At 37.2% G+C, this 57,671-nt stretch carries 36 protein-coding genes and 2 riboswitches (2 of these 38 cut by a window edge); of the genes, 21 read left to right on the plus strand and 15 right to left on the minus strand.

Going from position 1 to position 57,671, the window contains the following annotated elements:
- A protein-coding gene (locus MHI22_RS17190; protein WP_036124979.1) for an HPP family protein crosses the window boundary here: on the plus strand, positions 1-22 show its 3' end. The gene continues 533 nt to the left of window position 1, outside the view; only the last 22 of its 555 coding nucleotides appear in the window; its start codon lies beyond the left edge, outside the window; its stop codon occupies positions 20-22.
- Positions 23-203: 181 nt separating this feature from the next.
- Positions 204-1,697, plus strand: coding sequence for a hypothetical protein (locus MHI22_RS17195; RefSeq protein WP_254777879.1), 1,494 nt, complete (start codon positions 204-206; stop codon positions 1,695-1,697).
- A gap of 82 nt (positions 1,698-1,779) precedes the next feature.
- Here MHI22_RS17195 and MHI22_RS17200 read toward each other — a convergent pair whose 3' ends face one another.
- The 5 genes from MHI22_RS17200 to MHI22_RS17220 form a co-directional block, all read right to left on the minus strand.
- The gene (locus MHI22_RS17200; RefSeq protein WP_340812406.1) at positions 1,780-2,985 is read right to left on the minus strand and encodes a M20 family metallopeptidase; all 1,206 of its coding nucleotides are present in this window, start codon (positions 2,983-2,985) and stop codon (positions 1,780-1,782) included.
- A 12-nt stretch (positions 2,986-2,997) separates the two neighbouring features.
- The gene (locus tag MHI22_RS17205; RefSeq protein WP_340812407.1) at positions 2,998-3,858 is read right to left on the minus strand and encodes a MetQ/NlpA family ABC transporter substrate-binding protein; all 861 of its coding nucleotides are present in this window, start codon (positions 3,856-3,858) and stop codon (positions 2,998-3,000) included.
- A 47-nt stretch (positions 3,859-3,905) separates the two neighbouring features.
- Entirely contained in the window at positions 3,906-4,568 is a 663-nt protein-coding gene (locus tag MHI22_RS17210) for a methionine ABC transporter permease (RefSeq protein WP_036124987.1), read from the minus strand.
- The gene (locus MHI22_RS17215; protein WP_058845260.1) at positions 4,558-5,583 is read right to left on the minus strand and encodes a methionine ABC transporter ATP-binding protein; all 1,026 of its coding nucleotides are present in this window, start codon (positions 5,581-5,583) and stop codon (positions 4,558-4,560) included. The genes MHI22_RS17210 and MHI22_RS17215 overlap by 11 nt, the downstream gene beginning before the upstream one ends.
- A gap of 107 nt (positions 5,584-5,690) precedes the next feature.
- Positions 5,691-5,799: riboswitch (SAM riboswitch) on the minus strand.
- Between the two features lie 254 nt (positions 5,800-6,053).
- Positions 6,054-7,238, minus strand: coding sequence for a CaiB/BaiF CoA transferase family protein (locus tag MHI22_RS17220; protein WP_340812408.1), 1,185 nt, complete (start codon positions 7,236-7,238; stop codon positions 6,054-6,056).
- Positions 7,239-7,720: 482 nt separating this feature from the next.
- Here MHI22_RS17220 and MHI22_RS17225 point away from each other — a divergent pair, with 482 nt between their 5' ends.
- The 6 genes from MHI22_RS17225 (at position 7,721) to MHI22_RS17250 (ending at position 21,765) form a co-directional block, all read left to right on the plus strand.
- The gene (locus MHI22_RS17225; protein WP_036128290.1) at positions 7,721-9,280 is read left to right on the plus strand and encodes a sensor domain-containing diguanylate cyclase; all 1,560 of its coding nucleotides are present in this window, start codon (positions 7,721-7,723) and stop codon (positions 9,278-9,280) included.
- 656 nt (positions 9,281-9,936) lie between these two features.
- A complete protein-coding gene (locus MHI22_RS17230; RefSeq protein ID WP_340812409.1) occupies positions 9,937-14,193 on the plus strand; it encodes an S-layer homology domain-containing protein in 4,257 nt (1,418 codons plus the stop codon).
- Positions 14,194-14,318: 125 nt separating this feature from the next.
- On the plus strand, positions 14,319-16,229 hold the full coding sequence (locus tag MHI22_RS17235; RefSeq protein ID WP_101966942.1) for an AraC family transcriptional regulator: 1,911 nt from the start codon (positions 14,319-14,321) through the stop codon (positions 16,227-16,229).
- A gap of 115 nt (positions 16,230-16,344) precedes the next feature.
- Positions 16,345-18,285, plus strand: coding sequence for an AraC family transcriptional regulator (locus tag MHI22_RS17240; RefSeq protein WP_180957824.1), 1,941 nt, complete (start codon positions 16,345-16,347; stop codon positions 18,283-18,285).
- 802 nt (positions 18,286-19,087) lie between these two features.
- Entirely contained in the window at positions 19,088-20,668 is a 1,581-nt protein-coding gene (locus MHI22_RS17245) for a helix-turn-helix domain-containing protein (RefSeq protein ID WP_340812410.1), read from the plus strand.
- Positions 20,669-20,796: 128 nt separating this feature from the next.
- The gene (locus tag MHI22_RS17250; RefSeq protein ID WP_271912090.1) at positions 20,797-21,765 is read left to right on the plus strand and encodes an ABC transporter substrate-binding protein; all 969 of its coding nucleotides are present in this window, start codon (positions 20,797-20,799) and stop codon (positions 21,763-21,765) included.
- Positions 21,766-21,812: 47 nt separating this feature from the next.
- On the opposite strand, the gene MHI22_RS17255 is transcribed toward MHI22_RS17250, so the two are convergent.
- The 5 genes from MHI22_RS17255 to MHI22_RS17275 all read right to left on the minus strand — a co-directional run bounded on the left by MHI22_RS17255 (position 21,813) and on the right by MHI22_RS17275 (position 27,552).
- Positions 21,813-22,613, minus strand: coding sequence for an alpha/beta hydrolase (locus tag MHI22_RS17255; protein ID WP_036125805.1), 801 nt, complete (start codon positions 22,611-22,613; stop codon positions 21,813-21,815).
- Positions 22,610-23,596, minus strand: coding sequence for an ABC transporter substrate-binding protein (locus MHI22_RS17260; RefSeq protein ID WP_340812411.1), 987 nt, complete (start codon positions 23,594-23,596; stop codon positions 22,610-22,612). Before MHI22_RS17260 ends, MHI22_RS17255 begins: the two co-directional genes overlap by 4 nt.
- Positions 23,597-23,641: 45 nt before the next feature.
- Positions 23,642-24,829 carry a helix-turn-helix domain-containing protein gene (locus MHI22_RS17265; protein ID WP_101967031.1) on the minus strand — a complete coding sequence of 396 codons (1,188 nt, stop codon included), beginning with the start codon at positions 24,827-24,829 and terminating at the stop codon, positions 23,642-23,644.
- A 34-nt stretch (positions 24,830-24,863) separates the two neighbouring features.
- Positions 24,864-26,498: an AraC family transcriptional regulator gene (locus MHI22_RS17270; protein WP_340812412.1), complete on the minus strand. Its 1,635-nt coding sequence runs from the start codon at positions 26,496-26,498 to the stop codon at positions 24,864-24,866.
- 97 nt (positions 26,499-26,595) lie between these two features.
- Positions 26,596-27,552 carry an ABC transporter substrate-binding protein gene (locus MHI22_RS17275; RefSeq protein ID WP_340812413.1) on the minus strand — a complete coding sequence of 319 codons (957 nt, stop codon included), beginning with the start codon at positions 27,550-27,552 and terminating at the stop codon, positions 26,596-26,598.
- A gap of 232 nt (positions 27,553-27,784) precedes the next feature.
- On the opposite strand from MHI22_RS17275, the gene MHI22_RS17280 reads away from it, so the two are divergent.
- Together MHI22_RS17280 and MHI22_RS17285 are read left to right on the plus strand one after the other, a co-directional pair.
- The gene (locus MHI22_RS17280) at positions 27,785-28,951 is read left to right on the plus strand and encodes an MFS transporter (RefSeq protein WP_340812414.1); all 1,167 of its coding nucleotides are present in this window, start codon (positions 27,785-27,787) and stop codon (positions 28,949-28,951) included.
- Between the two features lie 89 nt (positions 28,952-29,040).
- Complete coding sequence (locus tag MHI22_RS17285; protein WP_036125819.1) at positions 29,041-30,012, plus strand: helix-turn-helix transcriptional regulator; 972 nt, start codon at positions 29,041-29,043, stop codon at positions 30,010-30,012.
- A gap of 38 nt (positions 30,013-30,050) precedes the next feature.
- Here the strand turns inward: MHI22_RS17285 and MHI22_RS17290 are convergent, their stop codons facing one another.
- On the minus strand, positions 30,051-31,007 hold the full coding sequence (locus MHI22_RS17290; protein WP_340812415.1) for an ABC transporter substrate-binding protein: 957 nt from the start codon (positions 31,005-31,007) through the stop codon (positions 30,051-30,053).
- Between the two features lie 98 nt (positions 31,008-31,105).
- Between MHI22_RS17290 and MHI22_RS17295 the strand changes: the two genes are divergently transcribed.
- From MHI22_RS17295 to MHI22_RS17315, 5 genes are all read left to right on the plus strand, one after another.
- Positions 31,106-32,668 carry an AraC family transcriptional regulator gene (locus tag MHI22_RS17295; protein WP_036125824.1) on the plus strand — a complete coding sequence of 521 codons (1,563 nt, stop codon included), beginning with the start codon at positions 31,106-31,108 and terminating at the stop codon, positions 32,666-32,668.
- 100 nt (positions 32,669-32,768) lie between these two features.
- Positions 32,769-33,713, plus strand: a complete 945-nt coding sequence (locus tag MHI22_RS17300; RefSeq protein WP_340812416.1) for an ABC transporter substrate-binding protein — start codon at positions 32,769-32,771, stop codon at positions 33,711-33,713.
- A gap of 350 nt (positions 33,714-34,063) precedes the next feature.
- Entirely contained in the window at positions 34,064-35,413 is a 1,350-nt protein-coding gene (locus MHI22_RS17305) for an IS1182-like element ISBsp5 family transposase (RefSeq protein WP_340812417.1), read from the plus strand.
- A gap of 262 nt (positions 35,414-35,675) precedes the next feature.
- Positions 35,676-37,586, plus strand: a complete 1,911-nt coding sequence (locus tag MHI22_RS17310) for an AraC family transcriptional regulator (protein WP_340812418.1) — start codon at positions 35,676-35,678, stop codon at positions 37,584-37,586.
- Positions 37,587-37,728: 142 nt separating this feature from the next.
- Positions 37,729-39,651, plus strand: coding sequence for an AraC family transcriptional regulator (locus MHI22_RS17315; RefSeq protein WP_340812419.1), 1,923 nt, complete (start codon positions 37,729-37,731; stop codon positions 39,649-39,651).
- A 106-nt stretch (positions 39,652-39,757) separates the two neighbouring features.
- Here MHI22_RS17315 and MHI22_RS17320 read toward each other — a convergent pair whose 3' ends face one another.
- Positions 39,758-41,056 (minus strand): hypothetical protein, encoded by a 1,299-nt coding sequence (locus tag MHI22_RS17320; protein ID WP_271912101.1) that lies wholly within the window; start codon positions 41,054-41,056, stop codon positions 39,758-39,760.
- A 758-nt stretch (positions 41,057-41,814) separates the two neighbouring features.
- Complete coding sequence (locus tag MHI22_RS17325; protein WP_340812420.1) at positions 41,815-44,874, minus strand: hybrid sensor histidine kinase/response regulator; 3,060 nt, start codon at positions 44,872-44,874, stop codon at positions 41,815-41,817.
- A gap of 121 nt (positions 44,875-44,995) precedes the next feature.
- Between MHI22_RS17325 and MHI22_RS17330 the strand changes: the two genes are divergently transcribed.
- From MHI22_RS17330 to thiC, 4 genes are all read left to right on the plus strand, one after another.
- Positions 44,996-46,156, plus strand: a complete 1,161-nt coding sequence (locus MHI22_RS17330; protein WP_036125634.1) for a response regulator — start codon at positions 44,996-44,998, stop codon at positions 46,154-46,156.
- 210 nt (positions 46,157-46,366) lie between these two features.
- Positions 46,367-48,469 (plus strand): methyl-accepting chemotaxis protein, encoded by a 2,103-nt coding sequence (locus MHI22_RS17335; protein WP_340812421.1) that lies wholly within the window; start codon positions 46,367-46,369, stop codon positions 48,467-48,469.
- 111 nt (positions 48,470-48,580) lie between these two features.
- Entirely contained in the window at positions 48,581-49,510 is a 930-nt protein-coding gene (locus tag MHI22_RS17340; protein WP_036125640.1) for an AEC family transporter, read from the plus strand.
- 78 nt (positions 49,511-49,588) lie between these two features.
- Positions 49,589-49,703: riboswitch (TPP riboswitch) on the plus strand.
- Positions 49,704-49,848: 145 nt separating this feature from the next.
- A complete protein-coding gene (gene thiC, locus MHI22_RS17345; RefSeq protein ID WP_058845297.1) occupies positions 49,849-51,627 on the plus strand; it encodes a phosphomethylpyrimidine synthase ThiC in 1,779 nt (592 codons plus the stop codon).
- A gap of 593 nt (positions 51,628-52,220) precedes the next feature.
- Here thiC and MHI22_RS17350 read toward each other — a convergent pair.
- The gene (locus tag MHI22_RS17350; RefSeq protein WP_036125644.1) at positions 52,221-53,726 is read right to left on the minus strand and encodes a catalase; all 1,506 of its coding nucleotides are present in this window, start codon (positions 53,724-53,726) and stop codon (positions 52,221-52,223) included.
- Between the two features lie 309 nt (positions 53,727-54,035).
- Positions 54,036-55,490 (minus strand): helix-turn-helix domain-containing protein, encoded by a 1,455-nt coding sequence (locus tag MHI22_RS17355; protein WP_101967044.1) that lies wholly within the window; start codon positions 55,488-55,490, stop codon positions 54,036-54,038.
- Positions 55,491-55,771: 281 nt separating this feature from the next.
- Between MHI22_RS17355 and hutH the strand changes: the two genes are divergently transcribed.
- Positions 55,772-57,286, plus strand: a complete 1,515-nt coding sequence (gene hutH / locus MHI22_RS17360; protein ID WP_058844644.1) for a histidine ammonia-lyase — start codon at positions 55,772-55,774, stop codon at positions 57,284-57,286.
- A gap of 161 nt (positions 57,287-57,447) precedes the next feature.
- Positions 57,448-57,671, plus strand: the 5' portion of a protein-coding gene (gene hutU / locus MHI22_RS17365) for a urocanate hydratase (protein WP_340812422.1). The gene runs 1,447 nt beyond the window's last position; the window shows 224 of its 1,671 coding nt (coding positions 1-224); the start codon lies at positions 57,448-57,450; its stop codon lies off the right edge, out of view.

Here is a 57,671-nt window from a genome sequence, read left to right on the forward strand (position 1 = left end):
AAAATATCCACTATTTTGGTGATGGAGATTTCCATCTATGAAGTGTATTCACTTGATAGGTGGTTCTTTTTTGTTTGAGAACATTTTAGCTAGGCATATCACTAATTTTTTAGCATATTTTACTTAAGATTTGTTATATTGAAGAAAGAGTGTTAAAAACATGTATTTGAATGATAGGGGAAGATCTTTGTTGGTCGAATTTGATGGGAGGCTCCAATTTTATGCTGTTGGACTGTGATGAGCAATTATTCATGGCTTATAAACAAAAAAGTGAAAAGGGTGCTGAAAATTTACTAGCAACATGGCTGGAGGCAGAGTCAAATCTGCAGGAAGATCCAAAAATACTTGGTACTTCGCTTTCACCAAAGCTATTTTTAGTAAATGAAGAAACGGCTAAGAATATTGCCTTTTCCACAGCTCGTAAATATTGGGGTCGTGTATCAACAGAAATGCAAATGTATTTTGACAAATATGGCTTAGATGCAAAATTTGTGAATGAACGGCTCAATGCTTTTTTTTATACACAAAAAGGAAAAGAAACTTTTTTTGAGCAACTCTTTGCGCAACACACAATAGACTTAGAACGACTAATTTGGCTAGTTTTTGGGAAACGAATGCAAATAGCAATGCCAGTTAATGAACTACAAACAATTATTTTATATAAATTTCAAGATGAATATTTAGTGCATATGATGTATAAAGAGCATGCATCTTTTTGGCATTGGCTTTTTACAAAAAAGGTTTATTCACTGCTTATCCACAGACCCTTAGAGCAATTCACATTTCTTTATGAAATAATGGGACATTTTGAGCAATCTATGAAAGAAAATTGTGAACATGTGGATAACTTTGTGAATAACTATAAAACGATACTGGATAAGTGTATAACTCATGTGGATAAGCACAATGCTAGCTGTTTGGCAAAAAAACAGTTACGTCTTTATCAAATTGTTGTACACTACCGATTGGCTGAGGGAGATAATAACTGTGTGAAGGCACTTATTACGTCCTTTGAGGCGGATTGGCGTTATTCAATGTATGCATTAACGGAGAAGGAAAAAGTGTTAATAGCCTATCTACTATTTCATATAGCACATCAGGAGAAGGATAATGAATTAGTTATTCAATATGGGGAATATTTATTAGAGGATGAGCGACTTAATAATTATGCAATCGAGATAATGCTTGAATATAAAGAGTTACTACCAAATCGTAAGCCGACTCCTCCTGCAATTATTAAAAACTATGAACTAAATTTTTTAGAGAATTTGTATGCTATATTGCTGGATCATTACGTAAGAATGGGACGTTATCAAGAGGGGTTAGTCCTTTTAAAAGAGCATGTACTAGCATCCAATAAAAAAATACATGCAGCATTAGTGGAGGGGAGTTGTAGCAATGAACAATTGATTGCAATTGAGGCATATGTTCAGCAGGATATTGCATTACATGTTAATAATTCATTACAGCATATTGGGTTATCTGTGGAAGAATGGCGTCAACATTATCGCCAATCAGAGGCTCCTTATTATTTTGTAGCTCAAAGTGCCTCTCTCCATCTATTAAATATTTTAAAGATTTTATTTGTAACAGAGCACTATGAGCTTTTTGAGAAATTAATGGAAATCTACAAAAAGTATTTATTGATTGACGATCATTTTGAAAAGCTACGAGTATTTATAAGTGCATATGTATAAAAGTAGGGCTGTCCAAAAAGTTGATCTTCGGCAACTTTCTGGTACAGCCCTGTTCCATATGCAAATAATGCTAGAATGAGTTTTAGAAGTTTTCTTTCTGTGCCTTCGCTGTCTCAAAAGAAGCTTTTATTTCACTTAAAAGATCACTATCTTTTAATAAGCGATAGCCAGCTGAAGCAAGTGCTTTTGCTCCTTTTATTAAAGCTGCATCACCTTCAGGGGATTTAGCAGCTTCTCTAAATTCATTTGTATGCCCAATTAGATCGTCTGGGCCAATTTTTATATATGGATGTGCTGTTGGAACCTCGTAGCTAATATTCCCAGTATCTGTTGAACCTTTGCCTTGTCCTCGAATTGTCCAAACCTTTTCTCCTAAAGCCTCTAACTCCTCTTGTAAAATATTATCTAGTAAAGGATTTAGCACAAAATCCTTTACTTCATTTTGGAAGCGTTCAATTTTTACCGTTGCCCCGGTTGCTAGTGCAGCACCTTCAGCAATTGCACGTACCTTTACTGATACCTCCTCTGTTTTTTTCCATGAATCCGCACGAATGAAGAATCTTGCTGCTGCATATTCAGGAATAATGTTTGGTGCATCCCCACCATGTGTAATAATTCCATGAATTCGAACATCTGTAGGAAGCTGCTGGCGTAAAGCATTAATCCCAACAAAAAGCTGGATCACTGCATCTAATGCATTAATTCCTTCCTCAGGAGCCCCTGATGCATGTGCGGCTTTCCCGTAAAAATGGAAATCAAGTGGATCAACGGCAAGTGTTTCGCTTGTTAGAGATGTTTTTCCTGCTGGATGAATCATTAAAGCGACATCTACTTCCTTTAAATAGCCATGTGCTACAAAGCTTCCCTTTGCACTGCCGTTTGGACCACCCTCTTCAGCAGGTGTTCCTAAGACGACGACACTGCCACCAGTTTCATCTAATGTTTTAGAAAGAGCAATTCCGGCTGCTACACTCGTTGTTCCAATAATATTATGACCACAGGCATGCCCTAAACCTGGAAGAGCGTCATATTCAGCAAGAAAGGCAATTGTTGAACCAGGTTTTCCACTGTCTTTCACTGCATAAAAGGAGGTTTCATGTCCAGCAACGGCTGTGTCTACTTTAAATCCTGCATTCGTCAAGATTTCTACATGCTTTTGACTTGCGAAAAACTCCTGATTCCCTATCTCTGGATTGGCATGGATTGCCTGGCTAGTTTCAATATACAATGCTTGATTTGTTTCAATGGATTCCTGGATTAGTTCAATTCCTGATAAAGTTTTGCTCATATTTATCTCCCCCTATAGTCCTTTGCTTTGTTTTATTAACTCATCTTTTGATAAATCAACAACAATAGATCCTCCATTTGTTTCTGCCTCGACTGCCTTCATTACGTCTTCCTCATGATACAGCTCGACAATTCTCTGATATGTTTTATTATCTTGATCATCTGCTCGTGCAGCAAAAATGTTCACATAAGGTAAGGCGTTTGGATCGTTGGCATCTTCAAGATAAATGGGGTCCTTTACGGGATCAAACCCAGCTTGTCCAGCAACTCCATTATTAATAACGGATGCAACTACATCTGGTAATACACGTGGTGTTTGTTGAGCTACAATCGGTAAAATGTCTAAATCTTTCGGGTTGTCGACGATTTTACTTGGGTCACCGAAGAGACCAAAATCATCTGCCAATTTAATTAAGCCAGCTGATTCTAATAATCTTAATGCACGAGCCTGGTTGGAAGGGTCATCAGGGATAGCAATTTTGTCACCTTTTTTAATTTCGTTAACATTCTTCACTTTCTCTGAATATATTCCCATTGGAGCAATAACAGTAGCACCAATTGGAACTAAATCGACATTATTTTCTTTAGTAAATTGTGTTAGAAACGCGATATGCTGAAAGGAATTAATATCAATTTCTTTATTTGCTAATGCCTGATTCGGCAATGTATAGTCAGAGAACTCAACAAGCTCAATTTCAATCCCTTCCTTTTTAGCTTTCTCTTTTAAAATCGGCCATACTTCACCATCTGTTCCAGTTACACCAATCTTTACTTTTTCTTCTTTTTTAGCATTATCTGTAGCTGAATCAGACCCACAGGCAGCCAATGCTAATACGGCTGTTAAAACTAATAAAATACTAAACCACTTTTTCATTATTAATCTCCTCTTTCGTTGTTTTATTCAAATGAAAAATGTCCTTCTTACCGTCGCATAATTTTTCTTGATAGCTTATTCCCAATCCACTGCGCAATTTGTACAAGAATAATAAGAATAATAACGGTCACAAGCATGACACTTCCATCAAAGCGTTGATAACCATATGTCATTGCAATATGACCTAAACCGCCTCCGCCAACTGTACCAGCCATTGCAGAGAAATCTATTAAACCGACTGTCACAAACGTTAAGCCTAAAATTAACGGTCCAAGTGCCTCTGGAATTAATACAGTAAAAATAATTTGTAGAGGACTTGCTCCCATTGCCTTTGCGGCTTCAATTACCCCAGGGTCAATGCTAACTAAGTTATTCTCTACTACTCTCGCAATACCAAATGATGAGGCAATCGTCATCGGAAAGATTGCTGCCCACGTACCAATCGTTGTTCCAACAACCATTCTTGTTAATGGGCTAATGGCCACTAGAAAAATAATAAATGGAACTGGGCGAATAATATTAATTAAAAAATTTAACAATTGAAACACGAATTTGTTCTCTAAAATATTTCCTTTTCGTGTCACATATAGTAGTAAACCTATTGTTATACCAAGAATAGAACCAAAGATAAGGGTTATAATAACCATTAAAATCGTTTCACCCGTAGATTCAAAAATACGGGGCCAAAAAGTCGTCCAATCAACCTTCATTGAATTTTACCTCCTCAACAGTTACAATGTCTTGTAATTCAGTAAGAACACTAGGTATTTTATCGCTATGTCCCTCAAATGAGACGAGCAAGTTCCCATAGAACTTCTCCTGAATTTCTCGGACAGAGCCATAGACGATATTAACGTCCACATCAAATTTTCTTGTTACGCGAGAAAGGATAGGATCGCTAGCAATATCACCTTTAAAAATAACACGGTATAAATTTTTGCCGCCTTTTTTTCTCCATTCCTCTAATAGAGATGCAGATGGTCGATCTTGCTGAACCGATTGAATAAACCGTTGAGTCGTTAAATGCTGTGGATTTGTAAAAATATCAAAAACTGAATTAGATTCAATTACTGCTCCATTTTCCATGACTGCTACTCTGTCACATATTTGTTGGATGACATTCATCTCATGTGTGATTAGCAAAATAGTGATTCCTAAATCCTTGTTTACTTTTTTGAGAAGGCGGAGAATTTCCCCAGTTGTATCTGGATCGAGCGCTGAGGTTGCTTCATCACAAATTAATATATCAGGGGAGGTAGCAAGCGCCCTCGCAATGCCAACCCGCTGTTTTTGGCCTCCAGATAATTGCTCAGGGTAATCGTTCGCTTTTTCTGTAAGACCAACAAAACTAAGAAGTTCTGCAACTCTTTCATTAATTTCTTTTTTAGGCACTCCCGCCAGCTTAAGTGGATAGGCTACATTTCCAGCTACCGTTCTTGAGGAGAATAAGTTGAAATTTTGAAAAATCATGCCGATTCTTCTTCTCAGCTTTCTTACCTCTTTTGGTGTGAGCGAATTAATATCAACACCTTGTACTTGAACAGTGCCGTGGGTTGGACTTTCTAATAGATTCACAAGCCGCAATAATGTGCTCTTTCCTGCACCACTAAATCCAATAATTCCAAAAATCTCTCCTTGCTGAATTGAAAGAGATACATCTTTCACTGCATTCACTTCACGATCACCAAATTTAAAGGTTTTCGCTACATTCTGAAATTCAATCATTTACTTGCTCAACTCCCTATTTAAAAATAAAGAACAAAAAGGACCTTCCTTTTGTTCTTATCGATTAAGAAAAAAGGAAGGTCCCCACTATTGAAGAAACTACTTCCTTCTCATCTTTCAAATGTAAGTACATTTGCAGGAATTGGCACGGTATTATGTTAATAACCCGCTGCCGAGACTTCATTGGGCCTGTCCCTCAGTCTCTCTGGATAAGAAGAAATTATCGTATTTAATTGTCTGTTAAGATTTAAACAATACTATAATGCTTGATGAATTATATGTCAACATTTCTTTTAAAAAGTTTTATTAGAAAAATAAATACATTTACTGTTATAACAGCAGGAGTACATTGGTAGCCGCGTTTTTTCTAGTGAAATAATTTATGCTTATGTTACTGAGGATGTCAATGAGCAGGCAGCCATAAAAAGGTTCAATTTGAAAATTGCCTACTTCCAAATTGAACCTTTCCGTTATTCTAAAACGCCCTTTTCTCGTAAACTAGCAATTTGTTCATCATTATAGCCAAGTGCAGTTAATACTTCTTCATTATGCTCTCCAAGCTTGGCACCGACATACTTGTACTCAGGCTCAGTGCCATCAAATTTAAAGGCAGAAGCAATTTGCTGTTGCATGGTGCCATCGCTTTTTGGAATATCGATGATCATGCCGCGAGCCTTCAACTGTGGATGCTCACATGCTTCTGGAAAAGTGAGTACAGGCTCTACACAACCTTCAAAATCCTCGTTAAATACCTCAAGCCATTCCTCATATGTCTTTGATAGAAAGGCATCATGAACAGCCTCTTTAAAGCGTATTTGCGTATAGTAAGAATCATTAAAGGTATTATCAATCAACTCAGGAATGTCGAGTGCTTCACAGAGCAGTTTACGAAATTGAGGTTCTAAGCTACCGACAGAGAAGAAGCGTCCATCTTTTGTTTTGTAAAAATCATAGTAACTGCCTCCGTTTAAAATTTCTTGCTCTGGCTGTGGTACACGACCACCCCCAATAAACGCAGCACCATACATAGCATTCAGCGAAAAGACAGCATCTGTCATACTAATATCTATGAATTGTCCTTCGCCTGTTTTTTCACGATGAAGGGCAGCAGCCAGTACCCCAATTGCGGCATGCATTGTCCCTCCAGCTATATCAGCTAGTTGAACCCCCATGGAGACAGGCTTTTTATCCTTATGGCGTGAATAATCGAGTAAGCCTGCTAAAGATAAATAGTTATTATCGTGTCCAGGTCGATTGCTATAAGGTCCAGTTTGTCCGTAACCAGTAATCGCACAATAGATAACCTTTGGATTTATTTCCTTTAGAGCTTCATAGCCAATGCCAAGGCGTTGCATGACACCAGGCCGAAAACCTTCGATAATAACGTCATACTCTTGCACCAGTGATTTTACAATGTCTATAGCCTCTGGTGATTTAAGATTTAATGTAATTGATTTTTTAGATCGATTTAAATGTTGATGAATGTAAGCCTCATGATCTTCATCATAGGGAGGCATAATTCGTGTTAAATCAACGCGCTTTGAAGATTCAACATGGATGACATCTGCTCCTAAATCAGCAAAAATCATTGTCGCCATTGGCCCTGGTAGTAATGCAGAAAAATCGAGAATTTTTAACCCTTGTAAAATGCCCAAATCTTCCAACCCCTTTTTGTGTAGGCTACACGACCATCCCATTGATGGAAGCGTAGCGCTTTTCTCATAATCCCCATTGTGTGAAAAGCGTAACGTTCGATTCTGTATTAATACAGTTTATTTTATTTTAAAGAGTATTATAACAGAATAGACCTTAACTTGCCTATGCTATTTTTCATTATAAAATAAACATTTCAACTTTCATATGTCAGAATAACAATAAAAGTAAAAAAATTTAGAATTTAGATTTTTTATCAAATTTCAGACAATAGTTGTCAGTTGTTAGAATATTTAATTTAAGAAAATAAATTGTAGAATTTTGTTTACTAGCTAGCTATATGATACGACCCTTTTTATTGATACAATCCTAGTGGTGTATTGGATTCTTCTTACGCAATTTGGAAATGATACTATTACCCCATTTATTAATAAAGTATCTCTCAAAAAATACATATAAAATTAACGTAAATAGGAGAGAAGAAATGAAATCACATCAATTAAAACTAAAGCATTTAATTATGGGAGTTGCGATGGCAGCATTCTTTTTCACGAGCCTTGGTAGTGTTTGGGGCGGATACAGAATGAATATTGACTCGATAAAGGAAAATACACTAGAAACGAATAGGGTTTATGCTCAAAAATTGGCATCTACTGCGGATTCTTATCTACATGAATCTTTCCAAATATTAGGTTATAGTGCAACTCAGATACAAGCAAAGATGGACGATGCGCAAGCATTGAATCAGGAAACAGAACGTTTGAGATTGCAAAATCAAATGTTTAATTCTGTAGTAATAACAAATGCAGAAGGATTGGTTTTATCCGTCTCTCCACCATCTATTGAAATAAAGGGAGAAATTTTAACATCAATCGGTGCTAAAGAGGCGTTATCCAAAAGGACACCACTTATCTCTAAACCATATGAGGCGATGACAGGACGTCTCATCATTTTTATTTCTCATCCTATTTTTTCCGACTCCAATGAGTATTTAGGAATGATAGCAGGGACTATTTATTTAAAGGAACCAAATGCCTTTAAAACTTTACTGGGAGAGCATTATAGTAAGGACGGCTCTTACGTATATGTAGTTGATTCAGATGGGCGTGTTATCTATCATCAAGACCCAAGTCGGATTAATGATGTGGTAACGAAAAATAAAGTCGTTCAATCGGTGATATCAGGAAAGAGTGGTGCTCAACTTGTTGAGAACACAGAAAGAGTGAAAATGCTTGCTGGCTATAGTACAGTCCCATCAACAGGATGGGGCGTTGTCGCCCAGAAACCTTTAGACGTAGCACTAGCCCCTTCCTTTGATCGTGTGCAGGAAGTCATTATTAAATCTGTACCCCTTATGATTCTATCTATTATCATTGTACTTTGGGCGGCAGCACGCATTGCCAACCCTTTGCAGCAACTAGCAAATTTAACGGAGGAAAGTTTAGATAAGAAAAATGTAGAAGGTTTAAAATCTGTAAGTGGATGGTACTTTGAAGCTTATTCTTTGAAGAATGCCTTGGTTCGGAGTTTATCATTTTTACATGGACAGGTCTCGTTTTTCAAGGATCAATCTACTGTTGATCCACTGACGGGAGTTACGAATCGACGTACAATGGATTCGATGCTTGCCGAATGGTTAACGAACAATGTACCACATGCAATTATTTTACTAGATTTAGATCACTTTAAAAGTGTGAACGACACATATGGTCATGCAGTAGGCGATAAAGTTTTGCAATTTTTAGCCAGTCATATGGAAGCTGTGGCTCGTGAAGGAGATGTATGCTGTCGATATGGTGGCGAGGAATTTGTCATACTGCTACCAAATACGGCAGCAGAAGAGGCAGCACAAGTGGCTGAACAACTACGAGAAATTTTGGCAACAACAGAAAGTCCATGTGGCAGACCCATAACATTATCTGCAGGAATAGCTGCCTATCCAGCAATGGCAGATTCAACAGAGGAACTAATTAAAGCAGCTGACGATGCACTATACCTTGCGAAACAAGAGGGACGCAATCAAGTAAAGGTTGCGGAAATATAAATGCAGTAAAAAATGAAACAAAGGGGCTTACAATTTTGAATTTCGGGGTAATTGATTAATGCAAACATCATTTGGGCAAGCTACTTGTAAGTCATCCGCCATATGACTTCCTAAACCATGTTCAAATGATATGTAACTCGGGTCACATCTCTTGATCGACTTGACAAGACGTAAGGTTATCCCCCTTTCCCTTATGACACCCCAAGGACGACTAGATGTATGCCTATATATCGTGAAAAGCCAAGCGAGCACCGATGCTCCTTGGCTTTTTTGTTGTGTGGATGAAGGGAATTTATTTTGTTATTAGTGAGGGTCAAACGTGGCCACAATGGTTTGAAGAGGAGAGAAGTGGTGATATCACATGGAAGAGCTCGTCAAAGTGTAGAGCCCGTTCTAAAAGTGGGAAAAGATGCTCATTAAGAAGGGCTATCATTCCAAAAGAAATAGAAAGGTGAGTCAAAATGGCGAATCACTCAGTTAGCAAACTGAAAAATTAATCACCATTTCAGAAATAGAAAGGTCATTTGATTAATCAAGAAATTTACCTGACTAATTTAGATTTATCTATGAAGGTTCGTTAGCTACGAGCCGATATAAAGAGTATGAGGAAATGATATTTGTACGTATCAAAATACATAAGCGAAAGGAAGAGTGGGATGGATAAATCTAAAATCCAAAAAGTAAATAAAGCCTTGATAGCAACAGTATTTGCTACAAGTGGGATTGCTGTTGTAGTACCTCCACCACAAAAAGCGGCAGCGGCTACTTCTCCCTTTACAGACATCGACCAATACTCAGTTCATTATAACGATATATTAAAATTATATTCTCAGGGTGTGATTAACGGGTTTGCCGATAAAACCTTCCGTCCGGATGTCAATGTAACACGTGGACAAGCAGCAAAAATGATTGCAACGGCATTAAAATTGGATACGAGAAATGTCCAAAATCCTTATTATAAGGATGTACCGAAGGGTAGCGAATTTTATAAATTTGTCGCAGCATTGCAAAACGCGGGCATTATGTCTGGGTATTCTAATGGCACATTTATGCCAAACGAAGTGATGACTCGTGGCGAATTAGCAAAAATATTAGTATTAGCATTCCATTTGGAGGTATCTCCTAGTTACAACAATATTTTTAAAGATGTAGATAGCCAATCAAGCAATGCTATCTATATTCAAACACTTATCGATTTAAATATTACTGAAGGCACAACACCTGTGACATTCTCTCCGTTTGATGCTGTAAATCGTGGACAGTTTGCTTCTTTTGTGGTTCGTTCACAAGAGAAAAAGAACAATGAAACATCTTTCAAAATTATAGATGTAGATGATGATGCCGTTTATATAAATGGTGAAGCCTATGCAGTTCCAGAAAGCCTTTCACATATTTTTAATGACGATAATGCACCTGTCTTAAAGGGTGCTTATATTGAGGGTGATCTTTCTGGTAAGAAGGTTCGATCCATCTCTAAACTAACATTAAATGCAAGCGGAACAAGCTCAAGATTCCTTGATTTTGATGGTGATTATGGTTCATTAGGTGCAACCATTGTAGTTAATGGCAACTATATTGAATTTTCGAATCTGAAGATGACAGGTACTATGTTCGTCAATGAAACAGTTCGACCACCATTGCATTTAGGTGCTACTAACAATCAACCATTATCCATTGGGCGTGTGGCGAGCAATAATATTTCTTTTATCAACTGGTCGAATCCAGATAATACTAAAGGCGATGGTCCATCTAATAACAATCCAACAAACGATCTTCAAAATTGGACGAACCAAAATCCTGATAAAGATAAGCCATTTGTCAACTGGTCAAAAGAAAAACAAGAAATGAAAAATGTTGAAAAGCATCTTGAATTTTATAACAGCACTGTTTCGAGACTAGTAGTATCACAAACAGGGACAAAAATCGAATCCAATATGAAACTACCACGTGTAGACATCATCGGAAGTGTTCGCGAATTTGAAATTCAAGGCTATATTGGAACATTAAATCTGGATACCGAAACAAAGTTAACGATCTATGGAGATGGCAATATTGATTGGATAAACTACAACAGTTATACAGATTTAGAGCTGTATATAGATGGTCGTATCGGTACTCTATATGTTGATAATTCATATGGCAAGGTTGACATCGGGGACTATACGTATATCGACAAAGTCATTTTACCTAAAGATGAATCTCCAAATAATATCTTTGATGATTTCCTAGATGATAAAGACAATATCGGAAATATCACAGATCCAGATGGCAAACCAATCGATAAAGACGAAAACGAGAATCAGAATCCAGATGATAAAACAAAGCCTATTGTAAGTATTACAAATGTCAAAGTGCTCAATGGCAGTGAGATTCAAGCAGATTTCACATCTGATGAGGTAGGTACGTACTACTATATTGTGCGTGAAAAGGGAGCAGAGGCACCTAATAAACGTGAAATGGTAAACCATCTTTCAATTGAAAACGTTGCATACGGAAGTAGTGCAGCAATCAAAGGCACAAACTCAATAAAAGTGTCAAATCTAGGTGAGAAAAAAGAATATGTCATCTACATCATGGTTGTAGACGGCTCGAAAAATGCATCTGATATTGTCTCTCAAGCATTCCAAATGAAAGATGCAACTCCACCAGTAGTTAAATCTCTACAAGTTACGCCTTTACATGGAGGAACACGTGCTGAATTCAAGTTTGCAGCAAGTGAACCTGGAGATTATTACTATTATGTACGTAAGAAAACAACAGCAGCTGACCCGACGACGGCAGATATCGTCGCAAACCCAACAGGTAAAGGGAAAGCAAAAGCTGGAGAACTTGGAATAACAGGAATTTTAACAGAATTAGATGCTGAAACCGAATATCAACTTTATGTTGTCATGAAGGATGATTCAGGCAACTTCTCGGTAGATCCTATACCTAAAGAGGCGGTTAAAGAGTTTAAAACTGGTGAGCTTGATAATATCCCACCATATGTTGTAGGTGGACAACTTGTATTACTAGATGAGATTAAAAATGAATTTTATCTAACCGTGAGTGAGGATTTAGATCCTATTTCTGCTGAAAAAATAGAGAACTATGATCTTTCAGGTACAGGGATAGTCAATCAAGGTGCACAGCAACCGATACATCCTACAAAGGTTGTCTATAATAAAGCTCAGAAAAGATTAATTTTCACCATTCCATCACTAACAGGCTTTGTAAACGGGGATAATCTAGTTGTTACAATATCACCGAATGTTAAAGATTTGGCTGATATCGAATTTGAAAATATCAATAACATTCCAAATAATACTGTTCCGCGAAACACAGCCGAATACATTCATAACGATATTGAATTACCAGTCCTCACAATTATAGGAGAACCAGTAATTAATAATACAAAGGACCAAACACTTCTTGAGTTTAATGCTTCAAAAGCAGGAACGTATCATTATCTAATTATGGAGTCAGATATAACTCTTACACGTGATGACCGCTTACGTTTAATTGAAGCTGTCCAATTAAATGAAACAAAATTTAAGGTTGGAACAGAAGAAATCGATATTGTTGGGAGCGGAGGTAATAAACCTGCTCAACTAGGAAAACAAAAGGTAGTAATCCCATTACCAACAGCAAATTTAAATCCGTTTAAGAGCTACTCTATCTATATGGTATTGCGCGATCGTTCAGGAAATGTTTCAGATATTGAGACTAGACATGTAATCGATGACCAAACACCACCGAAAATTGAAAATACATCGATAAAGATAGCTCAAGGAGATAAGAATGCTACCTTCAAATTTATGTCAGATGAAGATGGTACGTATCACTATATTCTTAGAAAAGCTGGCGATGCAACAGTTCCAGTACCTTCAAGTGCTGAGGAGGTTATTGAAAGAGGAAGAGCTAGCAATATGCGAAAGGGTACTAATGAAATTAATTTTACCTCTTTAGAACCCCATCAAAATTATGAGCTTTATGTTGCGGTAAAAGATAGATATAAAAATGCAACAATGCTTCAAGTAGGTACAGAGTCAAAAGTATATACTTTTGATGAACAGCAAAATAAAACAATTACTTTGACACCAGGCGAAACTGACAAAGGTGTAATGGCATATAAATTCTTCTCAGATGGTACACCACCAAAGGTAGAGGATCCGATCGTTAAACAGCTTGATGGAAAAACATTAGAAGTGACTTTTTCTGAGGCTATTGAATTAAAAGATTCAGATTTCCAATTAGTGAATCCTGAAACAGGCACTGCAATTACTCCTACTTATGCTTCATGGAAGTGGCAGGATAAGGTAGATGAAATTGATGAATGGAAGCCACGTAAAATGATACTAACATTTGCAAATGAAGTTACACAAAGCTTTGATATGACAATCAATGCTACCGCGAAGGATAAAGGCGGATGGGCATTCAGTAAATTAAAAGCAGAATACAAATATCCAACAAAAGTGAATACAATTACTTCAGCAACGTTAGTACCTGATATACAGTACCCAGGTGACTTAAATATTTCTAAGCAGGTTCGAGTTATTGCTAACTTAGATGCAGATATAACATGGAATCAGCATTACTATTATGCAGTTCTTTCAAAAAACCAGGGTGACTTAACAATAGCTAATATTAAAGATATTATCGAAAGAGCTGATAGCAGTAATTACACAGACATTCCTGGCGGAGGAATAATATCTTATGGTAAGGGACAAATAACAAAACCTTCAGATGCAAGTTCTGAAAAAACATTTACGGCTATTCAAACAAGCACTGATCCAAATTCTACAAACATATTCCAAAAGGATCAAAAAATATATTTATTTACGAAGGATAAATACGGAAATATAGTTTATGCGAAGGAATCTACATCTCCAACAGCTCCAAACTATGTCTTAATCCAACCTAGAACTCAATAGAATATAAAAACACTAGCTATCAATTCTAATAGCTAGTGTTTTTTATTTACTTAAACACGTTATTTTAAAAGTGGATGATAATCAATATCATTTATAATACATAGTGGAGGAGGGTGAAAGTCGACATGAATATAGAAGAACATCTACTACTCTGGAATTACGCTTCTATCAAGGTATTAGACGTTCGTCATAGAGTAATGAGGATAGGGGATACATTACAGCCTTATAAATTGCCAACAAGTGTACTTATAGTAATCACGCGTGGAACAGCGCAAGTGCATTTGGATCAAACTAATTATCACGTGATTCAGTTTCAAATGATACATAGCGGTAAAGGGGCAGCTTTAGAAATTAATCAAATAACTAATGAACTAGAGTGCTACCTTATTTTTTATAAAGGTTCTGTTCCTTATCCTGTTGGTCAAAGGATTCTTCAGCTGTTTGAGAAAAGAAATGCATTTCAAATCCAGTTTAGCTTGGTACCGAAATATCCGGTAACTATTTATGAAAAAGTGCAGCTTATGTACGAAAGCTGGCAACAATCACGGTGGCTGGAACGTTTGCAAGTTAAAACATTATTCTATCAAATTATATTAAGTATATATCAAGAGTTATGTAGCCAAGAGAGCTATGTAAAAGAAACAGATTTAGTAAGTCAAATAAAGAGGTATGTGGATGAGCATTATGCAGATTCGATAAAGCTAGAGTCTCTTGCAGAGCATTTAAATTACAGTGTATCACATATATCGGCAGTATTTAAAAGAGAGACCAACTATAGCTTTATCGAATATGTCATGCATACAAGAATGAAAAAGGCTGTAGCTCTATTAAAATCAACAAACGTGTCTTTAAAGGATATTGCGACAAGTGTTGGCTATACAGATGTTCATTATTTTAATCGTATTTTTAAAAGACATCTAGGAATATCACCAGGGAAATATAGAAAACGAGTAATGGAACAAGGCATACTAGAAGATACTCCACAAATCATCATGGAATCCTCTATTGAAGGGGAAATGTTTCAACGATATATTGTTAATGATAATCATTATCAATATAAAAAAGGAGAAAATATTCCAATGTCTCAGAAACATAAAACAAACTTTGCAGCGATAGTATTGCTTTGTCTAACACTACTATTGGGTGCTTGTTCGAATGGCACAAACCCACAGTCCAAGACACAAGGACAGACTACCGAAGTAACACAAGCAACCATCGTTTATAAGGCGGCGAATAGAGAAGTGGAGATTCCCAAAAATCCGAAACGTATTGTAGTTGTAGCAGACAGTTATGCGGGTTATTTATTGGCATTGGGCATTAAACCTATTGGTATGTCTGATTTTGCGTTAAGTAATCCTTATTTTGAAGGTAAAATAGATGGCATTGAAAGTATTGGTGACAACAAATCGATTGAAAAAATCTTGGAATTGAAACCAGATTTAATTATTGCTTTTGATGGCATGGAAGGCTTTGAAAACTTTGAAAAGATTGCGCCAACTGTTGGCATTAAGTATGGCGCCATGAGTTACCGTGAACAATTAGTAGAGTTTGGTAAGATGCTTAATAGAGAAAAAGAAGCCGCTCAATGGATAAATAATTGGGATGAAAAAATTGCCGACAACAAGTCAACTATCCAAGAGGTTGTTGGAGATCAGACCGTTTCTCTAATGGGTGGTACTGACAAAGAGGTTTACATATATGGTGATCATTATTCTAGAGGTGGAGAAATTATTTATGGGGAGTTCCAGCTAAATGCGCCAGCCTTGGTTCAAAAAGAAGCACTTGAGTCGAAAGAATGGGGAGTTGCATTTTCCATTGAACGTTTGCTGGATTATGCAGGAGATTTTATTTTTGTAGAAGATACAGCACTTGCATTTCTAAAGGAAAGTATTTTATGGAATGAGCTACCTGCGGTGAAAAATAACAAGGTCACTATATTAGATAGTGATGCTTCCTACTTTAATGATCCCGTTTCATTAGAGAAGCAGCTTGATATTGTAGTAGAAGCCTTTAACAAAATGGATAAAAATAAATAACATGAATATTTTCGGAAGCCAAACTACCATCAATGTAGTTTGGCTTTCATTTGAGAATCATTTTCAATTATAATGATAGTAGTAAAAAAGATAGGTAGGAGGAATTATGTGCATTATGAATGTTGATGACCATATATACCTGTGGGATCATGCTGCTATCAAAGTGCTAGATGTTCGGCATCAGATTATGAGGATGGGAGAAACATTACAGTCTTATAAAATGCCAGCTAATGGCTTTATTTTTGTTTCTCGAGGAAGGGCGCAAGTTCAGCTCAATCAAATCGAGTATATTATTCAGCAGTTTCAAGTCATACATGGTAGCAAAGGGACTATTTTAGATATTTTTCTAACGGAGGATGAGTTGGCGTATTATTTGATTTTTTATAAAGCGACCATGCCTAATCCTATGCGCCCGGAAGTATTACGCCTAATGGATAAAAGTAATCCATTTCAACTGCAATATAGCTATATACCCAGTTACCCGATTGCTATTTTTCACAAAGTTAAATTGATGGAGCAGGAGTGGAGGAAGTCTGGTGGAATAGATCGCTTTCATGTGAAATCATTATTCTATCAATTTGTTCATAATCTGCTACAGCAACTACATAGCCAAGGTATAGATATGATGAAGCCCGACCTTGTAGGACAGGTAATGAAATATTTACAAGAGCATTATGCACAGGCTTTGACACTAGAATCTATTGCAGCCAATTTGAATTATAGCGTTCCTTATTTAGCGTCCATTTTTAAAAAGAAAACGGGTTATAGTGTAATTGACTATTTGATTCAGATTCGCCTTGATATAGCGGCAAATTTATTAGTAGAAACGGATGCCACATTGAAGGAAATTGCCGAAAATGTGGGCTATAAGGACCCTTATTATTTGAGCCGTCTTTTTAAAAAGCATAGGGGTGTTACGCCATTACGCTTTAGAAAACAAGAAAGAAAAAATGCTATACATCGTCCTCAAAATAGCATTGAATCGTCCATTGTTTGGAGACCAATATGGCGATATATTGATAGTGATAATCATTATCAATATAAGCGAGAGGAAGTTATACATATGCATAGAGGTTCAAGAGCTTCATTCACAGCAATGGCACTACTTTGTATTACGTTACTATTATCAGCATGTACGGGAGGTACTGTTAATCTAAACAATGAAACTACTGGACAAAATCAGACTGTAGTAGAAAGTCAGTCAGCTAGCTCTACTGAGACAAGGGTTTACAAAGACCTTCAAGGGACAGAAGTAGACATTCCTACAAATCCAGAACGAATTGTCCTTCAGGGTAATGCAATTGGTGATTTAATAGCATTAGGTATAGAGCCTGTTGGGGTAGATCGTCGTTTCATCGAGAGCGGTGTTTTAGAAGATAACGGGAAAATTAGTTCAACAGATATCGGCTTTCCAACAAATTTAGAGAAGGTACTGACGTTAAAGCCCGATTTGATTATGCTGTCATATATTATGGATAATGAGGTTGAAGAAGCTTCTAAAATTGCACCAACCGTTGTTTTCGATGGTATGCAGCCATTAAAGGATCGATTCCCAGTCGTTGCTGATATTGTTGGTAAAAAGGAAGAGGGAGAGCAGCTACTGAGGAAATATAATGAAGATGCCGATGCAATGTGGGAACAGCTTCGCGCAAATGGTAAGGTGGCTGAAGGAGAAACGGCTGTCGTATTCCAATTTTTTTGGAATAAAAAAATGTTCGTGATGAAAACAGGCGGGGTAGCAGGCTTGCTGTATCAAGACAAAGGATATACTATGGACGAAAAGGTACAGGCATTACAGCCAAATAGTGGGCCATATATTGAAATTACTAAAGAAACACTGCATGAGACACTTGTGGGTGATCAATTATTTGTATTAATTTCTGGAGATAAAGAGGCACAAAAGGCATTTGATGAATTAACACAAGAGCCATTGTGGAACTCCTTACCTGCCGTGAAGAACAATAAAGTTCACTTTATTGAGGATAAATGGAATTATGATGATATGACAACAAGTAACATGCTGTTAGAGGAATTTCCAAATATACTGAAAAAATAAGTAAACTAGAAAGGCTCGGGGAAATCCTTAGCCTTTTTTGTGTTTGCTAAATAAAGGCAGACGTTATCAAATCATCATCCAGCAGGGGCAATAGATAGTAAAGAGGACTATCAAAACTGTTAGAGAAATAGCTGGCTTTTCTAAAGAATTAAATACGATAAACTATGAAAGTCAAGCAATTATAGTTATCTATATTTGCTTGACTTGTTGTTGAAAAAAGGTAATGTCAACGGCATAATAAGCAATTTGGTAAGGCGAGGGGTTGATTTCCGTTCCGCCAGCGTCCTTTCCAGGGGGCGTCCGATGAGCCGCTTCACTCACTGCGTTCGCTCCAGGGTCTCCTCTGTGATGCTAAATCCCCTAGGAGTGACGCTGGCTCCACTCCAATCAACCATTCTGCAAAAGTGTCTTTTCCTGAACAAAATAGCCATTAAAAGTGATGTGTGACAACACCCCTCCATAAAAGAGTAATGAATACCTTCCCTTTTTTGCTAAAAAGTTAACATTTTTATTTTATGGATTGGAGTGGAAGGCTACTTGACTCCCGTGGGATAGCGAGACAGGCGAGCCCCTGCACGGAGCGGTAGCGGAGGAAGCGGCTCGGCGCTCGCCCACAGGAAAGCAAGTAGCCTGCAACGGAAATCCTTTTTCACCTTTCACATAAATTCTATGGATGGTTTTGTTTTTCAACACTAAGTCAAGCAATTATAGTTATCTATATTTGCTTGACTTTTAATGATAACTATTATCAATTATAATGACTCTATAATGATTGTTTCAATTATATTAAGGTGGATGCAAAATGTATAGATTAATGGACACAGCAATAATTGAATGGAAAGAAAAGGTTAATACATATTCACTTCATACAAAATTTCCAACCTTATTAGCTTGCGACGTTGCTACCAAAATTTCCTTAGATGGAAAATGGTTATGTTTAGATAAAAATGAAATGATATATCTTAGTGCGGGAAAAATAGCAAAGTTAGAAAAAGCAAATCACCAAGTTGTTCATTTATACATTGTATCTTTTCAAATGTACAGTCTTACTGAAGAAAATGCTGATTTATTGCTTTATCGTGTCGATCATAAACAATTGCCTGCCCATGGCTCAATTGCTAGTGTAGAAACATTATCGTATCGTGCTGTTACTCTTCTTCAAGAGCTTGTAGGTGAGATAGACGTAGGTGAACAGCATTTTCATAGTAGACAAAATTTTTTGTTGGAGGAAATATTACATTTATTTATCCAAGCTTTAAAGCCGTATAAAGAGAAAGTAGATTTGATTATGCGAGAAGCTCTAGCATATATCAATCGCCATTATGATCAAAATCTAAATCGTTCACAATTAGCAGAGCTTATGGGTTTTAATCCAAGTTATTTTTCAAGATTGTTTCAACAACAAATAGGGCGTAGTTTCTCGAACCATTTGATGAGAGTGAGAATAGACAAAGCCAAAATGTATCTTCTTTCGACGGATGCCACATTGAACGAGATTGCGAGAAAAGTTGGCTATACAGATGGACTCTATTTAAGCCGAAAGTTTAAACAAATTGTTGGTGTATCGCCAAGTGAGTATCGGTATAGACCAAAGCCGAGACGTATTGTAGCATTCCAATATAGTGGTGCTTTACTTGCTTTAGGCATACAGCCAATTGCTGCTCCTTTTACACCATGGGAAGTATCACCGCTTATACATCGTGAGCTTAGTGGTACGATTGATCTGGAGCAAGATAGAACTCATCAACTGGAGAAAATGGACATCGACCTAATCATTGTGCCTGAATATTTATATTATTGTCCAGGCAAGTTAGAAAAATTGGAGCAACTTGCACCCATTTTGGTTTTGCCATGGAATCAATTAGATCGACTTGAAGAAGTTAAGCTTATAGGGAAAATTCTTGGATGTGAGGCAGAGGCAACGATGTGGGTTGAGCATTATCAATCCATTACACATACAGCAGCTGCTAAGCTCGAATTCATTATACAACCTCACGAAACAGTAGGTTTATATGAGGTATGGGAGGATCATACAATATGTATTTGGAATACCACTGCAAGAGCTACCTATAATTTATATAATGGCTTAAAGTTAACTCCTCCTCCACGTATTCAGCAAGAGGTGCTCGAAGTAAATAGTCATCTTTTTATAGAGGAAAATATATTATCTAACTACGCTGCTAACCACATGTTTGTTGTCCTCACAGAAGATTATTATCAAGATTTTCCAAATAAGTTATTAAAGCATAAAGCTTGGAAGCAGCTATTAGAAGATCCAACAAGGAACATTTATCCGATTAAGCTGAATGATTTTTGGTGCAATGATGGATTAACGCTAGAAAAACAACTTAGTATTATGCTAGAAAAGCTATATAATCATTAATAATGAAGCCAATGTCACTTTTGTCCATATGCAAGTTCTCACATTTTGAAATAGACGATTGAAGAAGAGACCATTACGATAAGGATATTGATTGAGAAAGATTATCATTATCGATAGGAGTGGAAAAAATGGTCAAGGCTAGGCAAAGAATTTGGATAGGGTTAATGATGCTACTGTTGATTTTAATTGTTTTAGGTGGCTGTAGCAAAGCGACAGAAAGCCCTCAGTCAGAGTCAAAAAGTAATTCAGAAACAGATACAAAAATTATTAAAACAGTTGATGGTGATGTTGAAATACCTGCCAATCCTCAACGAATCGTTACGCAAGGGTATTTAGCAAATTTTTTAGTTTTTGATGTTAAACCAGTCGGTGCACCATATTGGGAAATGGAAAGCCCTTATACTATGGAATTAAGTGAAGGGATCACAGATATTGGTCAAATTGATGGAGGCTCGGTTGAAAAAATTTTATCACTTAAACCTGATTTAATAGTCACGGTTGGAGGAGATGAAAAATTAAATGAGCAATACCGCAAGATTGCCCCTACATTGGTCATCCCTTATGGTACATATCATGAAGTTCATGACGAAATGAGAGCTTTTGGGGAGATTTTAGGAAAAGAGAAGGAAGCGGAAAAATGGCTAAAAGAATTTGATAAAAAAGTAGCGAAGGCAAAGGACTCTATTAAAGGGTTAATTAGAGAAGGAACGACTTTTTCTCTTATGGGTCCGTTTGGAAAGGATTTTTATGTCTATGGTGATGGTGTAAATCGTGGTGGACAAGCAATTTATCAGCAGCTAGGTTTAACACCACCGAAATTAGTACGCAAGGATTTAATTGAGCCAAAAATTAATGCACTGAGTATTTCACAGGAAAAGATTGCAGATTATGCAGGTGACTATATCTTTTTAGACATTTCAGGAGAAGCGGAATTTGATGAGAATGACCCTGTATGGTCAACGATTGATGCAGTTAAAAATAATAAAGTATTCTACTTAAATCCCGAACGTTTCTGGCCATATGATCCAATTGCAGTGGAATCACAGGTTGAAGAAATTGCTAAAATGTTAAAGAACCATTTAGAGCAAGAGAAGTAAATGCTACAAAAAAGCCCAAGTGGATAAATTACCACTTGGGTCTTCTACTAGGAATCCAAAAAACGGGGAAGACGACTAAGCATACAAGGGAGGACGCTCACATGGTCCTCCTCATCAAATTTCACATAATCAGTAAGAATGTTTTTGTCGCTTAAACGTTTCATTTGTTCAGCTGCTTGATCAGCTCCTTCAAGCATATCTGGCAGCTCGTTAGCGCCGATTGTAAGTAAGAGATTAATAGTATGCTGACTGTTCCAAGTTTCAGCAAATTTGTCTATTTCTTTTAGTACGGCATTGTTAGCCCACCAAACAGAGGGGCTTCCGACTACTACATGACTAAATAAATTTGGTCTCGCACATAGAGCATACAGTGTGAAAAGACCGCCTAATGAATGACCAACAACCGCTTGTTTCTTCTTATTGACTGGCCACTCCTTTGCGATAGCAGGCATTAGCTCATGCTCAATAAAGTCTAGGAATTCATTGGCTTTGCCATTAGGAGGCCAAGGCGATCCATCTGGACGTGGTGGTAGCTGAGCTTCACTAACAGGTAGTGTAAAATCATTGCAACGTCGTTCCATATCAAAGGGTTCCTTTGAGGGATAGCCAATCCCAATAACAAGAATTGGCTCATAGCCTTTTGGTTTACGTGTTTGTAATTTTACTGCCTCAGCGAGCGTTGGAAAAAGAGCGTCCCCATCTAAGGCATATATAACAGTATAGCCATCTGCTGGTGGTGCTTCTGTTGGGGCAGCAATTAAAATTCGATAGTCAAGCTGTTGACGAGATGTCATGGCAACTTCAAAGTAGTTATCTGATGTATAAGGTTTCTTTGTCATTGTTGTCATGGCGCTAAAAACTCCAATACATCCTCTATCACTTTTCCTTGTGCATGAATACCACCATTTAGCCAATAATCCTCGGATGTTTCAAATACTTGATTATGTTTGAAGGCAGCTGTACTTTGCCAAATTTTACTGTCCTTCAACTCATTTATAAATTCATCTCCAAGATTGCCATCATTGATTAGGAAAATATAATCGGCATCAAGTTCAGGTAGAATTTCTAATGATACTTCAAAGGCACCATTTTTCACGTAGCTGCTTTGTTCAAATCCTAATTCATGTGTTAAGACATACCCACTGAAATACTCATCAGTCATGAAAAACATTCCTTTTGCATTAAAGCGAATTAACGCAACCTTTTTACCTTCTGTGATGGGGGCTAGCTTTGTTTTTGCTGCATCCACCTTTTCTTGATAGCCTTGTAAAGCTTGCTCAGCCTTGTCTGGTTCATCAAGTAATTGCCCTAAAATTTTAATAGAGCCTTCTAAATCGCTTGCAGCATTATTAAATACATAGGTTGGAGCAATTTTGGCATATTTTTCGTATGTGCCATTTTCCACATAAAATGAATTGTGCAAAATAATTAAATCTGGTTTATTAGCCATAATTGATTCGGCTGAAGGGGGACCACTTGCAAAGCTAATTTCAGGTACGCCTTGTAGCTGATCTTGTAAATAGAGCTGTGGTTTAACACCATTCGACCATTGCATAATAGGCTTGATGCCAAAAGCTAATAACGAATCCTCCATAACAGGTGCAAATATTTTTGTAGGCTTATCAGGTAGTGTCACATCATTGCCAACCTCATCTTTTATTGTTAATGGATAAACACTTTGCTCCTTCGTATTTTCTGAGTCAGCCTGTTCTTCTTTATTACTTGATTGGTCATTGCATGCCGAAAGTATGCCAATAGCAAGCAATAACATCGCTAATATATAGGCAGATTTTAAAATCGTTTGACAGTGATTACGACAATTTTGTTTCATTGTTCATCAAAGTCTCCTTCCATTGATAATCATTCTCAAATGGAATTATAAATCACTGTCTGATAGGATACCATGGACGGAAACAGGAAAAGGGTTTGGATTTTTTCCGGTTAACATCAGCAACATTTCATCTAGCATTCGGTTTATAGCAATAGCAGAGTATTCGAACCAAGGATTTGATGGCAAAACATATACATGTCCATTTTTTACGGCTTGGAGCTCTTTCCAATGATCGAGGTATTGTAAAGTGAGCCAATAATTCCGAGTGGGCGAATCTGGGCAAATGATAAATAGTAGACGGTCTGGATTTATATCTACTAGCTGTTCAAGTGTAATAGGTTCGTTACATGTTTGTTGTTGCGCATCAACAAGACGAAGCTGCAAATCCGTAAAGAGCACATCCTGAATGCCTTTATTACAATATAAAAATAATTGGTCGCCACATAAACGGAGAACAGCAAAAGTATCCTCCCCAGTCACTCCTTTGATATCTTGTTTAGCCTGTAATACCTTTTGTTCATATGTTTGAATGAAATGCTCACCCACGCTTTGTTTTTTGACAGCAACAGCTATCTCTCTTAACTGTGTTCGCCAGTCCTTAGCTTGTATATAGACATTTTTAATACCCATTGTTTGAAGCCAATCAAGCATGGAGAGGGAGGGCTCCTCTTGGAAAATGTGAATGTCTGGCTTAGCAGAGGCTAATTTTCTAAAGTTGTCTTCGGACTCTGCATCAAAAATATTGACATGCACTTGAATTTTGTCTTGGTAATGGTTGTAATAATAAGGACTCCATTTAGCATTCAATGGAGCTGCAACAGGTATGATGCCAAGTGCTAATAAATTCCCGGTAGCTGAAACAGAAAAAGTAGAGATTCGCTGACGAGCTATTTTATTAAAAGCAGAAGGTGAAACCCCCACTTCCTTTTTAAACTTCCGACTAAAATAAAATTCATCACTGTATCCAACTTTTCTAGCGATTTCACGAAGCAATAGATCTGTATCACGCAATAGCTGCTTAGCATGTCCAATACGCAGCTCCGTTAAATAATCAGTGGCACTTTGACCGAATGCCTTTTTAAATGCCTCACCAAAGTAGCTAGAACTTAGACCAGAAATGAGTGCCAGATGCTCCATCGTGAGTGGTTGATGATGGTTTTTAGCAATATAATCTCGAATATCCTTTAATGAAATTTGAGTTGTCATTCTATCTGTTATGCTTTCCGTTTTCATGTAACATGTCACCCCTTGTATATAATTATGGGAATTACTTTGCAGTAACCAATAACTTTGGTAATGCACCGAGTAACTTCTCCCTTGTAAAGGCATCACTATAATTCCACTTTGTTGCATCCACTAAATAAACGTGGTTATTTTGTACGGCAGTGAGGCTTTTCCAAATATCACTTTGCATCAATTCCATCGTTGCCTTTTGCGATTCTGGTTTATCAGATAAAAGCATAAAAATTCGATCACCAGCGTATTGAGGCAAGTGGTCTATCGGTATTTCCTTATACCCCATGCTTGCTTGAAGTAATTTTTTTACTTGCGGGTGAGGCTGAAATCCATCTGGATGAAAAAGGGCAGGGGATAGACCTGTACAGCCCATGACATAAAGGCGTTTACCATGATCAAAGGTCAAAACTGATGCCGTTTCACCAGGCTCTACAACGGTTTGTAGCTGCTGCCACATAGTTTGTTCTTGGATTTTAAAACGTGTTAGCCAATTTTCTGCACATTGTTGTTGGCTTAGCCATTGTCCTAATAGACGGATGCGTTCTTCTAATGAATCCCAAGAATTTAGGGTAATAGTTGGAGCAATTGACGATAATGCCTGATATTGCCGTTCATCGTTATTTGTAAAAATGATTAAATCTGGATTAAGCTTTGAAGATTTTTCTAGATTGATTGGAAATGCTACATCTTGAATGTACGGAACATGGTTTTTATAAAAAGATTTACTAATAGAGTTTTTGTCACCACCTATTGGCTGTACATCAAAAATCAACATATCGCCAAATGTCTCTCCATGATAAATAATACGATGAGGAGAGGAAGGGATGACTACCTCATGTCCAGTCCAATCTTTTACAATTGTTCTTTGCTTATACTGCCGTGAAAACTGCTTTGGGGGAATCCCAATCACTTGTCGGAAGCGGCGATTAAAATAATATTCATCATCAAATCCAACTTGCTGTGCAATATCCTTTAATGGCTCATTTGTTTGTAGCAATAATTCCTTTGCATTGGTAAGACGTAAATCTGTAATATAATCTAACGGTTTTTTCCCTGTTAAAGTTTGAAAGATTGCGCTATATTGCCATTGAGCGATATGAGCTAGCTCTGACAGCTTTTTCACGGTTAAAGGCTGTTGATAGTAGCTATGTATATAGTTAATCGTTTCTTCAACCGACTTTGTCATTGTTAATTGGTAATTCACATGAAGCTGATGTTCAAATAATAAATTTAATAGTTCATACAAGATTCCGTGTTGTTTAAGATAATCTGATTTAGGCTTTAAATGATATAGATCTTCGGTAAGACGAATAAAGCGCGTATTTGGGTAAACGGTATACTCCACTTCATCAGAAAAAAGGGCTCCTAAATATGGAGAAGGGTACTCATGTTTTAGCTGAAAAGCTGTAAAAGTTATTTTATAGAAATGGAATTGCTTCGTTAGATCCGATAAATCTATCATAGAATGAGGTTGTATAAGAAAAATCTTCCCTTTCGTCACCAAATAGGGAATATCATCAATCGTTAATGTGCCACAGCCATCCATAAAAAATATCATCGTATGGTGAGAAGTTGAGATAAATGGATAGCTCTGTGAAATATAGTCGATATCTTCTAAATGAAATAGTAAATTATTGTTAAAAGAAGATGAAATATTGTCTTCCATCTGTTCACTTCCTTTCTAAATGAAAATGATTATCAATTAACTATATTGTATAAAAAGTAAAGAGACATTTCAACAAAGATGAAATGTCTCTTGCTATTTATTTTTTTAGCATAGTAGGTATTTGTGTTAACAGCCATTCTCTAGTTGAGGCATCGCTATCACTTTTTTGAATATCAATTGTGTAAACATGTCCATTTTTCACAGCAGGTAGGTTCTTCCAGATCGGGCTTTCCATCATTTCTTTTGTCGATTGTTTCGCCTCATCATCTACTGGTGTTAGGATGAAAATTCGATCACCAGCATATTCAGGGAGAAGTTCTGTGGAGATTTCAGCAAAGCCTGTTCCATCATCAAGTATTTTTTGTATTTTGTCACCAGGCTTAAGAACGTTTGAATCGTATAAAACTTGAGAAAGTCCAGCACGTGCCATTACAAATAATCGGTCTCCTGGATAATAGGTTAAAACCGATGCCGTTTCATCTGGTTTAACGCTACCATCAGCTACAAGTGAGTTCCACATTTTATCTGCTTTTTCTGTATAGTCATCTATCCATTGTGCTGCTTCATCTTTTTTATTAAGTATATCGCCTAGCTCTGTCAAACGTTGGTCCAAAGGCGCGAAAGTATCAAGCACTATGGTTGGAGCGATTTTAGAAAGCTGTGAATATGTCTTATCATCAGAAGTACCAATAATGATAAGGTCTGGTTTTAATGACAATGTTTTCTCAACATTTATAGGAAAACCAACGTCCTCTACATCTTTTACACGATCTTCCCAAGCATAATTTGTAATCCAGGAGAAGCCTGCACCAACTGTGTTGATATTCAATGCAAGCAAATCACCGTATCCTTCTCCATGATAAACCACTCTCTGTGGATTTACTGGAATTTCAACCTCATGATCTAGATAATCCTTATACAAACGAGTTGTTGCTTCAGTTGCTGTTGTCCCCTTTTTATTTGTTTCTTCATTGCTTGAACCACAAGCAACCATAAATATCCCCATCAGTAGTAATAGGCTACAAATGAGCATATGTCGATTTAATTTTTTCATGTCTATTCCTCCATAAATGATAATCATTATCGATATAGATTAGCATAATTTAGTCATTGTCCAAGGACAATGGACAAACAAAAGATGGGTCATTGAGGTTTATCCAAAAAGCGAATGTCTTCTCTTTTAAATGGCAGAAAATAAAATCCGTTTAACCGTATAAGCATCCTTCCATAGGTGGAAAATGGGCCTTTCATTGAACTAAGATGCATGTAATGAAAGGAGTATACAAATGAAAAAATTTTGGGTGTTTGTCTTAACAGGTATGCTATTAATTGTTACAACGACAGGATTTGCACGTATGGCCTATGGCATTATTTTACCGTTTATGCAGGAGGGGTTAAGCCTTACGACCTCTCAGTCTGGTTACTTAGGTACAATGCTGTTTTTAGGCTATTTACTAACTGTTGGACTTTCAGGAGTACTCACAATACGCATTGGTGCAAAAAATGTTCTGTTAGTTGGAGGAGTCTGTGTTGTTTTAGGATTGATGGGTCTAGTTTTCGTCACTAGTTTCTGGGAGGCTGCTATCACACTGTTTTTTGCAGGCGCTGGTAGTGCACTTGTGTATACACCACTACTATCTATAGCCATTAGGCTATACCCTAAGAAACGAGGGACTGTCATGGGGCTGTTAATGAGTGGAGCTGGAATTGGGATGCTTTTATCAGGCTTACTCGTCCCTTTTATGCTGCAACAATTTCCTACGTTAGGATGGCGAGGGGCGTGGTTAGTATTTGCGATTTTGACACTGATCGTCATGTTGTTAGCGTTCTGGACGATAAAGCAACCAAATCCTGTTAAGAAGGATACAATACAGGAAAAAACAACAGCATGGCGCAATAAGCAGCTATATATCATTGCAGGTATTTATTTTGCTGTTGGTCTAGTCTATCTTATTCCTAATCTATACCAAACAAGCTATATGAAAAGCCTTGGGCTATCCAATGGACTAGCAGGTTCCATTTATGCCATTGCGGGAATCGTGTCGATTGGAGGCGCTCCATTCTGGGGAATGTTAGCAGATAAAATGGGTGTTAAAAAGGCATTAACAGCGGCTTTACTACTATCGGTTGTCGGCGATTTACTACCAATAGTGTTTGAAAATATTGGAGGGTTTATATTATCCTCTATTATTTGGGGTTCATCACTCGGTGGTGTTCTTGTCTTGATTCAGATGAAGGCAAGCCAGCAAGTGCCACCTCCATATATTGCATCTGCCATCGGATTTATTTCCATTTTTTATGCAGTTGGTCAAATGATGGGGCCTGGTTTAGCAGGTTGGTTAATTGAGCATGTTGGAGGATTTCCAGTTGCTTATGGCTTTGGAGCGATAGTTTTCTTTATATGTATCCTGCTAGCATTTACAATGACTACTGCAACAACAGAAGAATTCTAAATTTCATAGCGGAAACGATGTACCTTTGCTATACTTTGGTTAATTATTGATAATCATTCTCAATAAAATACTGAGGGATGGTGAACGCTATGAATATCGACTTTCATCAAAATTTTACTCAATTTTTTCATGCATTAGAGATACTAAAACCACAGGAAAATGCAACACAATATATGACATTCCAATCATCGATAAAGGAAGGGGCAATACATCGTTTTATGCCTCGTGCAGATTTAGAGGTGGTTGTATCGGATTATTCATTTCATCAAGAACATCGAATGTATATCTCTACAGCGAAGCCAATGGTGGAAGTTAGCTACTGCTTGCAAGGGACACGTGGCGTTCATATTTCTAATTGTGAATATGAAGTAACGCCAGGAACATGTACTTTGCAATTAATGGAGCAAGTAGAGGCAAATTTTTTATTTAATAAAGATGAGTCTTATCAGATGGTTGGCATCGGTATTCCCGTAACAACTTTTAATCATTACATGGAAAAAATCAATGGCAATGGCGGTGCTACCAAGTTTTCTAAGGTTCTTCAAGGATATCCCTATCGTTTGTTTCAAGAGAAGATAGATTCGCTTGATTTGTTTATGGTAAAACAGCTGCTAGAAGGGATAGCAGCTAATCGGATGACTAATTTGGAGTTAGAAAGCATGGCTTTACAGCTTTTAACGAGAACATTTCAAACCTTTTTCTCTCATCCTACTAATTCAATGGAATTTTCACAGGACGATAGAGCTAAACTATCTCAAGCAAAAGCCATCATGGCAGGAAATATAGTGAATCCTCCTTCACTCATGGAGCTGTCTCGTTTAATTGGCTTAAATGATTATAAGTTGAAAAAAGGATTTAAAGAAATGTATGGCACTACAGTATTTGGCTACTTACGTGAGCAACGATTAGAAAAGGCTTGTTATTTACTACAAAATGGAACAATGAATGTCATGGAAGTGGCAAATGCTGTCGGGTATTCGAATCCAAGTCATTTTGCTGAGGTTTTTAAGGAGAGGTATGGGCTGAGTCCTCGAGAATTTGTAAAATATAGTTCACACTAAAACCCCTCCAGCGTTATGTTGACGCTGGAGGGGTTTTCTTACTTAGCAATGCTATCTACGACATTTTGAATGATTTGCCGATTAGCAATAGCCCCTGAATATAACCAACTTGAATTTTGGTCAAATTCATAAACATGGCCATTTTTAATAGCAGGTATATTTGCTAAGAGTGGATCACTTAATAATTCAGTGCTGCCTGTATGATCACTGTTAATAACAAAAAGATAGTCAGCATCTATTTGTATAAATTTTTCTAAAGAAACCTGTGACCAATCACCAGCAGCAGAGGCTGATACCTCTTTTACTAAGGTTGGTGTTTGTAGTCCGAGATCCTCATAAAGAACAACACCGCTAGAAGCTGTGTCACTTACCATATAAATTGTATTTTTAATATTCCAGATGACAGTGGCAGAAGGGCTTCCAACTTTGTTGTGAATATCTTCTTTAGCTTCTTTAGCAAATTGATCATAATCTGCAAGGACTTTTTTTGCTGTATCTGTTTGACCAAAAATTTCGCCCATTGTTAAGAGCTTATTGCGCCAATTATTATCCTCTGCTCCCATGACATAAGTAGGCGCAATTTTGCTATATTGCTCGTATTTTTCACCTTCAGCAATTTCAGGTGAACCAATTACAATTAAATCCGGATTAAAGCTTGTAACAGCTTCGTAAGGAAGATCAAATTCAATTGTTGGGATGTCTTTTAATGAATCTTGAAGGTAGCCTTGGATAGAGGTACCTCCTTTGACTGACCATTGTGCAACTGGCTTTATGCCCAATGCTACAAGGTGATCTTCTAAATAGGGTGCAATGACATGCTGAGGATTTTTGGGAATGGTCACTGCATGACCGATGGCATCTGTTAAAACCCGATTAGTGCTCTTTTCATTTGTTGTATCGGATAAGGAAGATGGTTGATTTCCACATGCAGCTAATAGGATGGAAATAATAAAAATGCCTATTAACAAGACATTCTGTTTTATATATTTTGTCAAAACGATAAGCCTCCTAATTCAATTGATTTCTATCATGCTATTTCATTATAATGAAAATGATAATCAATATCAATTTGATGTTTAGGAGATAAAACGAAATGAACAAAGATCGTCAGTTACTGTCCCATATTTTTTATCAACCTATTCAAATAGTGACATTACAAGAAATGTTAAATGACAAAGCAGCACATTTCACACATCCTATTATTGTCATCATTTATGAGGGACAAGTAGAGTGCACCCACCAAGGTAAGAAGATTCAGCTTAGTTCAAATTCTGTTATGCTGTTGAACGATACTGACGATTTTCATCTACTTGAAACAGGTGAAAGTAGCGGAATCGTCATTCAATACTGTGCATATGGCTCTAAAACGGATCATTTATTACAAGATGCTATTTTAATTGAACATGGCTCCTATCGGCTCATGAATCTAGCTAAAGAAATAGAAAAGGAAGCGGACGCCCAAGGTAACAATCCGTTTCACTTACAAAAATTATTTGGTGAAATGCTTGAAGTGTTATACAACCATTTACGTGATAATACACAACAACAACTATGGATTGATAAGGTACTTCATTATATCAACCTACATTTTCGTGAAGAATTAACAAGGGAGCAGCTGGCTGAAAATGCACAAGTAAGTCCTGAGCATTTTTCACGTACCTTCCACAAGCATACTGGTCATACATATAGTGAATATTTAACGTTGCTAAGAATACGAGAATCCCAGAAAAAGCTGTTGTTAGCGATGCCGAAATTAGATGATCTTGCCCAGGAGGTTGGCTACCGTGAGGGTACTTATTTAAGTAGGAAATTTAAAGAATTAGTGGGTATGTCACCGACAGTTTATTATCAAAAATCGAAGCGTGTCATTGCGCTTAATACCAATCATACAGCCTGCTTACTTGCTCTGGGCATTACGCCAGTGTTGGGGGTGTATTCTCCATTTCTGGAGGGCATCGAGCCAGTACCCTCTTTGCAGAGGCTTAAAGGCTATGAGTATGCTATTACGTCAAATTATCAGGAGATAACCGCAGCATGTCCAGATGTCATTGTTAACTACAGTGGTGGCAAGGAGAAACAAGCATTACTGTCAGTAGCCCCTGTATTCGAGCTACCATGTAGACAATTGAGTTGGCGAGAGCAATTTGGGCTGATTGCCGATATTGTTGATAGGCGAGAAGTGTGTAAGAGCTGGCTTCAGCAATATGATGAACAAATAGCGCATTGTAACTATATTCTTGATCAACAACTTGGGTCAAGAAGGGGTACCGCTATTGTTTGGGAAATAGGTAGTCATCAAGCATATTGTTTAAATAGTAGTCATGGGAGAGGAAGTCATATATTATATGAGGATTTAGGCTTTAGTCGACCAGATGCGATAGTCACGAAAAACATTGAACAAACAGGCTACTTAACAGTAGATATTGAAGATATTGTGTACTTTCCAGCTGATTATATATTCGTTACGGCTCTTCCTACAACAGATTTTGGAAAGGAGTGTCTCTTAACAGTATTGCAGTCAGAAAAATGGCGGTCACTTACGGCAGTGCAAAAGAAGCAGATGTACTTTATGAATCAATATGAATTATTTTATGGCTATGACCCATTATCTACAGTGGCTCAATTACAAAAATTAATGGAAGTACTAACATCATAAAAGTACAAGGGAACAAATCACTTCCATGCATAGACAGTTATTTTACTTTCTTCTACAATTATTGAGAATGATTATCAACTAATGTGTATGGAGGGAAAAAATGCTTAGACAAAATAGAAAATTCATAGCACCACTGTTTCTTCTATTACTTCTTTTGTTAACGGCTTGTGGGGAAAATGAAAAAAACACTAGTTCAACTACAGAACAAGATACAAAAGAAGCAGAGACAAAAACGGTCCAGACGACAAATGGCGAAATTGTTATTCCGACTAATCCACAGCGTATCGTAGCAGAGGAATATATTGCTAGTTTGCTTGTATTGGACGTGAAACCAGTGGGAGCTCCTGGGTTGGCTCTTGAAAACTATTATTTAAAGGATGGATTAAAGGATGTAGAAGAAATCGGTGATTATGGAAAACCATCGATTGAAAAAGTTATATCACTCAAACCAGATTTAATTATTACGGGCAATGGGGAAAATTACGATGCTTTAAGTAAAATTGCACCGACAGTTGTCATCCCTTATGGTGAATTAAAGAATGCACATGAAGAGCTTACATATTTTGGTGAATTGCTTGACAAAGAGCAGGAAGCGAAGGATTGGCTCGCACAATACGATCAAAAGATTGCCAATGCAAAAGCACTGGTAGATGCGATTATTCCAGAGGATGCAAGCTTTTCTATTATTGAAGATGCAGGCAAATCTTATTATGCTTATGGCGATAACTTTGGACGTGGTGGACAGCCAGTTTATCAGTCGCTTGGTCGTAAGCCACCCGCTAAAGTAGCAGACGAAATTATGGAAAAGCAGTGGGTTGAAATTTCAAAAGAGGTGCTAGCAGATTATACAGGAGACTACATCATTTTAACTGCAGATGGTCGCACAGTTGAAGATTTTAAAAATGATCCAATATGGGGCAGCCTACCAGCTGTAAAAAACGATCATCTTTATGTTTGGCCTGAGGAACGTTCGTGGTACTATGACCCTACAGCAGTGTTGGCTCAGGTTGAGGAATTAACCAAATGGCTAACGACTAAAAAATAACAGGGTGAGTTGTGCAGATAATTTATTAGTACGATGGTTTATAGCAAGTAAAAAAAGGAAGCAACTTTAGCAATAAAGGTGCTTCCAGACTGTAGACAAACTCGATGAATTTTGAGTTTGCTTACAGTCTTTTTTCTTTTACAATAAAATAAAGTAAAGCCGTTGATTTCCACTACGGGCGGACGCTTTCCGCGGGCGGGGTCGAGCTGCTTCCCTCGCTTCGCTCAGTCCAGGATCTCGACTTTCCCGCTTTTCCCGCAGGAGTCGCCGCCCTTCGTTCCAATCAACTTCTACATAAAGTACTCTATCTACATAGGGTGTTGAAAAGTAAACTTTTGAGGTGATGAAGCATGATGACGAAGAATCAAACCAATGAACGTGAACAATTAGAAATGTTAACGATTGATCAATTAGTTCCCCAAGATCATTTAGTACGAAAACTAGAGGCGGCTATTGATTTTTCATTTATCTATCCTTTAGTAGAAAACCTCTACTCTGCTAAAGGACGCCCTAGTATTGATCCTGTTGTTCTCTTTAAAATGACGTTTATTCAGTACGTTTTTGGTATACGGTCCATGCGTCAAACCATCAAAGAAATTGAAACCAATATGGCGTATCGTTGGTTTTTAGGATTTGGCTTCCATACAGAAGTCCCGCATTTCTCTACCTTCGGTAAAAATTATGCCCGCCGCTTTCAAGACACCGATATATTTGAACAGATATTCTATCGTATTTTAAAAGAGATTATGCATCAAGGACTCCTCCATGCAGACCATTTATTTATCGATTCTACGCATGTGAAAGCGAGTGCGAATAAACGGAAGTATGATAAAAAGGTCGTGCGAAAAGAAACACGGGCTTATGAAGAGAAGCTTCAATTAGAGTTAAATATGGATCGTGAAGAACACGGAAAAAAGCCCTTTCCCCCGGAGAAGTTTGAAAAGGAAGAATGGAAAGAAATAAAGGAAAGCACGACAGATCCTGAAAGTGGGTATTATGTGAAGGATGAACGTACGAAGCAGTTTGCATATTCCTTTCATGCAGCCACAGATGAAAAGGGCTTTGTCTTAGGTGCCATTGTGACTCCGGGAAATGTGCACGATAGCCATGTATTACAGCCACTTGTGGAAAGGGTCATTCAAAATGTTCAAAAACCATTAGCTGTTGCAGCAGATGCAGCCTATAAAACACCAGCGATTACGAACTTTTTGTTAGAGAATCAAATGTTGCCTGTTCTTCCGTATACACGTCCTAAAACGAAAGATGGATTCTTCCGAAAGCACGAGTATACATATGACGAGCACTATAATTGTTATCTTTGCCCACAAGGGCAGATATTGAAGTATGCGACAACGACGAAGGAAGGATATCGCCAATATAAATCGAATCCTTTGATTTGTGCGAAGTGTCCAAGCCTTTCCCAATGTACAGAAAGTAAGCATCATCAAAAACTCATTCAACGCCATATTTGGGAGTCGTATGTGGAGGAAGCTGAACATTTACGCCATTCCTATGACATCAAACAAATTTATGCAAAGCGCAAAGAAACGATTGAGCGTGTCTTTGCCGATGCAAAAGAAAAGCATGGTATGCGATGGACAACCTTAAGAGGTCTAAAAAAATTGTCCATGCAGGCGATGCTTACTTTTGCTGCCATGAATTTGAAGAAACTGGCTACTTGGACGTGGCAAGTAGCTTAAGAGAGCAACTAAGCTCGAAGAGTATGTTGAATTTGGTAGTATATTACCAAATGTTAAAAATAAAATAGGAAGAAAAATGACAAAAACCATCGAGAGTGAACTTCTCGATGGGCTTTTGTCTACGGTCTGGAAGCAACTTTAGCAATAAAGGTGCTTCTTTTTTGTTGTTTCATTTTAATATATTATTGAGAATGTTTATCATTTATAATATTCACATGAGGTACCATTCTATGCTTTGACTAGAAAGGTGTGAAAACAAACAGTGAACATAGATGATCATATCCTTTTGTGGAAAGCGGCTTCCATTCAATTGTTTGATATTCGTTATACAAGGATGCAAAGTGATGAACAGCTTAGCTCCTATCGTGTACCAGCTAGCGGTTTTTTGTACGCAATAAAGGGAAAGGCTAAAGTATTATTAGACAGTAAAGCCTATAAGATAGAAAATTTTTATATAGTGCATGTTGGTAAAGGGAGTTGCCTGCATATTAGTGCTGTAGAAGATAGTTTGGAGTACTATTTAATTCTCTACAAAGCGACGTTACCTCCTCCCCATAGAAAAAATTTGCTAGCGTTGTGGGAACGTGAAAAACCTTTTCAGCTTCAATATGTTTTTCAAATTTCTAATGCGCTCACATTACAGGAAAAAATCGAAACTATGCACCGAGAGTGGCTCAAACAGGGCAATCTAGCCCATTTTCATGTCAAAGTCCTTTTTTATCAATTCATTTATGAACTTTTGCAGCAATTACATCAACAGCAGGTCATTGTTCAACAGCCGGACCTTGTGGAGCAAATTCAAAATTATATAGAAGAATATTACAATCAACCGATTACACGAGAATCGCTTGCTCAAATGTTGAATTATAGTGTGCCCTATATAGCTAAGCAATTTAAGCAGAAGACGGGTAGAAGTATTATTGATTATCTTATCCAGATAAGAATACAAAAAGCACAGCAGTTATTATTACATACCACTTCGAGCTTGCAGGAGATTGCGTCGAGTGTTGGCTATGAAGATGTCTCTTATTTTATCCGTATCTTTAAAAAGTACAGTGGGCAAACCCCAATGCAATTTAAACAACAGCCAGATAAGCATAAATCGTATCGTCCTATGTATCGGCTTTCTTTGTCTAATGATAAAAAGTGGATACGACATTATATTGATAATGATAATTATTATCAATATAAAGCAAAAGGAGATTTATCGATGAATAAAAAAGCAAAGTCCTCTATGATGGCGACTTTATTGCTATGCTTCACTTTATTGCTTAGTGCATGCTCTGGTACTGCTATCACAGCTTCTAATAATGGAGAAACAAAAGCACCAGCTAATGAGTCAACGGAAGTACAGTCGACAACCAAAATTGTATCCACTGTGAAGGGGGATGTCGAGATTCCTGTTGACCCAGAACGTATCGTAACCGATTATTACCCAGGTTTTTTATTAACTATGGGCATTAAACCAGTTGGAACACAGGAGCTTTATATGAAAAGCCCTTACCTGAAGGAGCATAATGAAGGAATTACTTATTTTGAAGAATCCCTTGAAGCAGTAGTTGATTTGAAGCCCGACCTTATCATTACTGGGGATGATAAGAAATACGAAGCATATGCTAAAATAGCGCCTACAGTTTTAATACCCTTTAATTTAGAAATGGATGCAACATTGGAGGAGTTTAGTAAAATTTTAGATAAAGAAGAAGAAGTGAAGGCTTGGTTAGATGACTATAGTCAAAGGGTAGCAAAAGCGAGACAAACGGTTCAAGATATCATTGGTAAGGATCAAACCGTGACGATTTTTGCTGGTGGAGCAAAAAATAACATAACATTATATGGTAATGGTTATACAGGGCGATCATTTTATGATGGGCTTGGGCTAACTCCACCCGCAAAAGTAGTAGAGGAAATTGATCCTGAAAAGCCGTGGCTGGAATTATCACCTGAATTACTTCCAGATTATGCGGGTGATTATATTTTTGTGGCTGTTGATAAAGCGACAGAAACATATGATTATAAAAACGAACCAGTTTGGAAAACGCTAGATGCTGTGCAAGATGATCAAATTTTTGAAATTGATGGCTGGAGTTTCTGGTTTTCAGATCCTATTTCAATCCTAGGACAAATTGAAGAAGTGACAGAAATGCTAGTACAGCATGCAAAAGCAAAATAAATGGGATTCCATAAAATCACTCAAGCATTGGATGTTTGAGTGATTTTTCTATGTTTCATGCATGATTGTAGAAAAATTATTGAGAACGATTATCAATTATAATAAACTGGGAGATAGTGATAATTGGAAGGAATGATGTAGGATGCTGCCAAAAGAGGAGTTTTTTTTTCTTTGGAATCATGCAACGATTAAAGTACTCGATATACGATATGAACTATTTAAACCTGAAGAGATTGGGAAATTATATAAATTGCCTGCTAATATGTTTCTTTTTGCCACAGGTGGAGGTGCAGAAATCCAGATCGATTTAACAAACTATACACTAGAGGGCTTTCATCTTATTCACGGTGGAAAAGGCTCCACTTTGCAAATCGTGGCAACAGACAAAGGGTTTGAATACTACATGGTATTTTATCGAGCTTCCATTCCTTTAACCCTTAATAAAATGATAGCAAGAGCCATGCAAAGCAATAATCCTTTCAACTATCAATACAGTCTTATACCTAACTCACCTATTACTATGTTTAAAAAAATACATTATATGTATATAGAATGGGGAAATGCTAATAATCTCAGCAAATTTACCATTAAATCGCTATTCTATCAATTATTAAATGAGATTTTCAAGCAGTTAGAACAAGACAGTATCGACATTCAAAAGCTGAATGTCTCTAGTCAAATTAAAGCCTATCTAGAAGAAAATTATGCACAGCCATTGACTTTAGAATCAATTGCGAAGGCATTACGCTATAGTCCATCCCATTTATCCATTCAATTCAAGCAACAAATAGGTTGTAGTCCGATTGAGTATTTAATTCAGCTCCGTATTGAAAAAGCTTCTATTTTGCTTGAGCAGACAAATGCTAGCTTGCGCGATATCGCAATGGGTGTCGGCTATAACGATGTTTATTATTTTAGTAGACTATTCAAAAAGAGAGTAGGCGTTTCCCCCACAAAATTTCGTCAAAGGGAACAGTTGAATCGTCTAGTAAAAGATAGTCCTTCAATGTCTGAAAGATACTCCATTGTCGATTGGAGCTTCCAAGATTATATTGAGAATGGTTATCAATATAATGAAAGGAAGTATGAACCAATGAATAAAAGAGGATTATCAGCTATTGCAACACTCTTTCTATGTCTGACACTTTTATTAAGTGCTTGCAGTAGTGGAGCAACAACAAATACTGGAAGCGGGGAAAAACAGGCCTCTACGGCACAAGCAGTCAGCGAATCACAAACAAAAATTGTATCCACTATGAAAGGAGATGTAGAAATACCTGTAAATCCTGAGCGAGTAGTGGTGATGTATTATACAGGTGATGTACTAGCTTTTGATGTGACACCAGTGGGCTCCTCTAAAATACAAGAGGGAGCAGCATTTGAGGAAGAATTAAAAACAGTTGAAAGTTTAGGTGAGTGGTTCGAACCAAATGTGGAGGCAGTAATCCAATTAAAACCTGACGTCATCATTATCCCAAGTAAGGATGAGCTGTATGAGCAAATGCAAAAAATTGCACCTACTGTCATGATCGATTTCTCTACATCACTGGATGACCGTTTAACGAAGATTGGTGAAGTATTAGGGAAAGAGAAAGAAGCAAAAGAGCTTTTAGCTAATTTCTATACAAAAGTAGAGAACAGTCAAGAGAAGCTGAAAGAGGCAGGTATTTTAGATAAAACAGTTAGTATTATGGAAGGCGGCAAAGGACAAATGTCCGTAGTGACAAGCTATACCTATGGACGTGGTTCCCAAGCTATTTATGAGTATTTAGGTTTGAAAGCACCTGATATTATTCAAAAGAAAATTGATGACAAAAACAACACGGATGAGGCAATCAATGTTTCTTTAGAAGTACTAACAGATTATGCAGGTGATTTTGTGTTCCGTTCATCCTACGAAGGAATGGTGGATTTAACAGATCACCCAGTTTGGTCTAATATCCCAGCCGTTAAAGAAGGAAGACTGATTGAAATGGATTTTGGTTTTTGTTACTATAACGACATTTATTCATTAACAAAGCAGCTAGATTTCATCGTGGACAACCTAGTAGCTACGACAAAATAGTATAAACATTAGAGAGTGCCCCATAAATATCGTTTATGGGGCTTTTGTCTACAGTCTGGAACAACTAACTTGAATTTAGTTGTTTCTTCTTTCAGAAGCGTCATGCTTATTTTCTTATAATTTGGAATGTGCCAGACGTAGTTGCTTGAACAATATGACGATTTCCATCAACATAGAAGTTAGTATGCAACTTCTCACCTAAATCGTTCCTTTGAATAATGGAAGCATTTTTAGGCAAATTGTTAATAATTAATTCGATGTTTTCCTCGAATTCTATAGGTTTATTATTGAGTGTCATTTTGAATGTAATGTTATTTAATTTTCTTTTAAGCTGAATTTCTATGACACCAGTAGTATCCTTATCCACTAAAGTTGAGAGAGAAGGAATAATTAATGTCATATTAGATTTGGTAGTTAAGATAAATCTTTCTGTGTGAACTCCTGGGTCAGTGACATTTATTTTTGCACTATAATCATTTCTATTTCTAGACATAGCCGTTGTTTTACCAGGCAATGCGGCAGTATTGGAAAAATTAGGCTTTGTATTTTCAACTGATTGTGTTGGAAGTTTATATTTACCATTCACAAAATCAATTAAAATAGACACATTTGGAACTATTTGTTGCTGCACGGGTGTTAGCGCCTCAAACGCAGTTTTAACCTTTTGTACATCCTTAATTGTAGATGTTTTAGGTGATAGAGCAGCAATGGCATTTTCTACATCTTTGGCAGCAGCTTTATCCTTTACGACAAGTCGTTCAGCCTCTAATAATAGTTGCTCTGTACCATACGGTAAATAAGCATTTGTAAATTTTCGTAATGCATTATATTCAGCACGTGCTGCCTCAACTTCTTGATGGAAGCTTAAGCGTGAAGAATTTAATAATTGTATTTTCGTTACTACTTTGTCAATTGTCGTATTTGGACTTATATATGATGATAGTATTCTCTGTGTTTCAGCATTAACAAATGTTTTCTGTGCAGCGTTTAAAGAATTGAACCACTCCCTTGTAGCCAAAACATTTTCATAATAATTTACTGCGGTAGGTTCTACAGAAGCTAGTTTTTCTTCAATTTGTGAAGCGAGTTTACGATATAAAATTCTAGTATGTTGATGATTGGAAAGTACGTCATAATTAGTAACATACTGTTTTTCTGTTTCAGTCAAGTTGTTATAAGCTTTGAGAGCCGATTCCAATCTTGTTTGGAATGAGGAATATCGATCATCAATGATTGATATGAGCTGAATAACATTCCAGACATTAGAATTGTAGTAGTAGTTATTATTGTATGTGTAGGCTATTTTTGATGGCTCTGTAACTTCAGCTGCTGATGCTGGTGCACTGTAAAGAAGTGAAGGGATAGCAACTAAAGACAGCAAAGCCAATCTTTTTTTGTTTTTCATACTAAGAGAAGCCTCCTATTTTATTTTTCATGGTAGATGCAGTGGGAATCTATCCAAGATTTGGTGTTAAATCAATTTTATCATAGCCTAGGATCTTTTTATGCATTTTTTAGATGATTAGGTAGATTGGTTATAAAATTTATGTGAGCATCATATAACTTCAGTACCTATAGAGGAAGTTATATTTGTAAAGATAATAGAAATTTAATGGGAAAAACAGGAGATGTTGAGTAGAGAGCATGGTGAGTCAATTGGTTACAATTGATCCCGAAGGTTAAAAATGCATCACTAGGTACTGTTCAAAAGAAGAAAATGAACAATTCATCAAAGTATTATGTTGTAACAGGTACATAAGAAAATCGACAAATCGCTGAAAATATTCATGATGTGATGAAGTATTAATTTGGGTGGTATGTAGACATTGAACAGATTAACAGTAGATAGAGAGCCAAGAAGGGAACGGTTACAAGCAAACTAAGCAGAAAAGAAAATTAAGCAGCTGAACAGTCAAAAGTTACGAATGTGATACATGAAAAATACAAGGATGTTCAGGATTTGTTCAGTACCATGTAGTAAGCTATTTTATGTAATCTTGTCAATGTCTTAAACTGTAAGCAAACCAAGAAAGACTAGGCTTCTTTTGTAAGCCTAGTCTTTTTTGTTCGTGCAATGGATAGGATTTCTGGAAGAGATGAATAGAGCTCATAAAGTGACGGATTCAGCTTCCAAACTGGCGGTTAGAACGACATCATTCGCCTTTAAGTTTTTGGAATGGAGAAGGCGATGGTTGTGCCTTGATCAATGACACTGTTTATCGTTAATTCCACGCCAAATAATTGCTTTAGACGTTGTTCCGTATTGACAAGACCTACGCTTGTTTTCTTTTCAGGTATCCTATGTTCAAAGCCAACACCGTTATCAGAAATGGCTATTGTAAAAAGCTTCTCCATCTCTTTGATGCAGATGGTCACAGTACCACCCTCTCGACGAGGTAAAATACCATGCTGGATAGCATTTTCGACCAAGGTTTGTAACGACAGTGGAGGAACAAACAGACTCATCTGATTAGGAATATTCCACACAACTCGTATCCTGTCACCAAAGCGAATTTGTTCAATTGCAATATAGGCGCGTACAAGCTTTAATTCATAGTCGATAGGCACGACTAAATCGACATTTTGGAAATCGAAACTCATTTGTAGGTAATCACTAAAGGCCAGTAGTAATTCCTCCATTTTTTCATCATCTACTCCATTTAAAGAAATAATAGAATTCAGTGTATTGAAGAAAAAGTGAGGTTGAATTTGTGCTTGGAGCCATGCAGCTTCAATGCGAAGACGTTCCTCACTAGATTGCTTCATCTGAATGAGTGCTTGAACACGTGATTTAAGCTCCATGTATTCCATTGGTTTCCTAATGTAGTCATTTGCTCCACTTAAAAAGGCGAGTCGAATATCTTCACTTTGCTGTCGAGCTGTTAAAAATAATATGGGCAGCTCTGAAATTGAGAATTTTTCACGAATGTACTTTGCCAATTCATAGCCAGACATATGCGGCATCATAATGTCGGAAATAACTAAATCAAAGCTACTCTCTTGTAGTTTTCTAAGAGCTTCGGTCCCACTTAAAGCTGTTTCAATTTCAAAGGGTTCAGTCGAAAATGCATTCACGAGAACTTGTAAGTTTACAGCATCATCATCCACGACAAGAATTCTTGCCTGACTGGTCACCAAAGTAGTTTCTTCAGTGGAAGCGGCAAAGCTTTCTTTCATTTGCGATAAATCATTTAACAATGACGTAAATTTTAATAATGTTGTATCCATTTCAGTAGTGGAGTCACTGTATTCCACTGTTTGTGTCTTTGCTATGGGTAAGGAGAACGTAAAGGATGAGCCTTCCCCAAGAGTGGAAGTCAACGATATTGTCCCACCGTGCAAAGATATAAGCTCTTGGCAAATACTTAAGCCTAATCCGAGGCCCCCACTTACCGACGTCATTGTTGAATCAACTTGCTCATAAGGGTCGAATATTCTTTCTTGCATATCCTTTTCAATGCCAATTCCTGTATCTGTAACGGAAATATATAATTTTTTACCAACCACTTCGGCATCAATCGTAATGGAGCCCTGCTCTGTAAATTTAATGGCATTATGAATTAAGTTGGCAAAAATTTGAATTAATCGTGTCTCATCTGCTAACACAAAAGGTGAATTAGTAGGTATCCGTATGATAAGCTCAATTGGTTTTCCTTTCAGCATAAAACGAAACATATTGCTAACCCCACTTGCGAGATTATAAGCATTCAAAGGTTTGGGCTGCAGTCGAAGCGTTTTTTCTTTTAGCTTTACTAGATCTAATAAATCATCTAGCATATGGGTCATGTGATTGCCGATTCTTACCAATAGTTTTAAATCACTTTGATCTTCTTTAGTTTCCTGTTTTGCTAACAAAGTTTGGGCGATGCTCATCATGCCGTGCAAAGGGTTTCGCAGCTCATGAGAGGTATTTGCTAGAAAATCATCCTTTGTACTTATTTCTTTTTGTAATTTCACAGAAAGCTGTTCAGTTTGTAAGGTTGATTGAAAATAGCGTGTAAACCAAAATGCGGATAATGCCGTTATACCAATTAATAAATCAAAAGGATAATGACTATAAGGTAGTGTAGCATTTTGTCTTATAGAGAAAAATAATGAATTAGTGACTACTGCTGTCCCTGTTAATAATAAAAATATTACGCCTTTTTGACCTTTTATCACGATAGACAATGTGAAAATCGTTATAATAATAGGTGAGACGATGAAAAGTATTATGAATATCATTTTTGTTTTAAAAATGTATTCTATCGGGGTTACTACAATAAATAATAAATAGGTAGCACATAGCAAAGGAACAATCGTTAATATTTTAGGCTTAGCGTATTCCTTCATCAATTCACGTAGGAACAAAACGAAAAACATCATATTGTTAATATAAGAAAAATAAAATAATTTGTTTGCCCAAATCCAATTGATAGGTATGTAGCTAAATAAAATTTTATTGCTAGAAACGAGTACGGTTACACAGGTTGAAACAATAATCAAGGCAAAATAAAGAAGAGATTTATCCCGAATACCGATAATCCAAAGTAGAATCGTAAATAATAGATAAAAAATAAAGACTAAGCAAACCGCCATTTGAGTTGTAATGGAAAAGGTTTTTGATTGTTCCATAGAGTGCAAATCGCCAAAAATAATTTCTTTTTGAAACCCGCCTTGTACATATGGGTTTGTTTGAACACCTTGGATAATAATTTCGCTTTCATTAGTAGTAAGCGTAAAATAATGGGTTACAGGTCTGCCAATAGGAGCCGTTTGAGTATAATCCGCTGTAAGATTCCCTAGTCCACCAATGAATTGACCATCTATGTAAAGCTCATAGGGAGCTAAACCTTCAGGAATCGTAATGCCATACATCTGAGGTGCAGTGTGTTCTTTGAGAATTTTTAAACGATAAGAACCATAATGAACCTCATCATTATGTTGAAAATACTGATCCCAAGATTCTGGTTGATTTGTATAAACTTTATGTTGTTCCACTGATTGGGTATTTTCTGAAGCAAGAAGGATATTAGGGTAGAATTCCCATTCCTTTTGTAGCTTAATTATAAAATTATGGCTTGTATCAATATTTCTTAAATTAACAGTCCCTTGGATAGCATCGATCCCTGTTGAAATATTTGTGAAATTCATCCAAGTGAAGCGTATCAAAGTTAGAAAACAAAAGAATAACCCGGCAATTAGAAAAATAGTAAAATTTTTGGAAAGTATTTTCTTTTTCATCATAAATAATAGATTTCAACAAATAGAGTTATTTCTCCTTCAAAAGTAATGGTTATTCTATCAATTCTTTTAATAATTATACGATAATAAGTAAAGGAATAGTTTTTTAGGAGGGGTCAATGTGAGAATCGTGCTAGTAGATGATGAAATTTTACCATTAACGAGACTGAAAACCTTACTTGAAAAAAGTAATGTCCCGGAAATTGAAATAGTAGGAGAATACACCGATTCTCTAAAAGCAATTGAAGAGATCCAAACGCTACAGCCAAATGCTGTATTTTTAGATATCGTGATGCCTGATTTGGATGGTTTAGCATTAGGGGAAAAAATTCAAGAGTTATTGCCCGATGTAGAAATCGTTTTTACAACAGGGTTTGATCAATACGCAATAGATGCATTTAATCTACATGCTATTGATTACTTATTAAAGCCTGTACAAAATGTTCGTTTAGAAAAGACCTTAGAACGTCTAGAACACATAAATAATAAACATAAAAAAGTTCCGCCTAAACATACAATTATTAAGCTTTTTGGCGGTCTTAATGTTGTTACACCAGATGGTCATACACAGCTCATGAAATGGCGTACATCTAAAGCCAAAGAGCTATTTGCCTTCATGCTAAATCACCGTGATGAAATGATTTATCGTGATACGATTTTAGAATTATTTTGGCCGGAGTCTGATATCGATAAAGCATCTAAACAGCTTTATACAGCTATCTATACAATCCGTCAAACATTAAAAAATTATGGAATGGATGGTGTGCAAATTTCAAGCCCTTTGCTGAATTCTGGCTATAAGCTCTTAGTTGAAAATGTTGTAGTGGATGTAGAACAGTGGCTGTCCTGTTTAAAATCATTACCCCCATTACAAGAGACATCAGTTGATGAACATGAAAAAGTATTCCAAATGTATACAGGTGATTATTTAGGAGATTGCGATTATCTATGGGCGGAAAGTGAGCGAGAGCGCTTAAGGAGATTGTGGTTACACCATGCTCATCAGCTAAGCGAGTTTTACATAAAAAATGAGAACTACATGGCTGCAGTAAAGGTACAGGAAAAAGTCCAGGCACTTTTTTCTGATGCAGAGGAAAACTACTTCACTTTAATGAAGCTATACGATCTTCTAAATAATACAGCTGCTGTTGAGGAGCAATACTGGTTATTAAAAAAAATGCTTCAGGAGCATTTGGCAGTGGAACCAAGCGAGGAAATTGAGAGTTGGTATGAAAGCTGGAAACAAGCAAATGCTATGCCTCATGCTCAAACCTTTAGTTAAACTACATGATTTTGTTATGAGAGGCTCTGTCATAGACAGAGCTTTTTGTTTTTAATAGTTCATAAGACCCTTATTAAAAAATGTATATTGGTTGTAGATTTGTCCATATTTCTCTCTATAACTCTGTAAAATTCTACTTTATTCGCTAAATATTTTATTGTGATACAACCTTTCATCCTTTATCATTATTATAAAAGTGGGGTGTTAGTTATGAAAAAATCTAAAGGTATTGCATTAAAACTATCTTCCCTAATTATAGGATTATTTCTAGTTTTATTTTTATCCTATACAGTGACAACGGGAATTATTATAAAAAATCAAAGTGTGGAAGACTCAGAATATGCAACGGTGCAGGCTGCTGAATCTTCGGCTGCTATTATGAGTGAACGTTTCAAGAAAGCAAATACGGCATTGCAAACAACAAAGCAAATCATTGAAAGCATGCAGAAGAATAATGCTTTATCTTCCAAGGGTGTCTTAGACATTATGGAAAATAATCTAGCTAACAATGATGATTTACTTGGTGTTGGAGCAATCTTTGAGCAGGGTTCTATTATGTTAGATGCAAATGCAGAGGCTACTTTAGTCGATTCCAAAAAACGTTTTGGACCATACCTAAGCAAAGATGATAATAAGATCAGCACCACTTTAATTGAAGGGGTCGATGATAAAAGTGTTTCTGAATGGTACTGGGTGCCAAAAGAAGACGGACGCGCAGTTTTAACGGAGCCGTATGATTACAATGTAAATGGAAAGAACGTATTAATGACAACCATTTCAGTGCCGTTAGTCAATGCTTCTGGATCGTTTTTTGGTGTATTGACGGCGGATGTATCGATAGATTTTTTAAATGGATTAACAGAATCTGTTGCACCAGAGGGTGGTTATGCGGGCATTATTACGAATAAGGGTGTACTGACAGCCAACAGTTTTGGTGAAGAGCTAGATGGGCGCAATATGCAAGAGGACCCAGCTTGGACAAGTATTAGTAAGACCATGGAAAATGATGAGCTTACAAGTATGTACGTTGATTCTAAACAGTTTAAGGAAAAGGCATTTAATGTATTTGCCCCAATGATTTTAGAGGATATTGACGAGACGTGGACTGTTCAAATTGTATTGCCTGAATCAAAAATTCTAGAGACATACAACCACGTCTTTGTATTTACAATTATTTCTTCTATTATTATGGTTGTTTTGATGACAGTTGCAAGTGTGCTATTCATTTACAAACAGTTAAAGCCACTCCAATTTTTGCGTGCATCCATTGAAACAGCTGCAGAAGGGGATTTAACACAAAGAGTAGAGGAGAAATATATTAAGTCTGATGAGATTGGTGCAGTTGCACTGGCTTATAATAATATGCTGGATAAAACCAATAGTGCAATACAAACAGTGCTAAATTCTACGACATTATTGAACCAATCTTCTAATCAAGTGCATGAGGTCTTTAATGAAATAGTAGCTTCAAGTCAAGAGGTTTCAGTAGCAATCAATGAAATTGCACAAGGTGCATCGAAGCAATCAGAGGATACTGAAGAAACCAATTATCGAATGATGGATCTATCTGATCAGATTGATGCCATTACGTCACTATCCAATGAGATGGATGAGCTATCTCATAAAACAAGTGCAACGACAGAAAAGGGATTGCATGAGGTTAATAGTTTACGTGAACATAATATAGAAACAAATGAGATGAATGGGCGTATTCAACAGCAAATGGAATCATTAGCTTCTAACATTGCCAATATTAATCAAATCATCGCTTCTATTCAAAGCATTACAGAGCAAACGAATCTGTTAGCTTTAAATGCAAGTATTGAGGCAGCTCGTGCTGGCGAACATGGAAAAGGGTTTGCGGTAGTAGCAGAGGAAGTAAGAAAGCTAGCAGAGCAATCTAAAAATGAAACAGAAATTATTAAGAGTACGGTAGAAAGTATTCTCGAAAATTCCCAACAGACAGTAGCTGTTATTGCTTCGAATGCAGATTTAATGCATTCTCAAAATGAGTCCGTACAAAGCACACAAATGGCCTTTAAAGATAGCAGTGACTTGTCACGTTCAATTGCAGCTTCCATTAGTGAACTAATGAGTAAGTTATCTAGTATGTTAGAGCATAAAGATCAAGCAATTATGGCTATTCAAAGTATATCTGCTATTTCAGAGGAAACAGCTGCCTCTGCTGAACAAGTAAGTGCTTCTGCAATGGATCAACAAGCAGAGTTACTAAAAGTAGCAGAGTCTATTCAAAATATGAATGATATATCAAATGAACTGCAAGAAGTCGTAAATCGATTTAAGCTAGCGTAAAGAAAAAGGCTGCCTAAAATATATAGGCAGTCTTTCTTAATGGTGAAGGGAAGAGACATTGACCTGTTAGCCATTCAGCACTACTATAATGAAGGGAAGGGGGTCATCAATATGATGTATCTCGGAATGATTTTCTTTCAAATTGTTGCACCTATTTTAGTGTTGCTTGTACTTGGCGCTATACTACAAAAGAAATTTCGTTTTAACTTAAAAGCATTGTCTCAGCTTATTACATATTGCTTTATGCCAGCCGCTGTTTTTGTGAATTTATATGAAACACGTGTAGAGCTGTCTGTTCTGGGAGAAGTCGGGTTATTTATTGTGCTTTTTATTGGGAGTCAAATGATACTCAGTCATTTTTTAGCGAAAGGGCTTGGTTTGGCCAAAACGGAGGCAGCCGTCTTTAAAAATAGTGTTGTGCTCATTAACTCTGGAAATTATGGTATTCCAGTGGCCCAAATGATTTTTGTAACACAACCTATTGGTGTAGCCATTCAGGTCATGCTCGTTATATTTCAAAATATGACAACTTATACATATGGTTTGTACAATTTAATTTCCTCTACGAAATCGGGTATGACAATCATCAAAGATTTCTTTAAAATGCCCATTATTCATGCGCTAATTATTGGTGTCGCTATGAACTATTTTAATATTGGTATACCGCAGTTTATCAAAATACCTGTAGAGCATGTCGCAGATGGATTTATTGCTGTAGCCTTAATTACATTAGGCGCACAATTATCACAGCTTGAAATCAAATCTATGTTTAATAAAACTGTTTTTGTTAGCTGTTTTACAAGATTAGTTATCGGACCAGCTGTAGCATTGGTCATTATTTATGTATTGGGGTTAGATGGAGTTGTCGCACAATCTCTGTTTATAGCCAGTGCCTTCCCAACATCTCGCAATAGCTCTAGTCTAGCATTAGAATACGATGTGGAATCAGCTACAGCTGCGCAAACTGTTTTATTTTCAACCATTGTGAGCTGTCTAACAGTAACGATCGTGATTTATCTTGCGGAAGTATTATTTACTTAGTTGGATGAAAATTTTAAAATATTGAATGGAAAACTTCCATCTCTTAGAAATATCTGCTACACTAGCATCAAACTAAATAGTATTAACTAGGGGAGTCTGATGAGTCAGGCTGAGAGGGAAACGCTTAGAAGTTTCTTGACCCTTTGGACCTGATCTGGCTCATACCAGCGTGGGAAAGTTAAGAAGCTATTGCATCGTATGTCGTGTGCAATTACTAGACCTTTACATTCATGGCCGGATCCAAAAAAATATTTTGGATTCGGCCTTTCTTTATTTGTTGGAGTGAGCTAGATTTTCGGTCCTTGTATCAAATTACATTTAAGGGAGAGAAGTAGCTCATGTCAGTAGTTAGTGAAAAGAACATTACGATTATGTCTAGCTTTGAAGGAAGCAAAAAAGTGTATGTGGAAGGATCACGTCCAGATATTTTAGTACCTATGCGTGAAATCGCATTAAGCCCAACGACTGGTAGCTTTGGGGATGAAAAAAATGCCCCTATTCGAGTATATGATACGAGTGGTCCATACACAGATCCGAATTATCACATTGATATTACAAAGGGTCTGCCTACTTTGCGACGTGCATGGATAGAAGAAAGAGGAGATGTTGAGGAATATGAGGGGCGTACGATTAAACCTGAGGATAACGGTTTTCGTCGTGTTGATGATCCGCGCATTCAAGAAAATGTTTTCCCTGAATTGGAGCGGAAGCCTTTACGTGCAAAAAGGGGTAAAAATGTAACACAGCTTCACTATGCACGAAATGGAATGATAACGCCGGAAATGGAGTTTGTGGCGATACGTGAAAACATGGATCCTGAATTTGTTCGTTCAGAAATTGCAGCAGGTCGGGCTATTATGCCTTCTAATATTAATCACCCTGAGGCAGAGCCGATGATTATTGGTCGTAACTTCCATGTGAAAATCAATGCAAACATTGGAAATTCCGCGGTGTCGTCGTCAATAGCAGAAGAAGTTGAGAAAATGACATGGGCTACACGCTGGGGTGCCGATAATATTATGGATCTCTCGACTGGTAAACATATTCATACAACGAGAGAATGGATTATTCGAAATGCTGCAGTGCCAGTGGGAACGGTGCCCATTTATCAGGCTTTAGAAAAAGTAAATGGCATAGCCGAGGATTTAACGTGGGAAGTTTATCGTGATACGCTCATTGAGCAAGCAGAGCAGGGGGTTGATTATTTCACGATACATGCGGGTGTTCTTTTACGCTATGTACCTCTTACAGCAAATCGTGTAACAGGCATTGTGTCACGTGGTGGTTCAATTATGGCACAGTGGTGTTTATTTCATCATCAAGAGAATTTCCTTTATACACATTTTGAGGAAATCTGTGAAATTATGAAGACATATGATGTTGCTTTTTCTTTAGGAGATGGCTTACGCCCAGGTTCCATTGCAGATGCCAATGATGAGGCCCAATTTGCAGAGCTTGAAACGCTGGGTGAATTAACACAAATCGCTTGGAAGCATGATGTTCAGGTGATGGTAGAGGGGCCAGGTCATGTACCGATGCATTTGATAAAGGAGAATATGGACAAGCAATTAGAAGTTTGTAAGGAAGCGCCTTTCTATACATTGGGCCCATTAACAACAGATATTGCGCCAGGATATGACCATATTACCTCAGCTATTGGTGCAGCGATGATTGGCTGGTTTGGTACAGCGATGCTCTGCTATGTGACACCGAAGGAGCATCTTGGCTTACCTAATCGTGAGGATGTTCGAGTAGGAGTTATTACTTATAAGATTGCTGCCCATGCAGCTGATTTAGCGAAAGGACACCCAGGTGCACAACAACGGGATGATGCATTGTCAAAAGCACGCTTTGAATTCCGCTGGCGTGATCAATTCAATCTATCATTAGATCCAGAACGTGCGGTTGAATATCATGACGAAACGCTTCCAGCAGAGGGGGCAAAAACAGCGCACTTTTGCTCAATGTGTGGCCCTAAATTCTGTAGTATGAGAATCTCACAGGATATTCGTAATTATGCTAAAGAAAAAGATTTAAATACGACTGAAGCTATTCATCAAGGTATGCAGGAAAAGGCAGAGGAGTTTAAAAAAGCGGGGAGTCAGATTTATCAATAATGAAGGAAGGCTTATGTCAAAGTATAGACATAAGCCTTTCATGTTGTTGAAAAAAGATGATGTCAACGGCAGAAAAAGCAAATTTGCAAGGTGAGAGGTTGATTTCCGTTCCGCCAGCGCCCTTTCCAGGGGGCGTCCGATGAGCCACTTCACTCACTTACGCTCGCTCCAGGGTCTCATCTGTGACGCTGGCTCCACTCCAATCAACCATTCTGCAAAGTGTCTTTACTTTTTTCATAGTAGTATAGCAATCAAATAGCCCATTATCTGTATTCTTAGAGGGGATAAACTCTTATTTTTAATATGGAGAAGTGATGCGTGACAACACCTCTTCATAAAAAGTAGTGAACACCTTCACTTTATTTGAAAATTTCGCTAAAAAGGTAACACTTTTGTGGGCTGGAGTGGAAAGCAAGTAGCCTGCAACGGAAATCCATTTCTCCCTTTCAATTGACTGTTTTGTTTTTCAACACTAAGGAAGGCTTATGTCAAAGTATAGACATAAGCCTTTTCTAATCATAAAAAAGCTCCATGTGAATGACAGATTCACATGGAGTAAAAGTTGAATTTGGATATCAATAATAAGTGGACTATTAAACGTTAGTTGGTTGTTTTACATATGGGTTTGTAAGGTCCATACCTTCTAACGAAAGACCCATCGCTTTTGCGACACCCTCACCATATGCTGGGTCAGCTAAATAGCAGTGAAGGATGTGACGGCGTTTGATGAATTCTTCAACAGAAGCCATATCATTCGCTGTATTTTCAAATAGACGTTGTTGCTCTTCTGTAGTCATTAAACGGAACAGTTTACCTGGTTGCTCAAAGTAATTGTTATCATCTTCACGGAAGTCGTGAATACCTGCATGACCATCAATGCGTAATTCAGGCTCTTTATGGTCTAGATTATGCTCCCATTCACCATAGCTATTTGGTTCATAGCCTAATGTAGAACCGAGGTTGCCGTCAAAGCGCATTGCACCATCACGATGGAAGGTACGGAATGGACATTTCGGTGCGTTAACTGGCAGCATATAGTGGTTTACACCTAGGCGATAGCGTTGTGCATCTGCGTATGCAAAGATACGACCTTGTAACATTTTATCTGGTGAGAAGCTAATACCAGGAATAATGTTAGATGGTGCGAATGCAGCTTGTTCAACTTCTGCAAAGTAGTTATCCGGATTTTTATTTAACTCGAACTCACCGACAGGAATTAATGGGAAGTCTTTTTTATACCATACTTTTGTTAAGTCAAATGGGTTGTATGGAAGCTCACGAGCTTGCTCCTCTGTCATAACCTGAATATACATTTTCCATTTAGGGAAATCGCCTTTTTCAATAGCTTCATATAGATCACGTTGTGAAGATTCACGATCTTGACCGATAACTTCAGTAGCTTCAGCACCTGTTAAGTTTTTAATACCTTGCTCTGTACGGAAATGGAATTTAACCCATACACGCTCATTTTCAGCATTGATAAAGCTATACGTATGAGAACCAAATCCATGCATATTGCGGTAACCAGCTGGAATACCACGGTCAGACATTACAATTGTCACTTGGTGAAGCGCTTCAGGTAATAGAGTCCAGAAATCCCAGTTGGAGTTAGCGTTTTTCATATTTGTACGTGGATCACGTTTAACGACATGGTTTAAATCTGTAAAGTGTAATGGGTCGCGGAAGAAGAATACAGGTGTATTGTTCCCTACTAGATCCCAGTTTCCTTCTTCTGTATAGAATTTAAGGGCGAAGCCACGAATATCGCGCTCAGCATCTGCAGCACCACGCTCACCAGCAACTGTTGAGAAACGTGCGAACATTTCTGTTTTCTTGCCAATCTCTGAGAAAATTTTCGCTTTTGTATATTGAGTAATATCATGCGTTACAGTAAAAGTACCAAATGCACCTGAGCCTTTAGCATGCATACGACGTTCAGGAATTACTTCACGGTTAAAATTTGCTAATTTTTCAACTAACCATACATCTTGAAGTAAAAGAGGACCACGTGGACCTGCTGACATAGAGTCATGGTTACTTACTACTGGAGCGCCACCTGCTGTTGTAAAACGACGGCTACGATCATTTGCGTTTGTCATATTAGTTTACCTCCTGAAAAAAATATAAGTCAAACTCTTCATCTATAACTATAACAAATATAAAATAGAATTGCTAGTACATTATAATTATTATCGTTAAAGAATTTTTATATTTAAATATAAACTATAAATATATGCCAAGGAAAGGCGTTTTATACATAGTTTTCACCAGGAATTTCACTTTTCTAATCTCCTTTTAAAAAATATTAGGTATGAAAATGACATGAATTTTAAGATAATGACTACATTGTAAAAACCTTTATTGAAAATAAAATGGACTAATTGAAAATTATTTCAATCAATTATCTTTTAGTTTTTTCGATATCGATTAGGCGTTATGCCGATTTGTTGTTTAAATATTTTAATGAAATAATTAGGATCATCAAAACCGTTTAAATGGGCAATTTCACTAATGGAAAAATCCGTTTCTAGCAGCATGTTAGTAGCATGATGAATTCTTATTTGCTGTAAATAGCGTTTAAATGGTAAGCCTTGCTTCTTTGAGAAAATGGTACTCAAATAATTTGGGCTGATTCCGAGCTTATGGGCGACGAAGGGCAGGGACAAGGAGCTATCATTAAATTGTTGATCAATTATTTCTAAAGCTAGTTCAACATAATCGGCTCGTTTCTCCATTCGAGCTTCCCGCGCTAATTCAATTAATGTTTGTGTGAAAGAAATAATGCCATTGAGAATTGTATAAAATATAGGATGTTCAATGATTAAGTGAAATAGCTGACGATAGCTTTGCTCGATAACTGCTTTTTCGTGTAATTTATATTTCAACATAAAGCGTCGAATTTGTGCTAGAACACTTGTTAAATGAATACGTAGATCATCTTGCTCATAATATATTCCCTCATTAGATAGCTGGTATAAAAATGTTTTAACGGCTTCAAGGTTTCCGTCTTCCAAACTACTGATTAGCAATTGTTGCTCTTCTGGTGTTAATAAGGGATCAAAGGGCTGTGTTTCAATTTGTTTGCTTGCATAAAAAATATGACCAAAGCCTTCGTAAAAGCTTTGATGTAGTGCGCGCTTTGTTAATGTATACATGTTTTTGATGGTTGTCGGTGGCCCATCATAAATGCCAATATTTAAAGAACTATTACTAATTAACCGCCATTCCATCATAAGTGCACGGACATCCTTTTCTACCATCTTTATGTCACTTGTTTGAAAAAGGCATACAATTGTATTGGACAGAGGGTAGGTTTTCATATGGAAGTGGATAGGTGTTTGTTGTAGCCAATTGTAAAGCTTATTAAAAGTTTCGATATGTTCTGGCTCCATCATTGTGAAATGTATGGTCGTCTCAATTGAACTAGATTTGTTATCTAAAAATAATTGATAATAAAAGGAATCATTTGTAGTCTCCTGTGCATATTCCGTGACCTGTGGTGTGCGAAGAGAAATGGTTGTGAGCTTTTGTTTTAATAATTCTAAATCAATGGGTTTTACAAAGAGATGGGCCACTTGTAAATCTATTGCCTTCAATGCATTTTTAAATAAAGGTTCTGTCGTCATTGCAAGAATGGCACCAGATAGCTTTTGTAAATCCCGATAAAGAGCCGTTAAGCGATTATTAGGAAATAGATCGATATTTAACAGAATGGCGTCCGGTTCAAATAATCGAATTCTTTGGGGCACCTCTGAAATACTTGTGCACATTTCAATGAAGACGTCTCCAGGGAAATAGGTATGTAAAAACCACTTTATGCCTGCCAAGTCGGTAGGATCACGATCAATTAATAATAGCTTCATTACATCAACTCCTATAAAATATTCCAGTTTCATATAAAAATACGATTATATTATTAAAAATAACATAGGAATCTGAAAAAAATCTTCTTTTCTCTTTTAAAATTCTCTATATTCTGAAAAAAGTAGTGAGTACAATGTAAATAGAGTAATAAATCATCAGCAGAAACCACTTGTACAATGAAAACGCTTAAATGGAATTTAATGCTGAAGTTTTTAATATTACGACCAATAAATGAGGAGTTTTTATTTACATAGTTAGATAGGGAATAGGAGGATGTCATGTGAAATCGATCATCGAGCTTGATGGCAATACATTAACAAGACAACAAATTGAGGAAATCGTTAAGGGGCAAGCAACAGTTGCACTTTCTGTTAATAGTTTACAACGTATTCGTTTAAGTAGAGAGCGTATCGAGAAACGCTTAGCTGAAGGACAAACGATTTATGGAGTGAATACAGGCTTTGGGCAACTCAGCAATATAAAAATTGAGCAAGAGGATATTGAGCTATTGCAGCTGAATTTATTACGATCTGATGCAACGGGTGTTGGTGAACCGTTCCCTACTGATGTTGTACGTGCAATGATGGTGTTACGTGCCAATGCTTTAGCTAGAGGATTTTCTGGCATTCGTGAGGAAACCGTACAGCTGTTATTGGAGTTTATTAATAAAGGAGTGCATCCGATTGTTCCGTCACAAGGTTCGGTGGGAGCAAGCGGCGATTTGGCGCCATTATCGCATTTGGCATTAGTGCTAGTGGGAGAAGGTAAGGCGGAGTTTAACGGAGAAGTTATGAGTGGAAGCGAGGCGCTACAACGAGCGGAGTTAACACCAGTTCGACTTCAAGCTAAAGAGGGGCTGGCACTTGTTAATGGTACGCAAGCTATGACAGGAATTGGTGTATTAACAGTCAATGAAGCTGAACGAATTGGACTTGCGGCGGATATGGCGGCAAGCTTGACGCTAGAAGCTTTAAAGGGCATTACGTCAGCATTTGATCCAGCGCTATTAGCAGTAAGGCCACATCCAGAATTAGAACTGGTGGGGGGACGTATTCGTAAGTGGCTTGATGGTAGTAAACGTGTCACAAAGCAAGGCGAAATTCGCATGCAGGATGCTTACTCGCTACGCTGTATTCCGCAAGTACACGGTGCTTCTTGGCAGTCCTTTTTCTACGCGGAGAATCGTGTTCAAACTGAAATGAACGCGACTACAGATAATCCGATTGTTTTAGAAAGTGGTGAGGTACTATCGGGTGGTCATTTCCATGGTCAGCCAATTGCCTTGGCAATGGACTTTTTGAAGATTGGTGTAAGTGAATGGGCTAATATTTCAGAACGTCGTACAGAACGTATGGTAAATCCACATCTTAACGAAGGATTACCGCCGTTCTTGGCAACAAACCCTGGGATTGAATGTGGACTAATGATTGCACAATATACAGCAGCTTCTATTGTCTCAGAAAATAAAGTATTAGCTCATCCTTCTAGTGTGGATTCTATTCCTACATCAGGTAACCAAGAGGACCATGTAAGTATGGGAACAACATCGGCCCGTCAAGTACGTCAGATTGTTCACAATGCGGCTCGCGTTATCGCAATAGAATTAATTTGTGCTTCTCAGGCAATCCATTTAGATAAGGCGGAAGAGCAATTATCTCCAACAACACGTAAATTCTTAGAGAAAGTGCGTGAATTCTGTCCACCTTTATTAGCGGATCAACCAATTGGTGACGAAATTGAAGCATTGGCGAAATACTTACTAGCAAGTAATGATCTAGTAAATGAGTATGTGTAAATAGGGTTGAATGAAATAGCAAAGGCTGAGGCAAGACTCGTTAATCCGAGTCACCTCTGCTTTGGATATAATTATATGCTTTTAAGTCTGAATATTCAGTCTTTATTTTAGTATCTACACTTTCAAACTAATAGTATTTTTATGAAAAGGAGCGTGTTTTTATGGTATTCAAAACAGATATTCGTGCACCACGTGGAAGTGAACTAACATGTAAGGGATGGACACAGGAAGCGGCAATGCGTATGTTAATGAACAATCTAGACCCAGAGGTGGCTGAGAACCCAGATGAGCTGATTGTGTACGGTGGTATTGGAAAGGTTGCTCGTAACTGGGAAAGCTATGAACAAATTATTGCTTCTTTAAAAGAATTAGAGAATGATGAAAC

Source organism: Lysinibacillus sp. FSL L8-0312, assembly GCF_038003285.1.
Lineage (GTDB): Bacteria > Bacillota > Bacilli > Bacillales_A > Planococcaceae > Lysinibacillus > Lysinibacillus fusiformis_D.

Coding starts and splice junctions, on each gene's coding strand:
- MHI22_RS17240 (WP_180957824.1), top strand. CDS start 16,345: ATGAATGTTGATGACCATATATACCTGTGGGATCATGCTGCTATCAAA.
- MHI22_RS17320 (WP_271912101.1), bottom strand. CDS start 41,056: ATGAAAAACAAAAAAAGATTGGCTTTGCTGTCTTTAGTTGCTATCCCT.
- MHI22_RS17340 (WP_036125640.1), top strand. CDS start 48,581: ATGATGTATCTCGGAATGATTTTCTTTCAAATTGTTGCACCTATTTTA.
- MHI22_RS17295 (WP_036125824.1), top strand. CDS start 31,106: ATGAACAAAGATCGTCAGTTACTGTCCCATATTTTTTATCAACCTATT.
- MHI22_RS17275 (WP_340812413.1), bottom strand. CDS start 27,552: ATGAAAAAATTAAATCGACATATGCTCATTTGTAGCCTATTACTACTG.
- MHI22_RS17205 (WP_340812407.1), bottom strand. CDS start 3,858: ATGAAAAAGTGGTTTAGTATTTTATTAGTTTTAACAGCCGTATTAGCA.
- MHI22_RS17260 (WP_340812411.1), bottom strand. CDS start 23,596: ATGAAACAAAATTGTCGTAATCACTGTCAAACGATTTTAAAATCTGCC.
- MHI22_RS17200 (WP_340812406.1), bottom strand. CDS start 2,985: ATGAGCAAAACTTTATCAGGAATTGAACTAATCCAGGAATCCATTGAA.
- MHI22_RS17325 (WP_340812420.1), bottom strand. CDS start 44,874: ATGAAAAAGAAAATACTTTCCAAAAATTTTACTATTTTTCTAATTGCC.
- MHI22_RS17285 (WP_036125819.1), top strand. CDS start 29,041: ATGAATATCGACTTTCATCAAAATTTTACTCAATTTTTTCATGCATTA.
- thiC (WP_058845297.1), top strand. CDS start 49,849: ATGTCAGTAGTTAGTGAAAAGAACATTACGATTATGTCTAGCTTTGAA.
- MHI22_RS17350 (WP_036125644.1), bottom strand. CDS start 53,726: ATGACAAACGCAAATGATCGTAGCCGTCGTTTTACAACAGCAGGTGGC.
- MHI22_RS17250 (WP_271912090.1), top strand. CDS start 20,797: ATGGTCAAGGCTAGGCAAAGAATTTGGATAGGGTTAATGATGCTACTG.
- MHI22_RS17195 (WP_254777879.1), top strand. CDS start 204: ATGGGAGGCTCCAATTTTATGCTGTTGGACTGTGATGAGCAATTATTC.
- MHI22_RS17280 (WP_340812414.1), top strand. CDS start 27,785: ATGAAAAAATTTTGGGTGTTTGTCTTAACAGGTATGCTATTAATTGTT.
- MHI22_RS17210 (WP_036124987.1), bottom strand. CDS start 4,568: ATGAAGGTTGATTGGACGACTTTTTGGCCCCGTATTTTTGAATCTACG.
- MHI22_RS17270 (WP_340812412.1), bottom strand. CDS start 26,498: ATGGAAGACAATATTTCATCTTCTTTTAACAATAATTTACTATTTCAT.
- MHI22_RS17230 (WP_340812409.1), top strand. CDS start 9,937: ATGGATAAATCTAAAATCCAAAAAGTAAATAAAGCCTTGATAGCAACA.
- MHI22_RS17300 (WP_340812416.1), top strand. CDS start 32,769: ATGCTTAGACAAAATAGAAAATTCATAGCACCACTGTTTCTTCTATTA.
- MHI22_RS17245 (WP_340812410.1), top strand. CDS start 19,088: ATGTATAGATTAATGGACACAGCAATAATTGAATGGAAAGAAAAGGTT.
- MHI22_RS17355 (WP_101967044.1), bottom strand. CDS start 55,490: ATGAAGCTATTATTAATTGATCGTGATCCTACCGACTTGGCAGGCATA.
- MHI22_RS17235 (WP_101966942.1), top strand. CDS start 14,319: ATGAATATAGAAGAACATCTACTACTCTGGAATTACGCTTCTATCAAG.
- MHI22_RS17265 (WP_101967031.1), bottom strand. CDS start 24,829: ATGAAAACGGAAAGCATAACAGATAGAATGACAACTCAAATTTCATTA.
- MHI22_RS17335 (WP_340812421.1), top strand. CDS start 46,367: ATGAAAAAATCTAAAGGTATTGCATTAAAACTATCTTCCCTAATTATA.
- MHI22_RS17255 (WP_036125805.1), bottom strand. CDS start 22,613: ATGACAACAATGACAAAGAAACCTTATACATCAGATAACTACTTTGAA.
- MHI22_RS17215 (WP_058845260.1), bottom strand. CDS start 5,583: ATGATTGAATTTCAGAATGTAGCGAAAACCTTTAAATTTGGTGATCGT.
- MHI22_RS17225 (WP_036128290.1), top strand. CDS start 7,721: ATGAAATCACATCAATTAAAACTAAAGCATTTAATTATGGGAGTTGCG.
- MHI22_RS17305 (WP_340812417.1), top strand. CDS start 34,064: ATGATGACGAAGAATCAAACCAATGAACGTGAACAATTAGAAATGTTA.
- MHI22_RS17315 (WP_340812419.1), top strand. CDS start 37,729: ATGCTGCCAAAAGAGGAGTTTTTTTTTCTTTGGAATCATGCAACGATT.